Raw genomic sequence first — 41,781 nt, forward strand, 5'->3', positions numbered from 1 at the left:
CCCCACCCCCGCTCGCACAGGGGGATTCTCAGGGGGAGTGACACCGCTGATCTGAAGCTTGGCCGAGTCCGGCACTTGCCCCGGGCCTGACAGTCAAAACTGTGTCGGCTGCGCTGTCCTGCTGCGGTCGTGGGTCTTTCAGGAGGCCGTCATGCGTGTTCAGAAACTGTTTCGTCGAGTGTTGCTCGGTGCAGTGCTCGGGTTTGGGCTGTCCGGATGTTATTACTACGGGCCTCCCGCCGATGTTTACTACGCCGCTCCCTACTACTATCCCGGCTACTACTCACCTTATTACTACGGCGGATATTACGGCCCGCGCTACTACGGCGGCGCCCGTTACTATTACGGTGGTTACGGCTATCGCGGTGGTTATGGTCGCGGTTACCACGGCGGCGGCTATCACGGTGGACACCACTGATCGGCAGCTGAATGACAGTGTTTTGCAAATGAACAGGATTTCATTAATCACATGTTTCAACTTGTTACGGAAGCGCACCAGATTCGGAAAACGCTGTCAGATCATTCGTCAGTCACCGAATAACCGACTGATGCCTGCCAGCGTCGCTGGTGTGGCTCACTCGCGGTCCAGGAGGCCGCCATGTATCGACGAATTCTACTGCTTGCTGCGATGATGTTTTCCGTTGCCGGTTGCGCTCCCTACTCCTACGCAGATAGCTATTACAGCTCGGAGGTCTACACCTCACCCGCTCCGGCCTACTACAACACTGGTGGCACGTATTACAGCGGTGGCAGCACGTATTACTCGGCCCCGCGCTACTATCAGCCTGCGCCGCGTTACTACCAGCCCGCGCCACGGTATTACTCGCAACCGCGCTACTACCAGCCGGCCCCGCGCTATTACGAAAGCCGTCGCTGGCACGACAATGATCGCGGGCGCTGGGACGGCCACCGCGGTGGTGGTTGGGATCGTGACCGCGGCGGCCGAGATCATCACGGTGATCGGGGTGACCACGGCGGGCGAGGCGGTCGCTGGTAATCATCCGCAAACAAAAAAGCGGCGCATTGAGCGCCGCTTTTTTTGTGCCTGTCGAAAATTCGTATGTTGCTCCATCTCCTAGGAAGTTCTCGGAAGCCTCCTACAGTTTTATTTCTGAATAATTGTTAGCGTTTGTATGCGCCTATTGAAGCTGGAAGCTTTCAATTTACGGAGCTATATAAACACGGAAGTTTTTCAGGCATGCATTTACTTATCATTCATCAAAATTTTCCCGGTCAATTTCGCCATGTTGCATTGGCGGCGCGTCGAAAGGGTTTCAAAGTACTTGCAATTGGTCGTGATACGGCACCGGGTATTGCCGGGGTGAAACTGCTTCGGTATCGGTCCTCAATAAGAGACTCGAATAGCAGCCATGCTTATTTGCATGGATATCAAACGGCTGTGTTGGATGGGCAGCGTGTTTTGGTCTTGTTGAAGAAACTCAAACAACAGGGTTATCGACCCGATGTGATTCTTGCTCATCCCGGGTGGGGTGAAACGTTATTTATCAAGGATGTATATCCGGATGCACCACTGATTCACCTCTGTGAATATTATTATCGAGCACAGGGGGCAGACTCAGGTTTTGATCCTGAATTTCCACGTGCGTCCGATGCTTCCTCAAGATTAAGAGTTTTGAACTCAATGCATCTGTTGAATCTGGAGCAGTGTGATATTGGAATTGCCCCAACAGAGTGGCAACGAAGTCTTTTTCCGAAAAGCTATCAATCTAAAATTCGCGTGATTCATGAAGGTGTCATCCAAACGCCTCATGCCGAGAAAGTTAAGGCTGTAACTTTAACCAGTGGCTGTGTACTTAAGGCACATCAGCCAATAGTGACGTACGTTGCCAGAAACCTTGAACCCTATCGTGGATTTCATACATTTATGAGGTCCATCAGCCATATTCAGGCTGAGTGTCCGACCGCTCAAATAGTCATTGTGGGTGGAGATGAAGTCAGCTATGGGCGGTGGCCTGTTGGGTATGAGAATTGGCGAGACAAGATGTTATCGGAGGTGGATTGCGATTTTTCCAATGTGCATTTCACCGGGAAGCTGCCTTACCAGAAATATAGAGCTGTTCTGCAAGTTTCAACGGTGCATGTTTACTTGACGTATCCGTTCGTTTTGTCCTGGTCCTTATTGGAGGCCATGTCGGCTGGCTGTGTGATAGTCGCTTCTGATACAGCTCCGGTGAAGGAGGTCGTTGTTCACGGGTGTAATGGGATTCTTGTCGATTTTTTCCAGGTTGAATCAATAGCTGCCAATGTATGCAGCGTTTTAAATTATCCCGGTGATTTTGAATCTATCAGAAAAGCTGCGCGGCTAACGGCAAACAGTTTTGATGTCAGTGCTGGTCTGAAGGGCTATTTTCAGGTTTTTGAAGATGCGATGGCTGGTCGATTCTAACTAGCGTTTTCGTCGTTTTAAAAGGGATATTTGAAATGTTCAAGATGTCACGCAAGGATGCTTTTAGACGTTGTAACGCCTTACTGAAATATGGTCTGGTTTTGCTGGTGTGCTATTGGGTGGTGGATTTTTATATTGAATGGGAGGAGGCGGCAGAACGCAGGGCGACTTACCAAAAGGAACAAGGTGACTGCAGTAAAAAACTGGCGGGTATGGAACAGGTGCCAATACCGGGCGGGAGTCTTCTTGATCGGAGTCGGATACCCGGATTTTATTTCGGATCGAATTTGAGAAGTGACGGGTCATGTATAGCCGAGACTCTCGAGGGATCATTTTGGTGGACGGGTAGCGAACTTCGTACGGAGTATGAGATGAGCGGGATAGAAAAGCCTTCCAGTTGGGGGTATTTCCGGCTTGCGGCGAGACTCTACACCCGGAAGGAGCGCACTGAGCCGCACAGCATGGGGTATCGACATGCAGATTGGCCGGATGATCTGATTGTGGAACTAAAAAATTATCCAGGATTAGAGCTTTGGCTTAATGCTCCTCCGCCTCATTTCAAGAATGAGTTTTCCATTACCACATTTGTTATGCGTAATTGGCGCCGGCATGACGGAACACCTCGGACGATAAGTTGTGATGGATTGAATCATCCTGGCGACAAGATTCAGGCCGCTGGTTTGGGCAAACAAGACTTGTTGAAGCTTAACAAAGAACAGTTGGAAAATTTGGACTTTGGAGTGTTACAGACCTACTGCACAGTCGAGCTCTACAGTTTTGATTTTGCAGGTGGGGACGGACGTATCGGGCTGGACACAAGTTCGTTACGAGGTGCGCCTGAAGCGATTAAATTTGTAAGCGACTATCTTTCACGCTCCATAATTACAGGGAAGTAACTATGAGTTATGTTTTTGATGATTTAGAAAAGTCAATGGTGCTACAGGTTGCGAATACTTCTGAGGGGATGTGGTTTGATCAGGATGCTGAGAGGTATATAGCCTCTGCGGAACAGGGGCGAAACTGTGCTTCCTTTTATCGGGTTTTATCTAAAATCATTGGCGAAAAATTTTCTGAGGATGTTCTCTTTGAGAAAGATGTAATTGATGTTTTGAAGAGTGCCAGACTTTGGCTTAATGTCGCAATTGATGCTAATGGTGGGCAGGGGGCTTACTCCGCTCTGATTCGCGCCTACACCATGCGGCAAGGGGAACTTCGATTACGTGAGAAATTTACAGAATCGAAAATGCAGGCCTCCTCAAATCAGGTTGCAGTAAATTTCATGAATATACTGTTATATGGATCGGTTAAGGGCGATTTGGCTCCTTGGACAGTGCCCTCAATCAGTCAAATCGCAGGTATTGATGCGAGCGCTATTGGAGAGGTTTTATTCCTTGATGATCTTGGCAAAGACGATACCGCTACAAGCCGTAACGCAGGTTGGTCTGGAACCATCGGTTTCAGCCTGTTAGGTGGCAAACCCCCGTATGAAACCTGGAGATTGATTTCCGCAGGCGACCCTGGCTCAGAAATCAAAGGTAATCATGAACTGGCTAAAGCTAACAGGCTCGATGATTTCAAGAATATTCTATTTGCCATTGACTCATACAGTGTCGGCCTACGCGCTGCGGTCAATAACTTTGGTGTCAATGTGCTTGAGAGCGTGTTTTCGGTAGTGCCTGAGCAAATCAAAATTGCAATGGCCAGTGGAAACACCAATCCCTTGATCCAGTACGTGGTGAAAGGCACACCTGTTTCGCCTATCGTTGATCTGATCTTGCGATATGGCGTAAATGTTTTTTTTGACATGTTCAAGCGAACATACGACGGCGACTCTAATGCCGCGCCCACCACCGAGGAAACGTTTGCGTCCAATGTGTACGCATTTTTCTCAGCGTTTACACCAATTCAATCCCAAAGCATCGTTACCAAGACTATCAGCGAATATGGCAGTGCTACAGCATGGGCCAAGCTCGCCGCGCAAGACACACCGGTTGGCTTGGCTTTGCGCAATTCTCTGAAACAGCTAAGTGAAATAGTCATAGAAAAAGATGACGGTTTTCCCGGTCGTGGCTTGGAACTCTATGATCCTGCCACGGGTGAAGGCTTTATTACTGAGCAGTGGATTTTTGATCGCGCAGAAATGTTGGCCCGGTTGATATCCAGAACCCATGGTTCGTTCGGAGAAAACACACTGCAGAAGTTTTCCTATTCGGATATAGGCTCAGGCAAACAAGCGCCCATGACGACTGGCGTATCCAATCCGCTGGTGATGTTCGGTGACGACGGAGGGCGATCTTTCGGTGGTGCGATAAATGCCGATCATCTGTATGGCGGTGAGGGCAATGACTCGATCAGTGGACTGGCAGGTAATGACGTTATTGAAGGTGCTCGCGGTAACGACTCGTTAAGCGGTGGCGACGGCAATGACGCGCTATACGGGATGGCGGGTGATGATGTTTTGATCGGCGGCAAGGGTAACGATTCTCTGACCGGTGGCGAGGGTAATGATCGGTACGCGTTTTACAGTGGTGACGGAATCGATGAAATTTTCGATGCAAATGCTGATGGGCAGTTATTGATAAATGACCGTCCGATTCCCGCCCTCAAACGCAGTGCTCTTCTGAGCAACACATGGTTCACGCAAGACCGATCCATAACGTTGACGCTCATTGAAGAACTCACGGAAAACACACTGAACATCCGCTACGGCCAGAGCGATCTGATCGTAATCAAGCACTACAGGCCGGGAATGCTGGGTGTTCAGCTCCCCGACTTCGATGGCCACACCTTTTCAACACCCGATCTGGTTATCCAGGGTGACTGGAGAGCCGCCGATACGGACCCCAATGTTCCCGGTGATCAGCTTTCCTACGATGACTTGGGTAACGTTGTGCTGTTGCCAAATGTAAAACAGAGGAATAAGGCCGACGCACTTTACGGATCGCCCAAAGACGACATCCTCCTTGGGCTTGGCGGCTCTGATCGACTGCTCGGGCAAGCTGGAAACGATCAATTGTTTGGAGACAAACAGTCAACCCTTGAAAAAGCTCTGGCTGATGGTGTCGCCAAGGGGAAGGTCGGTCGTGGCGATTGGCTGGATGGTGGGCAGGGCGATGATCTGCTGGTGGGTACTGCCTCTGGAGACGTGCTGCTCGGTGGCAACGGTCGAGACACACTGGCTGGGGGGGCGGGTGATGACTTCTTGCACGGCGACGATACCACTGGGGTACTGGAGCAAAACTGGAAATATAAACGACATGAAGTCGTTCTTGCCCAAGGCGTCATCAGCTTGCGCACCACCTTCGACAAATCCTCCGTGAAAGATGCATTGGAAGGAGGCAACGACGTTCTGTACGGCCAAGGCGGGAGAGATGTTCTCTGCGGCGGTTGGGGCGAGGATGTGTTGGATGGCGGAACTGAAGATGATCAACTGAGCGGCGACGGGGGAGACGACACCCTGACGGGCGGCAGTGGCAACGACACATTGTTCGGAGACAATCTTGATTGGGGTGGAGGACTCCAAAGCGGACACCATGGCAACGATCTGCTGGAGGGAGGCAGTGGCGACGACGCTCTCGCTGGCAACGGCGGTAGCGACGTCTTGTATGGCGGCCCCGGCAATGATGCCCTGAAGGGGGATGACGACGTATTGGATGGTGTGGCGGGTGACGCTAGTCATTTCTTCGGACGTGACTTTCTGGACGGTGGTGCGGGCGATGACACCCTTTGGGGCGGCGGTGCTGATGATTTGCTGTTTGGTGGGGCAGGAAATGACGAGCTGGTTGGCGATTACTACGACCATCCGATTCGCCACCACGGTGATGATTTCCTTGATGGCGGTATGGGTGACGACACGCTCCAGGGATTGGGTGGCTCCGACACACTGATAGGCGGGCCGGGCGCTGATGCTCTGGATGGTGACCAGCCAAACCTGCAATCCGGCGGCACCAATGATGACCTCGTTCGAGGCGGTGCCGGAAACGACACCCTTTGGGGGGGCTTGGGCGCCGATACGCTTTACGGCGGTGATGACGATGACTTGATGTCTGGCGACTACGAGCAGACGCCTGAAAGCGAACAGGGTGCAGATTATCTGGACGGTGGTTCAGGCAACGACACGTTGCTGGGCGGCGGTGGAAACGACACGTTATTTGGCGGGGAGGGTGTGGACTATCTGCGCGGTGACTCAGGAAATAATGTGTTTGATGGCGGGGCCGGTAACGACTACCTGGAAGCGGGGGGCGGAGATGATATTTACTATTTCGGAGCTGGTGATGGGCTTGATGTAGTTGTAGACGCCGGTGGCAACAATGTCATGAAGTTCGGAGCCGGTTTTTTTGCGGACAATCTGAAGATTGAAATTATCGATATTGAAATCGGTCTGGTATTGCGGCTGGCCAACGGAGTAGGTGACGCCGTTCTGATAAAAAATCACGAGACGTGGCGAGACTCAACTTTCAGTTTCAGTGATGGAGTGGTCTTGAGCTACCAGGATGTCATCAAGAAAACGCTTGCTCCGGTAGTTGTGATCGAACCGCCGGTAATGGAAGTGGTGGACAAGGCAGACATAGAAGAAACAGAAGACACGAGTGAATACAGCGGTATCGCAAGCGTTCCCGTCGAGTCAGCCATTGATGTTTCGAGCGAAGGAAATGAGGCTGAATTGGGTGATGGCATTGAAGGGGTGGAAAAATTCCTTGGGGAAATTCAAGGAAGGCGTTCGAAAAACAGGCAAGCCACGGGTTTCACCCTCAATGATCAAGGTGTCTGGGTCAGAAATCACATTTTCACGACTGATACGGGTTTCATCACTTATTCCGACTTGATTGACGAAAGCATCGAAAACGGATCTTTGTCTGACACACCGCAGTGGATGAACGCTCCATCTGGCAGAGCTGTGTACAGCGACAGGCAGACGAGCTCTGCATCCCACTCCCATTTCAAAAATACAAAGGTTGAGGGGGCAGCAAACCCATCGAACCATAAACCTCAATATTATCGATCTGGTTCGGGTAGCGGTTTTTCGTTTAAAACAGGAGACGTGCTGGTAGAGGATAGAAACAAGTCAGGAACTATCGAAGGTTGGTACATCTATCCTGCAGCAAGCTTCAACTCTGGCGAAACTGTCCGTAAAGAATTTCGCCGGGATGTAAAGACCGAAACCATCAAGCACAAGACTGTACAAGGTGACGCCGGCGGCGGACGAGTGAACCTGGAAGTCGGGAATACCTTTCATGGCGGTAAGGGTGATGACCTGATAGTCGCTTATGCGCTTACCCCACTTGATTATGGTTCGGTAAATGACAGATTACCGGGGGCCATACTATCGGCTGGAGCGGGCAACGATACGCTGCTCGGATCCGAGGGGGCCGATTATTTAATCAGCGGTTCAGGGATTGATTGGCTCTACGGTGAAAATGGTGCCGATACCTACACTGTGCAAGCACACGCTGGCGCAACGACCATTATTGCGGATGTACTGAGTCCTGTTTTTCAGCGCCCGGAAGTGGGTGTGACGGGGTGGAAAGACGAGTATGGGCGGATCGATCAAGATGTTGTCATTCTTCCAGATGGGGCAAGGCTGGAAGAGCTGCAGTTAAGTTGGGGGGCGGTGTTGATTGAAACAGTCAATATCGAATTGGCCCCCAATCCGTCACGTGACAACTATCGCCATCCACCTCGGGCGAAGATGCTCTATTCGACCCTCGATATCAAATGGGGGACTCAGCAGGTTCGTATCGTTTTACCCAATGCAGGGGATCTCCAGGGCTCCGGGATCGAAGTCATAAGGTTTGCCGACGGCACCAGCGCCAGCCTGAAGACTCTTCTGGAGTCTAGTCAACTGGGCCCTGCCCCGGATACTTACCATAATGCCGTCGTCATTGATAATGCGACGCCCGCCCAATCTATTCGAGATGCTCAAACGCTGCCGCTGGTGGGCGGTCACGGTAATGATTTGCTGACTGGTAGCTCTGGCGAGGATGTGCTGCTGGGTGGGCCAGGTAATGACACGTTGTCCGGCGGGGCGGGCGATGATGTTTATAAATATGATGGTCTTGGCAGGGACGTGATTGATAACTCGGGCGGTGGTATTGATGGAATCGATTTTTCAGATGTTGACTTGAATATCGGGCAATTGAAATTCCATCGCGAAGGTGATGATCTGGTAATAGTTGTGAATTACGGTGTTTCACCGAAGATGCGAGTGTCCAATCATTTTTCTGCAGGGGAAAGCGCCATCGGCTATATAAGGGTTAGAGGCGAAGGTAAAGCGACTCAGGACTATACTGCCACTGAAATTGCTGAACGTTTGCATCCTCTTCCTCCGTTAAGGGATGTGGAGGATATCTTGATTAAGAATAACGAGGAGTCGTCAATCGCTATTGCGGAAATAGTTAAGTTTTACGAGTTGAATGTTTAGGTTTAATAAGGTCAGTTAAAGCTTGCCCGCGATAGGCGACAAGCGGGACTATCGCGGGCAGTTGCCAATTAATACTGCGACAGATCCGCCAACGGATGCCGACCTTCCCAGACCTTGTGAAAGTGCGCTTCCACCACCGCGTCCGGCACGGTATTGACGTCCGGCCAATGCCAGTGCGGTTTCTGATCCTTGTCGATCAGTCGCGCCCGCACCCCTTCGCTGAATTCCGGATGCCGGCAGCAATTGAGGCTCAGGGTGTATTCCATCTGAAAGACTTCGGCCAGCGACAGGTGGCGCGCACGGATGATTTGCTCCCAGACCAGGTGCGCGGTCAGCGGCGAACCCTCGCTCATGGTTTTCGCAGCACGGGCGATCAGCGGGTCGCTGCTGTCACGTTGCAGGCTGATGGCTTTCCAGGCGCAGGTGACGTCGCTGACGTCGAGCAGTTCGTCGATCTGCCGGCGGCGCGGCAACCACTGCGCCTCGGGCATCTGCCCCACGGCTTCCTGTTGCAGGGCCTTGAGCAGACTGTTGAGCTGCATGTCGGTCTGTTCCTGCCAGTTGAGTTGCAGCAGGCCTTCGATCAGCTGTGGTTGCTGCTCTTCAAGCAGAAAGCGGTCGGCCAGATCGAGATCGATCGCATCACGCCCGTTCATGTGCGCTCCGGTCAGACCGAGGAACAAGCCGAGCTTGCCCGGCAACCGTGACAAAAACCAACTGGCCCCGACGTCCGGATACAGACCGATGGTGATCTCCGGCATCGCCAGGCGACTGCTCGGCGTGACGATCCGCGTGCTGGCGCCTTGCAACAGGCCCATGCCGCCGCCGAGCACGTAACCGTGGCCCCAGCAGATCAGCGGTTTGGGGTAGGTGTGCAGGCTGTAGTCCAGGCGATATTCGGCGGCGAAAAACTGCGCGGCCAGTGGTGGGACTTCACCGGGATGGGCGCGACAGGCTTCCACCAGGCTGCGCACTTCGCCGCCGGCGCAGAATGCCTTGGCGCCGTTGCCGCGCAGCAATACGCAGACGATTTGTGGATCCTTGGCCCAGGCGTTCAGCTTGTCGCTCAGGGCGTTGATCATCGGCAAGGACAGCGCGTTGAGCGACTTTTCAGCATCCAGGCTGGCGATCCCGAGGCGGGCGCCGTCGGTGCCGGTGAGTTCTTCGAAGTGCAGATTCATCGTGACCTCGATCGGGAATTTGAACGATCAGTATGATCGCTGTGTGGGAAAGTGCCGGATCTGCGTCAGATCAATTGACAAGCGTGGTCGGCTTTCCTAGGGTTCGCCCCATTGTTTTTGCCGGGTATGACCATGACTGCTGACGACCGTATCAAACTCGAACCGAGCTGGAAGGAGGCACTGCGTGCTGAGTTCGACCAGCCTTACATGGCAGAGTTGCGCACTTTTCTGCAGCAGGAGCGGGCGGCCGGCAAGGAAATCTATCCGCCGGGACCGCTGATTTTCAACGCGCTGAATTCGACGCCGCTGGATAAAGTCAAAGTGGTGATCCTCGGCCAGGACCCGTACCACGGCCCGGGCCAGGCCCATGGCCTGTGCTTTTCGGTGCAACCCGGCGTGCCGGCTCCGCCGTCGCTGGTCAACATCTATAAAGAGTTGAAGCGCGACCTGAACATCGACATTCCCAACCACGGCTACCTGCAGAGCTGGGCCGATCAGGGCGTGTTGATGCTCAACACCACCATGACCGTCGAGCGGGCCAATGCCAACGCGCATAAGGACAAGGGCTGGCAGTTCTTCACCGACCGGATCATTGAAGTGGTCAGCGAATGCCAGCCGCATCTGGTGTTCATGCTGTGGGGCGCACATGCGCAGAGCAAGCAGAAGCTGATCGACGCGACCAAGCACCTGGTGCTGACGTCGGTGCATCCGTCGCCGTTGTCGGCTTATCGAGGCTTCCTGGGGTGTGGGCACTTCAGCCGGACCAACAAGTTTCTTGAGCAGAATGGTGAGGCGCCGATCGAGTGGCGGTTGCCGCCGGTTTGACTGGATGACCGGACCGGCCCCTTCGCGAGCAAGCCCGCTCCCACATTGGTTTTGCGGCATGCACATAACCAATGTGGGAGCGGGCTTGCTCGCGAAGAAGGCAACTCGGTCTATCGGTGTTACTCGGGATTACGGTTCCAATACTTGAACAACGGCTCCGCCAGAAACAGCACAAACAGCAACCGCATTACCTGCATCGCCGTCACCAGCGGTACCGACAGTTGCAGGGTCTCCGCCGTCAGGCTCATTTCGGCGATGCCGCCGGGCATCATGCCCAGCGTCAGCGAACGCAGATCCAGATGGGTCAGCGCACTCAAACCCAACGCCGCCAATGTCGCGATCAACATGGTCAGTGCCGTGCCGATCAGCGTACGTCCCATGAATGACGGCGCGCGGCGGAAGAACTGTCGATTGAAGTGACAGCCCAGCCCGCTGCCGATCAGCCATTGGCCGATCTGGCTGCCGCCATCCGGCAGGCCGATGTGCAAATCCCAGGCAATGCTCACCGTGGCACTGACCAGCAGCGGCCCGAACAGCCACGGATTGGGCTGACGCAAGCGTTGCCAGAGCCAGGCGAGCAGGGCGCCCGTGGGAAACAGAATCGCCAGCCAGCGCCAATCGACGTTGCCGGCGTGGGAAATCGGCGTGCCGTCGCCCAGCAGATACTTGAACGCAGCCGGCACGCACAGCACCACCACCAGCACCCGCAGACTTTGCCCCGCCGCCACATGGCTGAGCAGCGCGCCATTGCGTGCGCCGAGGTTGACCATCTCGCCTGAGCCGCCGGGCATGCTCGAGAAAAACGCCGTGGCACGATCCTCGCCGGTACGGCGCATCAACCACACGCCGACCACCGCCGACAGACTGGTGACCAGCGCACCGAAGAAGATCAAACCGAAATGACTCAGCACCTGCTCCATCACCACCGGGGTGAAGTGCAGGCCGATGCCGATGCCGACAATCCATTGGCCGCATTTGCGCCCGCCAGGGATCTCGGTCAATTGCCAGGGTGTCAGGCAGCGCACCAGGATGATCGCCAGCAGCGAGCCGACCATCCACGGCAGTGGCCAGCCGATCTGGCTGGCGATAAAACCGCCAAACAGACCGACCAGCGGGGTGGCCCACCAGTTTCTGAGGGAAGACCGATCAGACATCGGCGATGGCGCGTTGCGCTGCCGAGCGTTTGCGCCAGATGCGCAGCAGCGGCATCAGCAACATGATCGCGGTCAGGACCCAGACACCGAAGGTGATCGGGCTCGACCAGAGGATTTCCAGCGCACCGTTGGAGATCGACAGCGCGCGACGCAGGTTCTGCTCCATCAGCCCACCGAGAATGAACCCGAGCAGCACCGGCGACAGCGGGAAATCCAGCTTGCGCAGGATGTAACCGAAGATGCCGATGCCGACCATCAGGAACAGGTCGAAGGTGGTCGCATGCACCGCGTACACGCCGATCCCGGTGATGATCGCGATCACCGGCACCAGTGCCCAGTTCGGCACGGCGAGGATGCGGGTGAAGATGCGGATCATCGGGATGTTGAGGATCACCAGCATGATGTTGGCGATGAACAACGAGGCAATCAGGCCCCAGACGATGTCCGGTTGCTGTTGGAACAACAGCGGCCCCGGGGTGATGTTGTACAGCGACAGCGCGCCGATCATCACGGCGGTGGTGCCCGAACCGGGTACGCCGAGGGTCAGCATCGGCACCAGCGCGCCACAGGCCGAAGCGCCGATCGCGGTCTCCGGAGCGGCGAGGCCACGGGCGTCACCCTGACCGAATTTGCCGCCAGCACCGGCGATGCGTTTTTCGGTCATGTAGGCCACGGCACTGGCCAGCGTCGCGCCGGCGCCCGGCAATACGCCCATGATGAAACCCAGCAAGCCGCAACGGATGTTCACCACGAACACCGACGCCGCTTCCTTGAAGTTGAACATCATGCGCCCGGTGGCCTTCACCGCTTCCTGGCCGCGATGGGTTTTTTCCAGCAGCAGGAGGATTTCACTGACCGAGAACAGCCCCAGCACCAACACCACGAACTGGATACCGTCGGTCAGGTGAATGTTGTTGCCGGTGAAGCGGTACACGCCGCTGTTGGCGTCGATGCCGACGGTCGACAGGAACAGCCCGATCAGCGCCGCAATAAAGGTCTTCAGCGGTCGATCGCCGGCCATGCCGCCGAGGCAGACAATCGCGAACACCATCAGCACGAAGTATTCCGCCGGGCCGAAGGCAATCGCCCATTTCGCCAGCAACGGGGCGAACAGCACCATGCCGCAGGTGGCGATGAACGCACCGATGAACGAACTCCACGCCGACAGCGACAGGGCGACACCGGCCAGGCCTTGACGCGCCATCGGATAACCGTCGAGGGTGGTCATCACGGTGGAGGCCTCGCCCGGAATGTTCAGCAGGATCGAGCTGATCCGCCCGCCGTACTCGCAGCCCAGATACACCGCCGCCAGCAGAATCAGCGCCGACTCCGGTGGCAGGCCAAGGGCGAACGCGATCGGGATCAGCAGGGCCACGCCATTGATCGGGCCCAGGCCCGGCAACAGCCCGACCACGGTGCCGATCAGCGTGCCGGTCAGGGCCGTGACCAGGTTGTACGGACTCAGCGCGACGCCGAAGCCCTGACCCAAATAACCGAGAGTATCCATATCAGTTCTCCAGAACGTCGAGCAGGCCCAAAGGCAGCGGAACGTCCATCAGACGGTCGAACAGCAGGTACAGACCGATGGCCATCAACGTTGTCACCACGATGCTGGGCAGCCAGCGACCGCCGTACAGGCGCGCCATCGGGATGCCGATCAGGATGCTGCTGAGGATGAAGCCCAGCGGTTCGAACAGGCCGGCGAACACCAGCAGCAGGACGACGCAGATGCCGATCTTGGTCAGGGTTTGGCGATCCAGCGGTGGCTCGTCTTCGCTGTGTTTGATCGGTGCCGGGCGGAACACCATGTACAGCAGCGCCACGCCCATCAAGCCGAGCATCAGCAGGGGAAAGGCACGCGGGCCGACCGGTTCATAAGAAAAAGCCGCTTGATACGGCCACGCCATCAGCGCCAGGCCGACGCAGGCCAGCAATAGCACCGAGGCGAAAATGCGTTGTAAGAGCATGGGAAACTCCTGTGCCGAGGCCTCGATGCGCGAGGCCACGGCGGCTAGAGAGAGACGATCACTGAATCAGGCCGAACTCTTTGGCCAGCACTTTGTAGTCCGCCACCTGTTTCTTCACGTAGGTGTCCAGCTCCGGGCCGGTCATGGCGAACGGGAACAGTTCACGCTGATCGCGCAGCTTGGCGAAATCGTCCGAGGCCAGCAGTTTGTCGAAGGCGTCTTTCCACCAGGCGTAGTCTTCGTCGCTGACTTTTGGCCCGAGGTAGAAACCGCGCACTACCGGCCAGACGATGTCGTAGCCCTGCTCGCGCGCGGTCGGGATGTCTTTCATTTCCGGTTCGTCGATGCGTTTATCGGCGAACACCGCGAGCAGACGCATGTCACCGCTCTGGATATGCGGCATGGAGTCGGAGATGTCGGTACTACCCACCTGGATGTGACCGCCGAGCAGTGCAGTAGCGATTTCGCCGCCGCCTTCGAGCGCGACGTAACGCAGGTCTCGCGGGTTGATTCCGGCGGCCTTGGCGATCAGTGCGGTCTGCATCCAGTCCTGACTGCCGACCGTACCGCCGGAACCGATCACCACTTTGCTCGGATCTTTCTTCAGCGCCTGAACGAGATCGTCGAGGGTCTTGTAGGGCGAATCGCTTTTCACCGCGATGGCGCCGTAGCTGGTGCCGACGGCGGCCAGCCAGCGCACATTGGTTTCATCGAAACGACCGAACTTGCCTTGCGCCAGGTTCAGCAACGAACCGCTGGACCATGCCACCAGCGTCCCGGCGTCGGCCGGGCGCTGGGCCACCACCGCGTTGTAGGCCACCGCGCCGACACCACCGGGCATGTAGGTCACGCGCATCGGTTTGGTCAGCAGTTTTTCGTTGACCAGCGCGCTTTGCGCCAGTTTGCAGGTCAGGTCGAAACCGCCACCGGGAGAGGCCGGGGCGATGCATTCGGGGCGTTTTGGTTCGGCCATCAGTTGGCCGGCGAACAGCATGACGCCGGCGGCTAGAGCAACTTTACGCAGTGATAAGTTCATCTATGTCTCCTTGGGAGTTGTTGTTATGGACGTACTGAATTACCAAAGGGCAACGCTATAGCTCACCAGCAGCCGCACTTCATCGGCATCGCGGGCTGAGTAGTTGGAACGGTAAGTGGCATTGCGCAGACGCACGGCAACATCCTTCAGCGCGCCGCTTTGTACTACATATTTGATCTCGGTGTTGCGCTCCCACTCTTTGCCTTCGTCGCCATTCTTGAGCTTGATGTTGTCACCGCTCAGGTAACGGCTCATGAACGACAGGCCCGGGATGCCGAGGCGGGCGAAGTCGAAATCGTAACGCGCCTGCCACGAGCGTTCTTCGGCGCCGGCGAAGTCATTGATCTGCACGAAGTTGACCAGGTACGGGTCGCTGCCATCGACATACGGGAACGCGCTGTCGCCGGACATGTGCTGATAACCGGCAGTGAACTTGTGGCCGCTCAGCGCATAGCTGACCAGACCGTTGAGCGAGCGGTTGTCGATCTCGCCACCGCGGGCCGCGCCCTGATCGTCACTGACCGCAAAGCGCAGGTCGGTGGCGAACGTGCCCGGCCCCATTGGCCGCGAGGCGACCAGGCCGAAGAAGTGCTGGTTATAGACTTCGTCGAGCTGGGCGAAGTGGTAACTGCCGGTGATCTTGTCGGTGAACTTGTAGTCCACACCGGCAAAATCGAAATGCTTGCCGGCCACGGTGCCAGCGAAACGGCTGTTCTTGTTGTTGAGGGCGATGTCCTCGAAATCGGTGCTGTCGCGATCCTTGGCTTTCTCCAGACGCCCGCCGGTGAAGGTCAGGTTCTTGATCTCTTTGGAGGTCAGCAAACCACCTTCAAAGGTCTGCGGCAGGATGCGCCCGTCGTTCGGTTTGAGGATCGGCAGTTCCGGAATCAGGCTGCCGATTTTCAGTTCGGTGGCGGAGATTTTCACTTTGCCGGTCAGGCCGACTTTCGAGTATTCGTTCGCCGCGCGTCCGTCGTCGTGGGTCGGCAACAGGCCGGTGCCGGTGCGATCCGGGCTCGAATCAAGTTTGACTCCCAACATGCCCAGCGCATCGACACCGAACCCCACGGTGCCGTCGGTGTAACCCGATTGCAGATTGAGCATGAAACCCTGCGCCCATTCATCGCGCTTGGATTGCTGGGCACTGGTGCCATCGCGAAAGTCGCGGTTGAAGTACATGTTGCGGGTTTCGAAGGTGGCGGAACTGTCTTCGATGAAGTCGGCGTAGCTCAGCGGCGAGAAACCGGCGAGGGCAGCAGTGCTGGCGAGGGTGGCGTGGCGCAAACGAGAAGGACGAACAGGCTTGAGAGCCTTGGTCTGCAAGGACGGCATGCGGGTGTACTCCGTTTATTGTTCTTATTGGTCGAAAACGCATCGGGGCGTTTTTCGTATCGCTGTGTGGCAGCAGCGACGGCAGTCGGAACTGTCCGTGGGCGGACTCTAGCGGGCTAACCTTTCACTAACCTTTCAGCCGGATTTCGCGGTTTTCGGGCTTCACAGCGGCGGTTGCGGCTGTAAACTCCGCGGCAAAGAATGGCGTCGGCCATCCGTGAATGAGGTAACGATCCATGCGTGTCCTGCTCGTCGAAGACCATCTGCAACTGGCCGAAAGTGTCGCTCAGGCGCTCAAGAGCACCGGTCTGACCGTGGACGTACTGCACGATGGGGTGGCCGCCGACCTGGCGCTGGGCAGCGAGGAATACGCGATGGCGATCCTTGATGTCGGTCTGCCGCGCATGGACGGTTTCGAGGTGCTGGCGCGCTTGCGCGCACGCGGCAAGAACCTGCCGGTGTTGATGCTGACGGCGCGCAGCGATGTGAAGGACCGGGTCCACGGCTTGAATCTCGGCGCCGACGATTACCTGGCCAAACCGTTCGAACTGACCGAACTCGAAGCTCGGGTCAAAGCCTTGCTGCGGCGCAGTGTGCTCGGTGGCGAGCGTCAGCAGCGTTGCGGCGTGCTGGCCTACGATCTCGACACCCGGCGCTTCAGCCTCGGCGAAGAACTGCTCACGTTGACCTCTCGCGAACAGGCGGTGCTCGAAGCGTTGATCGCCCGCCCGGGACGGGTGATGAGCAAGGAGCAACTGGCCGCACAGGTATTTGGTCTCGACGAAGAAGCCAGCCCCGACGCGATCGAAATCTACGTGCATCGCCTGCGCAAGAAACTCGACGGTCAACCGGTGGCGATCGTGACTTTCCGTGGCCTCGGTTACTTGTTGGAAAGCCGCGATGCATAAGCCCAGCAGCCTGCGCTGGCGGTTGCTGTGGAACCTCGCGTTGTTGCTGGTGGTGTTGATGCTCGCCAGTGGTTTGAGCGCGTACTGGAACGGGCGCGAAGCCGCCGACACGGCCTACGACCGAACCCTGTTGGCCTCGGCGCGAACCATCGCCGCCGGCCTCTCGCAGCGCGACGGCACGCTCAGCGCCGACGTGCCCTACGTGGCCCTCGATACGTTCGCCTACGACAGCGCCGGGCGGATTTACTACCAGGTCAACGACATCCATCAGAAGCTGATTTCCGGCTACGAAAACCTCCCCGGGCCGCCACCCGGCACCCCGAGAACCGACAGCTATCCAGCGCTGGCGCGTTTCTACAACGCGACGTATCGCGGGCAGAACGTGCGCGTGGTCAGTCTGCTCAAGGCCGTCACCGAACCGAACATGAATGGCATGGCGGAAATCCGTGTCGCGGAAACCGACGAGGCGCGAGTCGCCATGGCTCGCAGTCTGGCGGCTGATACGCTGCTGCGCCTGGGCATGCTCGCGATCGGCGCCTTGTTGCTGGTGTGGTTTGCAGTGAGTGCGGCGCTGCGTCCGCTGGAGCGTTTGCGCACGGCGGTGGAAGAACGACAGTCGGACGACCTCCGGCCGCTGCCGCTGGTGGAAGTGCAGCGCGAATTGTGGCCGCTGGTGCGTGCACTCAATCATTTCACCGAGCGGTTGCGCGGGCAGTTCGAACGGCAGGCGCAGTTCATCGCTGATGCCGCACACGAACTGCGTACGCCGTTGGCAGCGTTGAAGGCGCGGCTGGAGTTAGGGCTGCGTTCGACGGAACCGCAAACCTGGCGCAGTACCCTGGAATCCTCTGCGCAAAGCACCGATCGCCTGACCCATCTGGCCAATCAACTGCTGTCGCTGGCTCGCGTGGAAAACGGTGCCCGGGCGATCGCCGAGGGCGGCGCGCAACTGCTGGATCTGAGTCAATTGGCCCGCGAATTGGGCATGGCCATGGCGCCCTTGGCGCATGCTCGTGGGGTCGCGCTGGCGCTGGAGGCGGATGAGCCGGTGTGGTTGCGAGGTGAACCGACGTTGCTCAATGAACTGCTGAGCAACCTGGTGGACAACGCGCTGGCGCATACGCCGCCGGGCGGCAATGTGATTCTGCGGGTTGCGGCACCGGCGGTGCTTGAGGTTGAAGATGACGGGCCGGGGATTCCGCTGGAGGAGCGTGATCGAGTGTTTGAACGCTTCTACCGGCGCAATCAGCAGGTCGCAGGTTCAGGGTTGGGGCTGGCGATTGTCGGGGAAATCTGCCGGGCGCATCTGGCGCAGATCACGTTGCATGATGGCGAGCAGGCCGGTTTGAAGGTTCGAGTGAGTTTTATCGCCGGATAGCAGCCGAGATGGCTTTTGTGGCGAGGGAGCTTGCTCCCGCTCGGCTGCGCAGCAGTCGTGATCCCTGAGTGCAAGGTTTGCCTGATGAAGGGAGGCTGCCTGGTTTTGGGGCCGCTTCGCAGCCCAGCGGGAGCAAGCTCCCTCGCCACAGGTCAGTAAAACATCGTCCGCGATTCTTCCAGATCCGCGCACAATTCCTTGTTCTCCGGATCGATCCCCAGTTTCCTGAACGCCGGCACACTGAGCGGATCAATCCGTGAAATCGGATGATCGCTGTCTTTGTGGCAATACAGACTCGCCACCTGCACCAGATCGACGTAATCGATGTGCGCCGAGTCGCGTTTGAAATCCAGGTACAGCCCCGGCAACGCCACCAGTTGCTCGGGAAACTCCCAGACCCGCAACAGTTTGTCGCCCAACAGTGGATGAATGTGGTCGATCACATGGTTGAGGCTGACCGGGTCTGACAGCAGTTCGTAGTGATCTTCGGCGTAGGTCAGGATCGGCAGCACGCCAATCTGATGCACCAGTCCGCCGAGCGCTGCCTGATCAGGCTTGAGTTGGGTATGCCGACGGCACAACGCATAGCTGACACCGGCGATTTCCAGACTCTTGCGCCAGACTTCGCGCATCTTCTGTTCGACCACTTCGGAGCGGGCGTGGAAGATCTGTTCCATCACCAGACCGATGGCCAGGTTGCTGCTGTAGTTGACACCCAGCCGGGTGATCGCGGTGTGCAGATCGGTGACTTCCTGGGTCGCGCGCAGCAACGGGCTGTTGACCACTTTGATCAGGCGCGCCGACAGCGCCGTGTCACGGCCAATCACTTTGCTCAGGGTGCTGACGCTGATTTCCGGGTCTTCGGCGGCCTTGCGAATTTGCAGGGCCACTTCCGGTAACGTTGGCAGAACCAGGTCATCGTTATCGATGGCCTCAACCAAATCCTGTTGGACCTTATCCGCCAGCTCGCTCATGTGGACTCTCTAGGGTGTTGCAACAAAAGCTGCGATCAGCGCTGGATTTCGCGGTCGCGATCCAGTTCGTAGGGCAAGTCGAGCAAATGCAGGGCAGGCCCTTCGAGGGCGCCCAAGTGCAAATCACCCGCTTCGGCAGCTTCGGCCTGCAACACCGCCAGCAGTTCAATTTTTTCTTCGGCGTGGGCAGCAATCACCACTTCGCCGATGGCGCTGCCATGGCTTGGGGCGAACAGCGGGGTGCCCGGCTCCGGCAGTTCGCTCGCGTCCAGCTGCACGCGGTAGAGACGACGCTTGAGCTTGCCGAGGTACTGCATGCGCGCGACGATTTCCTGGCCGGTGTAGCAACCTTTCTTGAAACTTACGCCACCGACGGCCTGCAAGTTGAGCATCTGCGGGATGAACAGCTCGCGGGTGGTCGGCATGACCTGACCGATACCGGCGCGGATCTGCCCCAGCAGCCATTGGTTCAATTCGCCTTCAGGCAGGGCGGTGGCCAACTTGGCTTTGATGGCGTCGGCTTGATCGGCCGGAACCCAGAGTTCGGCGCGATCCGGCGAGACGCGAATCGCGATCAGACCTGCGTTGCGCACCACGCTGTCGGTTACGCCTGGCAGGTTCAGACCCAGGCTGGCCAACGCTGCGTCGCCGTGCTCCAGGCCAAAACGCACCCAGGCGGCGCTTTCGTCGGTCAGTTTGGATTTGGAGAACACCGCGTACTTTTTCAGATCCGCCAGCTGTGGCTCCAGCAGTTCGCTAGCCATCGCCAGCAGCACGCCGTCACCTTCGAGCAGAATGCGGAAGCTCGACTGCATCCGGCCTTTTTGCGTGCAGCGCGCGCCCAGGCTGGCCTGGCTGTCGCTGAGGTAATTGATGTTGCAGGTCAATTGGCCTTGCAGGAATTTGCCGGCATCCACGCCGCGAACCGCGAGTACGCCTTCATGAGACAGGGTGCAGAAAAAAGCAGAATCGGCCATGGGTCATCGCAGGGTAAATAGTCTGGGGCACATCATAAGGGCGCGTTGTTGAAATGGGTAGTTGATAAAGGATCGGTGGTGCCCGACCAAAGCCGACTGTGCGACCCGCGCCGGGGCTGTATACTGCGCGCCTATTTGAGGAGGGCTCCATGGTCGAACAAGTTGAACTCAATCGCCTCTTCTGGCACAGCCGCCGTGGCATGCTGGAACTTGACGTGCTGCTGGTGCCGTTCGTGAAAGAGGTCTATCCGCACCTCAACCAGGTCGATCGCGACTTGTATGTCCGTCTGCTGACCTGTGAGGATCAGGATATGTTCGGCTGGTTCATGGAGCGCAGCGAGTCCGAAGACCCTGAGCTGCAGCGCATGGTGCGGATGATCCTGGACCGTGTTCAGCCCAAGTAACACGTTCGAATGCCGCTGGCATGCCTCACGGCAGTTGCTGGCGGCGTATCTGTTGGCCCAGGCGTTCGCTTTGGGTGCCTTGTTTCTTCTGTCGATTCCACTCTGGGTCAGTCTGCTCGGGGCTTTCGCCTGTCTGCTGCATGCCGCTTGGGTGGTGCCACGGCAGATTCTGCTGAAGCATCCGCAGGCTTTTTGCGGATTGCGCCGCGACGCCGATGGCTGGCAGTTATGGAATCAGGCGGGTGGCTGGCAAGCGGTTCAGTTGCGCCCCGACAGCCTGGCGTTGCCACTGATTGTGGTGCTGCGTTTTCGTTTGCGCGGGGAGCGGCGGGTGCGCTCGCTCTGCGTACCGCGAGACTCGCAGGCAGCCGATGTGCATCGACGCCTGCGGGTGCGGCTCAAGTTCAGCCGGCGTAGGTGGGCGGCACCAGAATAGTGTCGAGCGCCTCGGGCAGCAGGTTCGGGTAGTCGAGGGTGTAATGCAGTCCACGACTTTCCTTGCGTTCCATGGCCGAGCAGATCATCAGTTCGGCAACTTGCGCCAGATTACGCAGCTCGATCAGGTCGCGGCTGACTTTATAGTTGCTGTAGAACTCGTCGATCTCGTCCAGCAACAGACGCACGCGGTGCTGAGCCCGTTGCAGGCGCTTGTTGGTGCGCACAATGCCTACGTAGTCCCACATGAACCGACGCAGCTCGTCCCAGTTGTGGGCGATGATCACGTCTTCGTCGGAATCGGTCACCTGGCTGGCGTCCCACTCGGGCAGGGCGTTTGGCGCGGCGACGTCATCCAGTTGCGCAAGAATGTCCGCTGCCGCCGAGCGGGCATAGACGAAACATTCGAGCAGCGAGTTGCTGGCCATGCGGTTGGCACCATGCAGACCGGTGAAGCTGGTTTCGCCGATCGCGTACAGCCCCGGCACGTCGGTACGACCGTGCTGGTCGACCATCACCCCACCACAGGTGTAGTGCGCTGCCGGTACGACCGGGATCGGTTGCTTGGTGATGTCGATGCCGAAACCCAGGCAACGTTCGTAGACGGTCGGGAAGTGGCTTTTGATGAACGCTTCAGGCTTGTGGCTGATATCGAGGTAGACGCAGTCGACGCCCAGACGCTTCATTTCATGGTCGATGGCCCGGGCGACGATGTCGCGTGGCGCCAGTTCGGCACGTTTATCGAAACGCGGCATGAAACGTTCGCCGTTGGGCAGCTTCAGGTGCGCGCCTTCGCCACGTAGTGCTTCTGTGATCAGGAAACTCTTGGCCTGCGGGTGATACAGGCAAGTGGGGTGGAACTGATTGAATTCCAGGTTCGCCACCCGGCAACCCGAGCGCCAGGCCATGGCGATGCCATCACCGCAGGCGCCGTCGGGGTTGCTGGTATAGAGGTAGACCTTGGCCGCGCCGCCTGACGCAAGGATCACGAAGCGCGCGCCGTAGGTGTCGACTTCGCCGGTCGCGCGATTCAGCACGTAGGCGCCGAGGCAACGCTCGCCGTCCATGCCCAGACGGCGCTCAGTGATCAGATCTACGGCAACCCGTTGCTCAAGCAACTCGATATTGGCGCGCTCTCTGGCCTGGGCGAGGAGGGTGGTGAAAATCGCTGCACCGGTCGCATCGGCTGCGTGGATGATGCGTCGATGGCTGTGACCGCCTTCACGGGTCAGGTGGAATTCGAAACCGCCGTCTTCGGTTCCGGACTGTTCGTCGCGGGTGAAGGGCACACCTTGGTCGATCAGCCACTGGATGGCTTCGCGGCTGTGCTCGACGGTGAAGCGCACCGCGTCTTCATGGCACAGACCGCCGCCGGCGTTGAGGGTGTCGTCGACGTGGGATTCGACAGTATCGGTATCGTCCAGCACGGCAGCGACACCGCCCTGAGCCCAATAGGTCGAGCCGTTGGCCAGATCGCCTTTGCTCAATACGGCAATGCGCAAGTGACCCGGCAGGGTCAGCGCGAGACTCAAACCGGCAGCGCCGCTGCCAATGACCAGAACATCGTGTTGAAACTGTTGGCTCATTTCAGGATTCCGCTCAAAGCGACCCGGATCGGGGGTGGCGCAAGACAGCTGGATCGGCGAGTCAAGACAGCCACACAGCCCACTAGTATATAGAGGGGGGGAGCGGCACAATAGCCGGGCTCGTATGGCATTGTGAAACTACTGTGACGACAAAAGCTTGACGCTTCGTCGGACGTTTTTTTCCGTCGTTTTGGGAAAAGGCGACTGTATCGAGGATGAAACAGGCTTTTTCCGCGCACGGTCGCTCAATGTCGCTTGAGCGCGGCTATAAATAATTGGAACTTTTGCCAGAGGCCCAAGATCAATAGTCCGTTGCCTGAAGCACGGGACAGTGTCGGCTTCAATGCAAAACCTGCGAATTGGGTTTTGCCGGCGAACCGATGACAAGATTATTCGCGCAGCCGGTTTATCCCGCGCTGCGTTTTTCGTGCGTGCCAAATCAGAGCCCGCAGGAAACTTGCCTGGAGGGGGAGAACTTTTGCGAAAAGCCCGAGTCTATGTTTGCAAGTCTGGTCGTTTAGTTATGCAAGCCTCCTCCATGCTTATCGAGGAGTGTTCATGCTAACCCAGGAAGAGGATCAGCAGCTGGTCGAGCGCGTTCAGCGTGGCGACAAGCGAGCTTTCGATCTGCTGGTGCTGAAGTATCAGCACAAAATTCTCGGGTTGATCGTGCGTTTCGTGCACGACACCCATGAAGCCCAGGATGTGGCTCAGGAAGCCTTTATCAAGGCCTACAGAGCGCTAGGAAACTTTCGCGGAGACAGCGCGTTCTATACGTGGCTTTACCGCATTGCCATCAACACGGCAAAAAACTATCTGGTTTCACGCGGCCGCCGGCCGCCGGATAGCGATGTAAGTTCTGAAGATGCGGAGTTCTACGACGGCGATCACGGCCTCAAGGATCTCGAATCACCGGAACGCGCATTGCTGCGGGATGAGATCGAAGGCACCGTCCATCGAACCATTCAGCAACTGCCAGAGGATTTACGTACGGCTTTAACTTTACGTGAATTCGATGGTCTGAGTTACGAGGACATTGCGAGCGTCATGCAGTGTCCGGTGGGTACCGTGCGCTCCCGGATTTTCCGCGCCCGGGAGGCCATCGATAAAGCCCTGCAGCCGTTGTTGCAGGAAAACTGAGACAGCGGCGACAGCCAAGAGAGGAACGCCATGAGTCGTGAAGCCCTGCAGGAATCGCTGTCCGCAGTGATGGATAACGAAGCGGACGAACTGGAATTGCGTCGAGTGATCAATGCACTGGACGATGTTGAAACCCGTGAGACCTGGGCTCGTTATCAGATCGCTCGGGCAGCGATGCACAAGGATCTGCTACTTCCGCGTCTGGACATTGCTGCGGCAGTTTCTGCTGCGCTGGAAGACGAAACGGCTCCAGCCAAAGTATCCCGTGGCCCATGGCGCAATCTTGGCCGTCTGGCCGTTGCAGCGTCGGTGACTGTTGCGGTGCTGGCCGGTGTGCGCCTGTACAATCAGGACGAAATCGCTGGCGTCGAGTTGGCCCAGCAGTCCAATCAGCCTTCGCTGGTTGCGCCTCAGGTCAAAGGCCCGGCTGTTCTGGCAGGCTACAAAGAAAGCTCGGAAACCACAGGCCCGATGGCCAATGGTGTACTGCAAGGTCAGCCAGGCTGGCACGATCAGCGTCTGCCAGGCTATCTGCGTCAGCATGCCCAGCAGGCTGCACTGAAAGGTACTGAAAGCGCACTGCCTTATGCGCGTGCAGCAAGCATGGAAAACCGTTAAGGAGGATCATGCGCGCCATACCTCTACTTTCGCTTCTGCTTGGCGGCTGGTTCGTTGTTCCAGCCCATGCCGACGAGGCTCAGGACTGGTTGACCCGCCTGGGCCAAGCCGAGCAGCAGCAAAGCTTCCACGGCACTTTCGTATACGAGCGTAACGGTAGTTTTTCTACCCACAACATCTGGCATCGTGTCCAGAATGGCCAGGTCCGCGAGCGTTTGCTTCAGCTCGATGGCTCGGCTCAGGAAGTCGTGCGCGTTGATGGACATACTCAATGCGTCAGCGGCACCCTGATTGCGGGGTTGGGAGACTCACCCAACTCGACCGCTCGTTCGCTTGATCCCCAAAAGCTGAAAAATTGGTATGACCTTGCTGTCATCGGCAAGTCGCGCGTGGCCGGGCGTGATGCGGTAATCGTTTCGCTGACGCCTCGTGACCAGCATCGCTACGGTTTCGAACTGCATCTGGATAAACAGACTGGTTTGCCACTCAAGTCGTTGCTGCTCAATGACAAGGGGCAGTTACTCGAGCGCTTCCAGTTCACCAGCCTTGATACCGCGGATGCCCCTTCTGACAAAGATCTGCAACCTGGCACCGATTGCAAGGCAATCACCCTCGACAGTGACAAGGCCTCCGCCGTTAAGACGGCCCAGGTCTGGCATTCGGACTGGCTGCCTCCGGGGTTTGTGCTGACCAGCAGTACCTCGCACAAAGACCCGGAAACCAAGACTCAGGTCAGCAGCCTGATGTATGACGACGGGCTGGCGCGGTTTTCGGTGTTTCTCGAGCCGTTGAACGGCGCGACAGTCACCGATACCCGCACACAGCTCGGGCCGACCGTCGCTGTTTCCCGCCGCCTGACCACGCCTGAAGGCGAGATGATGGTGACGGTGGTCGGTGAAATACCCATTGGCACGGCCGAACGGATTGCCCTGTCGATGCGTAACGATGGCGCTGCAACCAGCAAGCAGTGAGCTGATTTCAGTCATTTCCACCTCTTCGTCGAGACGTAGATGAAATGTTTGCTCAGCATTTTCATTTGCAAATCACCCGAAAGTTTTTTATAGGTCAGAGCCTCACGGCTCTGGCCTTGTCTGTTGTTCCCGGAACAAAAATGCCGGCCCGCGGTTCCCGGTGTTCCTTGCTCCATATCGCTTAACCCTGCTCGTCGTAACGGGAGCTGTATGTCGATACTTAGCTTGAAGTCTTATCTCTCCATTTTCGCCACCGTGCTGGTGCTCGGTCAGGCTGTTCCCGCTGCCCAGGCGGCCGACTTGCCGGACTTCACCCAACTGGTTGAACAGGCCTCGCCTGCGGTGGTGAACATCAGTACCACGCAGAAGCTGCCTGATCGCAAAGTGAACCAGCAGATGCCTGACCTGGAAGGCTTGCCGCCGATGCTGCGCGAGTTCTTCGAGCGTGGCATGCCGCCTCAGCAGCGTTCGCCACGCGGTGATCGCCAGCGTGAAGCGCAATCGCTGGGTTCGGGCTTCATCATTTCATCGGATGGCTACATCCTGACCAACAACCATGTGATTGCCGATGCCGACGAAATCCTCGTGCGTCTGGCTGATCGCAGTGAAATGAAAGCCAAGCTGATCGGCACCGACCCGCGTTCCGACGTAGCCCTGCTGAAAATCGATGGCAAGGATCTGCCGGTGCTCAAGCTCGGCAAGTCCCAGGACCTGAAGGCTGGTCAGTGGGTTGTGGCGATCGGTTCGCCGTTCGGCTTTGACCATACCGTGACCCAGGGTATCGTCAGCGCCGTCGGCCGTAGCCTGCCGAACGAAAACTACGTGCCGTTCATCCAGACCGACGTGCCGATCAACCCGGGTAACTCCGGTGGTCCGCTGTTCAATCTGAACGGTGAAGTGGTCGGGATCAACTCGCAGATCTACACCCGTTCCGGTGGTTTCATGGGTGTGTCGTTCGCCATCCCGATTGACGTAGCCATGGACGTTTCCAATCAGCTGAAAAGCGGTGGCAAGGTCAGTCGCGGTTGGCTGGGTGTGGTCATCCAGGAAGTAAACAAGGATCTGGCGGAGTCGTTCGGTCTTGATAAGCCGGCCGGTGCGCTGGTTGCGCAGATTCAGGATGACGGTCCGGCAGCCAAGGGCGGCCTGCAAGTGGGTGACGTGATCCTGAGCATGAACGGTCAGCCGATCGTCATGTCTGCCGACCTGCCACACCTGGTCGGTGCGCTGAAGGCGGGCGCCAAGGCCAACCTCGAAGTGATTCGTGACGGCAAGCGCAAGAATGTCGAGCTGACAGTCGGCGCAATTCCGGACGAAGACAAAGAGCTGGCATCGCTACCGAAATCCGGCGCGGAAAGCAGCAGCAACCGCCTCGGTGTGTCGGTGGTCGAATTGACCGATGAACAGAAGAAAGCCTACGACCTCAAAGGCGGCGTGGTCATCAAGGACGTCCAGGATGGTCCTGCAGCCCTGATCGGTCTGCAGCCGGGTGATGTGATCACTCACCTGAACAACCAGGCCATCGGCTCCACCAAGGAGTTCGGCGAGATCGCCAAGGCGCTGCCGAAGAATCGTTCGGTGTCGATGCGCGTTCTGCGTCAAGGCCGGGCCAGCTTCATCACCTTCAAACTGGCTGAATAATCCGGTTGCGGTGAAATAAAAAACCGCCTCGAAAGAGGCGGTTTTTTTATGCCTGAAACAATGTTTCGAGGACGAAAACTCAGCCCATCATGTCCTTGATCATGCGCTCCTGCTCCATCAGCTCACGCTGGCGTGCATCGATCCGCGAGGACAGCGGGAAGTTGCTGCCAGCCTTGCGTTTGGCAAAGTCGAGCTGCTGGATCGCCTGACGATAATCACCCACCAGCGCAAAGTATTCGGCGCGAGCCTGATGCAAGCCGATGATGTTCCCTGACAAGCCACGGGTTTCGGCAACCTGATACCACACGTCCGGATCATTCGGGCGGGATTTGAGCAGGCCTTCAAGGGCTTTCTCCGCGTCGGCGGTGCGATTCTGTTTCAGCAGCAGATCGACGCGGACCTGATTCAGCGGGTAGTTGCCCGGATATTGCGTGAGCATCCGGTCAACCCGCGTTTGCGCATCCGGCAGGCGGTTGTTGGTGATGTCCAGGTCGATCTGCGCGAGGTTGTAGATGATCTCGTTCGGCGACTTGGCCAGCAACTGCTTGAGGTTCTCCCGCGCTTCATTGAGCTGAGCACCTTTGATCTGGGCGATCGCCAGGCCATAGCGCGCCACGTCGTTCTTCGGGTTCTCGTCCAATTGGGCGCGGAAGCGCTTGGCGCCCAGGCCCGGAGTTTCTTCATAGATCAGTTGGACGCGGGCACGAATCAACTGATAGCGCATGCTGTCTTCAATACCGCCCTGTGGTGCCTGCTCGGCGCGGTTGCGGGTGTCGGCGATACGCGATTCGGTGACCGGGTGAGTCAGCAGAAATTCCGGCGGCTTGGCGTCGAAGCGATACTGACGCATCAGGCGCTCGAACATGGTCGGCATCGAACGCGGGTCGTAGCCGGCCTTTTCCAGGTTGAGAATGCCGATGCGGTCGGCTTCCTGTTCGTTCTGGCGCGAGAAGGTGCGTTGCGACTGAATGGCTGCGGCCTGAGTGCCGGCGATGGTCGCGATCCCGGCATCACCGCCCCCGGCGGCGGCAATCACGATCCCGGCGAGCAGCGCCGCCATCATCGGCACCTGCATCCGCTGCGAAGCTTCTACACCGCGCGCAAAGTGGCGTTGTGACAAGTGAGCCAGTTCGTGGGCCAGTACCGAGGCGTACTCGCCCTCGGTCTGCGCGTTGAGGAACAGCCCGCCGTTGACCCCGACCACGCCACCCGGCGCCGCGAAGGCGTTGAGTTGCGGGCTGTTGATCAGGATGAACTCCAGACGGCGGTCAGTCACCTGGCTGGTTTCCACCAGCTTATAGACACTGGACTCGACGTAGTCCTTGAGCTGCGGATCGTTGAGCTGTGCAACCTGGCTGCGCAACATGGCCAGCCAGGCGCGGCCGAGCTGGTATTCCTGTTGCGGTGAGACAATGGCAGAACTGGCGTCGCCAAGTGACGGCAGATCGTCGGCAAAGCCCGGTGAGGCGAGCAGGCAAGCGAGCGTCAGCAGGGTAGGGCGCAGAAATGTCATGCACAAAGCCTTAGAAGACAAAGACCTTACTGTAGCCGGACACCGGGCTTGCGACCAGATATTCTAGGCAGCTCAATTACCCGAACCGGAGTGACGCGATGACCGACCCTGTAGCCCATGACTGTGAACTGGACGCCAGTGGTCTGAATTGCCCGTTGCCGTTGCTCAAGGCCAAAATGGAACTCAACAAGCTGCCCAGTGGCGCCGTGCTCAAGGTGATCGCCACGGATGCCGGCTCGCAGCGCGACTTTCGCACCTTTGCCCGTCTGGCCGGTCATACGCTGCTGCGCGAAGAAGACGAAGCAGGCGTCTACCGTTACTGGCTGAAAAAAGCCTGAAACCGACAGCGTAAAAGACCTAAGGATTATTGATGTTCAAAGTGTTACGCGACTGGATTCAGCGCTACTTTTCCGATGAAGAGGCGGTGGTGCTGGCGGTGCTGCTGTTTCTCGCCTTTACCGCGGTGCTCACCCTCGGAGGGATGCTCGCGCCGGTATTGGCCGGGATGGTGCTGGCGTATCTGATGCAAGGACTGGTGCTCGCTCTTGAGCGCATGCGCTTGCCTGGTGCGGCGGCGGTGGGGCTGGTGTTCGCGCTGTTCATGGGCGTGTTGCTGGTGTTCATCGTGGTGGTCTTGCCGCTGCTGTGGCATCAGTTGATCACGCTGTTCAACGAACTGCCGGGCATGCTCGCCAAGTGGCAGTCGCTGCTGTTGCTGCTGCCGGAGCGCTATCCGCATCTGGTCTCCGACGAGCAGGTACTGCAGGCCATCGAAGCGGCGCGCGGCGAGATCGGCAAGTTCGGCCAATGGGCGCTGACCTTCTCGCTGTCGAGTCTGCCGTTGCTGGTCAACATCATGATCTATCTGGTACTGGTACCGATCCTGGTGTTCTTCTTCCTCAAGGATCGGGCCATGATCGGCGAGTGGGTGCGCGGCTATCTGCCCCGAGAGCGGGCGCTGATCACCCGCGTGGCGCAGGAAATGAATCGGCAGATCGCCAACTATATTCGCGGCAAGGTCATCGAGATCGTGATTTGTGGCGGTGTGACCTATATCGCCTTCGTCGCCCTTGGCCTCAACTATGCGGCGCTACTGGCGTTGCTGGTCGGGGTGTCAGTGGTGGTGCCGTACGTCGGCGCGGTGGTGGTGACCGTGCCGGTGCTGCTGATTGCCTTGTTCCAGTGGGGCTGGAGCGATCAGTTCATCTATCTGATGGCGGTCTACGGGATCATTCAGACCCTGGATGGCAACGTGCTGGTGCCGTTGCTGTTTTCCGAGGCGGTCAACCTGCACCCGGTAGCGATTATCTGCGCGGTGCTGTTGTTTGGCGGGCTATGGGGATTCTGGGGAGTGTTCTTCGCGATTCCGCTGGCGACGCTGTTCAAGGCAGTGCTGGATGCGTGGCCGCGCAAGGAGCCGGTTGTAGCTCCGTTACTGTAAAGCCGGATTATTCGTTGAGGCCTATGGCCCCTTCGCGAGCAAGCCCGCTCCCACAGTTGACCGAGGTCTATGTGGGAGCGGGCTTGCTCGCGAAAGCGTCAGTGAAAACGACGCAGAAATATCAGGCCTTATTCAGGGCCTGAGCCGCAGCCAGCACCGCATCAACATGCCCCGGCACTTTCACGCCGCGCCATTCCTGACGCAGCACCCCGTTCTTGTCGATCAGGAACGTGCTGCGATCAACGCCCAGGTATTCCTTGCCGTACAGCTTCTTCAGCTTGATCACGTCGAACAGTTGGCAGACGGCTTCATCCTTGTCGCTGATCAGCTCGAACGGGAATTCCTGCTTGCACTTGAAGTTCTCGTGGGATTTCAGGCTGTCGCGGGAAATACCGAAGATTTCCGTGTTGGCAGCCTGGAACGCCGCGTACTGGTCACGAAAACCCTGGCCTTCGGTGGTGCAGCCCGGGGTGCTGTCCTTCGGATAGAAGTAGATCACCACTTGCTTGCCCTTCAGGGCGGACAGGCTGACGGTCTGCCCGCTGGTGGCAGGTGCTTCGAAATCCGCAACCGGTTGGTCGATGACAACGGCCATGAAAGCTTCCTTACATTGGGTTTTGTGGGCGCCAGGGTTCGATCAGCGCGTCCAGGTTCATTGCGTCGGCGAAGTCCAGGAACTGGTCGCGCAGCCAGCTGATCTGGGTGCCGGCCGGCAGCGTCACAGTGAATGTGGCATTGAGCATGGTGCCGCCGGTCTGCGGCGCCTGATAGGTATCGCAGGTCAGGTTTTCCAGCTCGACGTTGTGATCCATGAAGAACTGGCACAACTCGTTGATGATGTCCGGGCGATACGCCGAGCTGACATAGGCCACGTACGGCAGGGCCTGTGGGCGATTTTCCAGCGCGGCACTGCGCACCACGTTGACGGTAAAGGCGTGGCGCTTGGCCAGGCCCGACAGGCTGCCTTCGAGACGGGCCAGGGCGTCCCAGCTGCCGGAGATTTCCAGTACCAGAGCGCTGCATTCGCCATGGCGAGTCAGACGGGAGGTGACGACGGCGCAGCGATTTTCATGGCTGGCGCGGCACAGGACGTTAGTCAGCTCCATGGGGTTGGCGCCAAGGGCACTGATGACAAGGAATTGTTCGCGAACTGTGGGGGTGGACATGCAGCATTCCTAAAGCGATGAGCGGTCGGTAGGTCGATGGGCGTTGGCCGTCGGGATGCGTCTGCGCGTGCCGATTCAGAAAGCCCCGGGCCATGGCTCGCAATTCGCTCCAATATAGGCAGAGCGTGCAGCAGCGACACTGGAACGGGGCCTGGGTGGCCGACAGGGGAGGCTGGAGCCCGACGTACAAGCTGATCTGTACCGATCAAAGTCTGAAGGGTAGCGAAAACCGACGCCAAGGGGAATGGCGGCGCAGTACTTCGCTTGTGCAAGCATCTTGGCGCCAGTACCATTACCGCTCTCTTTTTCCGGCAGGAGCGTTTTCATGATTCGGGGCAGTATGGTGGCACTGGTCACACCCATGGATGCACAAGGGCGTCTTGACTGGGACAGCCTCCGAAAACTCGTGGACTTCCACCTTGAAAACGGCACCCATGCCATTGTCGCGGTCGGTACCACCGGCGAGTCGGCAACCCTTGATGTAGAAGAACACATCGCCGTCATCAAAGCCGTGGTCAAACAGGTTGCCGGCCGTATCCCGGTGATCGCCGGTACCGGCGCCAATTCGACCCGCGAAGCCGTCGAACTGACCCGCAACGCCAAGGAAGCCGGCGCCGATGCCTGCCTGCTGGTGGTTCCGTACTACAACAAGCCGACCCAGGAAGGCCTGTACCAGCACTTCAAGCACATTGCCGAAGCGGTCGACATTCCGCAGATTCTCTACAACGTTCCCGGCCGCACCTCCTGCGACATGCAGGCCGAGACCGTGATTCGCCTGTCCACTGTGCCGAACATCATCGGCATCAAGGAAGCTACCGGCGACCTGAAACGCGCCAAAGCCATCATCGACGGCGTGAGCGAGGACTTCATCGTGCTGTCCGGCGATGATCCGACCGCGGTCGAGCTGATCCTGCTGGGCGGCAAAGGCAATATCTCCGTGACCGCCAACGTCGCCCCGCGCGAAATGGCTGATCTGTGCGAGGCTGCGCTGAATGGCGACGCCGACACCGCACGGGCAATCAACGAAAAACTGATGCCGCTGCACAAGGACCTGTTCATCGAAGCCAACCCGATTCCGGTGAAGTGGGCTTTGGTTGAAATGGGCCTGATGCACGAAGGCATCCGCTTGCCGCTGACCTGGCTGAGCGCTCCTTGTCATGAAACGCTTCGCACGGCCCTGCGCCAGTGCAGCGTCCTGGTTTAATTGAGGAAGTACAACGCATGAAGCGAATGGCCGGACTTTCCGCACTTGCCTTGATTATCTCCAGCACCAGTGGCTGCGGATGGGTCTGGGGCCCGGAAGGTTATTTCCGTGACCGTGGTAGCGATTACCTGGAAGCGCAACAGACTCCACCGATGCAACTGCCACCGAATGTCAGCACCTCCAAGCGTCTGGATCCGCTGTTGCCGATCCCGCGCAACGTGGCTGATGACACCGCCAAGGGCGAATACGTGGTGCCGCGTCCACAACCGCTGTCGGCGATTGCCGACGCGACCGACTACTCGTTGCAGAAGAGCGGCGACTCGCGTTGGGTCATGGCCCAGCATCAGCCGGCCGAAGTCTGGCCAGTGGCGGTGCAGTTCTTCCAGGACAACGGTTTCCGTCTGGATGAACAGCGCCCGCAAACCGGCGAATTCACGACTAAATGGCAGCATTCCGACGAACTGTCCGCCGCCATGGCCAAGCGCCTGAGCGCAGCCGGTGTCGGTGCCGACAGCGAAACCCGCGTGCGGGTGCGTATCGAGCCAGGCGTGCAGCGCAACACCAGTGAGATCTACGTGGTCAGCGCCGAGCGTCCTGCCGGCAGCACCGCCGATGTCGATTTCACCAACCGTTCGGTCAACACTGGCCTGGACGCCGCGCTGGTCGACGACATGCTCGCGAGCATGAGCCGGATCTCCGAGAAGGGCGGTTCGGTGTCGATGCTGGCTTCGCGTGACTTCGATACCCCAAGCCGTGTCAGCCTCAGCGAAGACGGCAGCGGTAACCCGGTACTGAACGTCGGTCCGGACCTGGATCGTGCCTGGTCGAGCGTCGGTCGTGCGCTGGAGCAAGGTCAGTGGCGTGTTGAAGACATCAACCGCAGCCTGGGCCTGTACTACATCAACCTGGCCGAAAAAGCCGAGAAGAAAGACGACAAGCCTGGTTTCTTCAGCAGCCTGTTCGGCAGTGCGCCGACCAAGGAAGAAGTTGAAGCCCGCGCCGAGCGTTATCAGGTTCGCCTGAGCAAGGTCGGTGAAAACGTTCAGGTAACCGTCGAGAAGAACATCAACACCGTTGCGCCTGCCGATGTGGCACGCAAAGTGTTGAGCGTGATTCAGGACAACCTGGGCTGATCACATGCGCTTTGCCGTTCTCGGCAGCGGTAGCCAAGGGAACGGCACGCTGATCGCCAGCGCTGATACGTATGTGCTGGTGGATTGTGGTTTTTCCCTGCGGGAAACCGAAAAACGCCTGTTGCGCCTGGGTGTGAACCCGGCGCAACTGAGCGCGATACTCGTAACCCACGAACATGCCGACCACGTGCATGGCGTGGGTTTGCTGTCTCGGCGCTACAATCTTCCGGTCTACCTCAGTCGCGGCACACTGCGCGGGATGCGCAAACCGATCGAACCCGCAGGCTTTCTGGCCGGCGGCGAGCAGCTGCAGATCGGCGCACTGAATATCGGGGTCATTGCCGTGGCCCATGATGCGCAAGAGCCGACACAGTATGTATTCAGTGATAACGAGCAGCGGCGCTTCGGCCTGCTGACCGACCTGGGTTCCTACTGCGAGCGGGTGCTGGACGGCTATCGGGATCTCGATGCGTTGATGATCGAGTCCAACCACTGTCGCGACATGCTGGCCCGTGGTCACTATCCGTACTTTCTCAAGCAACGGGTGGGCGGCGAGCTGGGACATTTGAACAACCATCAGGCGGCATTCCTGGTGGCCGAGTTGGGGTGGCAGGGCTTGCAGCATCTGGTTCTCGCCCACCTGAGCAGCAAGAACAACCTGCCGCAGCTGGCCCGGCAATGTTTCGTCGACACCCTCGGGTGCGACCCGGACTGGCTGCAACTGGCCGATCAAGATTCAGGGCTCGACTGGCGCCATATCGCCTAGCCCATCTACTTAGCAAGCGGAGCCCATCATGGAAAAACGTGAAGAACTCTACCGCGGCAAAGCCAAATCGGTTTACAAGACCGACGACGCTGACCGCTTGATCCTGCTGTTTCGCAACGACACCTCGGCGTTCGACGGCAAGCGCATCGAGCAGCTCGACCGCAAAGGCATGGTGAACAACAAGTTCAACGCCTTCATCATGCAGAAACTCGAAGCGGCCGGCATTCCGACCCAATTCGACAAACTGCTGGGCGACAACGAGTGCCTGGTGAAGAAACTCGACATGATCCCGGTCGAGTGCGTCGTGCGTAACTACGCCGCCGGCAGCCTGGTAAAACGCCTGGGCGTCGAAGAGGGCATGAAGCTCAACCCGTACACCTTCGAACTGTTCCTGAAGGACGACGCCAAGGGCGACCCGTTCATCAACGAATCCCACGTCGTGGCATTCGGCTGGGGCACCGCCGAGCAACTGGCGCGCATGAAGGAACTGTCGCTCAAGGTCAACGAAGTCCTGAGCAAACTGTTCGACGACGCCGGCCTGCTGCTGGTCGATTTCAAGCTTGAGTTCGGCGTGTTCAGCGACGGCTCCATCGTCCTGGGCGACGAGTTCAGCCCGGACGGTTGCCGTCTGTGGGACAAGGACACCAAGAAGAAAATGGACAAGGACCGCTTCCGCCAGGGCCTCGGTGACGTCATCGAAGCCTACGAAGAAGTCGCCAAGCGTCTGGGTGTACCGCTTTAATCGACGCAAGCATCTGATAGCACGGAGAAAATTTGCGAAAGAGGGTTTGCTTTCCGCAGAAGTGTTGTTATGATGCGCGCCGTTGGAGAGATGCCAGAGTGGCCGAATGGGACGGATTCGAAATCCGTTGTACCTTCACCGGTACCTAGGGTTCGAATCCCTATCTCTCCGCCATACATAGAAAAAGCCCCGTAGCTGAGAAGCTGCGGGGCTTTTTTGTTTCTGCGGGTTTTATCGAGCGCCCGCCTCAGTCACTCACGGTTGCGAGTGCCCCAGCTTCTGTTTGATCAGGTCATACACTTGCTTGTGCGTCGAATTGCGCAGTGTGTTGTCCTTGCAAGCCGAGGCCAGGAAGGTTTTCACTTCGTCCCTGGCGTGCGGATAGAGGCTGGCGACGTAGTCGGCTTCGTGCGTTTGGGTGCAGTTGAAGTGCTTGTCGTCTTTCGCTTTGTCTCTAGCCATGGTGCGGCTCCTTTTTTGAGTTGAATGTCATGTGGCGGAACAGGGCTGGATCGCCCCATACGCTGAAGAGCGTAGGGGCGCAAAAGTGCTTCGCCAGTGGGTCAGGCAAAAAAGGAAGACGCTGTAAGACGCGGCGCCATGCCGGGCGGCGCGGTCAGATTTCCTTCACCGGTGTCTCCGCCTGCACACCCTTGATCAACTCGATCACATGTAAACAATCGGCCTTGTTCACATACGACTCGCCACTGGCAATCGTCTCGTGGTTGCCCGCCCGCAGCCTCCAGCGCCATTGGCCTTTGCCGGTGCTCGGGGTGCCTTTGGATTGGCGGTAGATCTCGAAATACATTCAGTTCGCTCCTTGCGATGGTGTTTGCGACAACCTGTGTGGCGCATCGTCGCAAGCCTAGCGGAGCGAGTTTTTTTCGCTATCGGGCATTTGTTTCCAATCGTTGGCAGATGTTTCTGAAGAGTGCGGACTAGAGCGCACGCATCGGCGTCTGGATTGGCAAAAATGTCGCCAATTCCACCTTGCAAGGCTATCGGCGCTACTGCTTAATACGGGACGGCTCATGGCGTCGAAAATCTTCGACGACCGACAATCACTATAAAAAGAGCACTCCATTGACTGAGCACGGAACGCCACCGGCCACACGGGTCAGGTTATCGCTGGTTGTCCCCGTTTTTAACGAGGAGGACAGTCTCCACGCGTTCATCCTGCGCATTGACGAAGTGTTTCAGCATCAGCCGTCGATCGAGCTGGAGCTGGTGTTCGTCAATGACGGCAGCACTGATGCCACACTTGAGCGGCTGCTGGAGCGTCAGCAGCACGACGCGCGTCTGCGGATCGTCGATCTGAGCCGCAATTTCGGCAAGGAGGCGGCGTTGTCCGCTGGCCTGCAGATCGCCTCCGGGCAGATCGTTGTCCCCATTGACGCCGACTTGCAGGACCCGCCCGAAGTCATCCTGCAAATGATCGAGCGTTGGCGCGAAGGCTATGAAGTGGTGCTCGGTCACCGCATCAGCCGCCGCAGCGACACCTGGGCCAAACAGACATCGGCGCATTGGTTCTATCGTTTGCACAACAAGATCGCCGAGCAACCGCTGCCGGAAAACGTCGGTGATTTTCGTCTGATGGATCGTTGCGTGGTCGATGCCTTGCTGACCTTGCCCGAGTCCCGGCGCTTCATGAAAGGTCTGTTCGCCTGGGTCGGGTTTCGCACCACCCACGTTGATTACGAGCGGCCCGAGCGCGTGGCGGGGCAGAGCAAATTCAACGGCTGGCGGCTGTGGAATTTCGCGCTGGAAGGTATCACCAGTTTCAGCACCGAGCCTCTGCGAATCTGGACTTACATCGGCGCGGCGGTCTCACTGGTGTCTTTTGCCTTTGCCATTTTTATCGTGGTGCGCACGCTGATCCATGGCGTCGATATGCCCGGTTATGCCTCGCTCATGGTGGCTGTAACGTTCCTCGGTGGCCTGCAACTGATCGGCATCGGCGTGCTCGGCGAGTACCTGGGCCGCACTTATATTGAATCCAAACGCCGGCCGGTTTTTCTGGTGCGTCGCGTCTACGACCCCAAGGACTGAAACATGGATCTCAAGGAAACCGACATCCTCGGCGACAGCATCGATGAGCATTGGTATTACTGCTCCAAAGCGGCGGCGACTCGGCGTCTGCTCGGTGATGCACCGATCACACGGATTCTCGACGTGGGTGCCGGCTCGGGTTTTTTCTCCCACCACCTGCTGACTCGAACCGCTGCGCGCGAGGCGTGGTGCGTCGACATCAGTTACCCCGCCGATTCCGATGCGACCACCGCCGGCAAACCGGTGCATTACCGCCGCGACATCGAAGCCGTCGACGCTGATCTGGTGCTGCTCATGGACGTCCTGGAGCATGTCGATGACGACCTCGGTCTGCTCAAGGCTTACGTCGACAAGGTGCCGTCCGGCAGCCGTTTTCTGATGACCGTGCCGGCCTTCCAGTTCCTGTGGAGTGGCCATGATGACTTTCTCGAGCACAAGCGCCGTTACACCCTGCCACAGTTTGAAACCCTGGCCCGTGACGCCGGTTTGAGCGTGCAGCGCGGCGCTTACTTTTTCGGCGCGGTGTTTCCGATCGCGGCGGCGTTGCGGTTGCTGCCCAAAGGGCCGCAGGCCGCAGCGCCGCAGTCTCAGCTCAAGCGCCATCATCCGCTGGTCAACGGCGTGCTCAAGACGCTGTGCAGTCTTGAACTGCCGTTGATGGGCCACAATCGTCTGGCCGGCCTGAGCGTGTTTGTGCTGGCGCAAAAACCGTGACCTCAAGCGACAGGAAAGCGCTGATCCAGCGCGGTCTGCGCTTTGCCGTGACCGGTCTGTTCGTCACCGCGCTGCATGCGCTGGTGGCGGTGCTGTTCATCAATTTCGTTGCGCCTCAACCGCCGCTGGCCAACGGTGTGGCGTTTGCCGTGGCGACGGTGGTGTCTTACGTGATCAACACCACCTGGAGTTTCTCGGCCCGACTGCACGGCAGAACATTGCTGCGATTTTTATCGGTATCGGCGTGCGGTTTTCTGTTGGCGATGTTTGTCGCCTGGGCCGCGCAGATGGCCGGGTTGAATTATCTGTTGGGCATCGTCGCGGTGGCACTGACGATTCCAGCGTTCACCTTCGTCTTGCACAATTTCTGGACCTATCGATGAACCCCGCGCCAAAGCATTCGGTACTTTCTTTACTGCCGCTGATGTTTGGTGCGCTGATGTTTTTTGTCGTGATCGGGCCGCAGGCGCTGGATCCGCAAAACATTGCCTGGCTGGAGCAGGGCGATCCAGCGACGCATTATCTGGGTTGGGAATTCTTTCGGCATTCGCCCTGGACGTTTCCGGTCGGACTCAACCCGTTCTATGGTCTGGAACTGGGCAGTTCGATTATTTTTTCCGACTCCAATCCGCTGTTGGCGCTGCTGTTCAAACCCTTCAGCGCATGGCTGCCGGAGACCTTTCAGTATTTCGGAATGTGGCTGCTGGCGTGTTTTGTACTGCAAGCCTGGTTCGCCTGGAAACTGCTCGGGCTGATAACCGCCCAGCCGCTGATTCGCTTGCTGGGCACCGCGTTGCTGGTGTTTTCGCCGCCAATGTTCCTGCGCATGGGCGGACACCTTTCCCTTGCCGGACATTTTCTGATCCTCGCCGCACTGTATCTGGCTCTCCTGCCGAATCTGCATCGCCGCCGTCTGGCGTGGGGCACGCTATTGGCGGTGACAGCGTTGGTGCATGCGTACTTGCTGGCGATGGTCGCGCTGATCTGGGTGGCGGATCTGCTCGGCAAGACGTTCAGCCAACAATTGACCCGTCGCCAGAGTCTGATTGAGGGCGTGACGCTCTTCGCCCTGGTGAGTGTGTGTTGCTGGCAGGCAGGCTACTTTGCCATTGCCGATGGCGCGGCCTCCGGAGGTTTCGGTCTCTACCGAATGAATCTGCTGTCGCCCGTCGACCCGGCGGGCTGGTCGTTGATCCTGCCTGATCTGCCGAAGGCCAGTGGCGACTACGAAGGCTTCAATTACCTCGGCCTGGGCGTGCTGTTGTTGGCGCCGTTGTCGTTGATTGCCTGGCTGAGGAACAGGCAGGTCGTGAGCAATGAACTACGTGCCAGGCCCTGGCTGTTGCTGGCATTGTTTGGCCTGTTCCTGTTTGCCCTTTCAAACCAGATCGGAGTCGGCGCATGGACGGCTCACTACCCGCTGCCGAAAAAAATCGTCGGCCTGGCGAATATCTTTCGTGCGTCGGGACGAATGTTCTGGCCCGTGTTCTATGCGCTGAGCCTGGCCCTGATTTTTCTGGTGGTGCGCGGTTATCGTCCGCGCGTGGCCATCGCTTTGCTGGCGTTGGCGGTGACGGTGCAAGTGGTCGACACCCGTAACGGCTGGATGGGCCTGAGGCAGGGCAAAACGGTCGCGCCAGCCTCGGTCTGGAGCACGCCGATGCAGGATCCATTCTGGGCCAGCGCGGCTGCGCATTACGCCAAGGTGCGTATTCTGCTGCCGCAGAATCAGCCGGATCGCTGGCAGATGGTGGCCGGTTTCGCAGCCACCCACGGCATGAAAACCGACGCGGTCTATCTGGGGCGCATGAGTACATCGGCGACGGCCGAGGCCCAACAGAAGGCTCGAGGCATGCTTGAGTCGGGTCAGTACGACACGGACTCGCTGTATATCCTCGACGATGAGGTGGTGCAGGCGGCCGCCAAAAGCATCAACAGCGACACCGACCTGCTGACGCGAGTGGATGGCGTGGTAGTGCTCGCGCCTGCCTGGAAACGTTGTGCGCAATGCCTGTCCGTCCATGATGAAGGACGGCAGATGTCGCTGATTCCACTTCTTCAACCCGGGCAGGCGCTGACGTTCAATCATAAAGCGCGGCAACTGGCCGACGGCTGGTCGACGCCGGAGAACTGGGGCACATGGTCACAAGGGCAGCGGGCGCAAATCGTTTTGCGGGTGTCGCCGCAAGCGCGCTCAATCGTCATCGATGCGTTGGCATTCATCCAGCCACAACACCCTGGCCAGCGGGTCATTGTGAGCTTGAATAGCCAGCAGGTGCTGTCCACGCAACTGACGCAATTCCAGGCTAACCGTCTGGACATTCCGATCAGTGCTGCGCTCAGTCAACGCCTGAAGGACGATGATCGACTGACGATCGAGCTGCAACTGCCGGACGCCATCAGTCCGCAGCAGTTGGGGCTCAACGACGATACAAGGGTCATGGCCCTTGGCATCAGGCAACTGACGGTAGATTGAGCCATCGTGGTGATGGACGCCGTACCCAAGGCCTTTCTACACTGCCCTCCAGTCTGGGACCGGGGGGGCAATGGATGAATCGAAATGAATTACGCAAGGCCGACATCAACCTGATGGTGGTGTTCGAGACCTTGATGCTCGAACGCAACGTGACCCGGGCGGCGGAAAAGCTGTTTCTCGGCCAGCCGACCATCAGTTCGGCGCTCAATCGCTTGCGCGCGATGTTCAACGATCCGCTGTTTATCCGCGTCGGCCATCGCATGGAGCCGACTGCCCGGGCCGAGGAACTGTTCAAATACTTGTCGCCGGCCCTCGACTCACTGTCTGTGGCCCTGAGCCTGACCCACGACTTCGATCCGGCCGTGAGCAATATGACGTTTCGCATCGGCCTGTCCGATGACGTCGAGTTCGGTCTGTTGCCTCCGTTGTTGCGGGCGCTGCGCCAAGAGGCTCCCAGCGTGGTATTCGTGGTGCAACACGTCGATTACTGGCGCATCCCCGACCTGCTGGCCGCCGGCGACATCACTGTCGGTATCAGCCAGACCCGAGGTTTGCCGGCCAATGCCAAGCGCAAACTGCTACGGCATATCCAGCCGAGCATCCTGCGCGCCGATGCCTCCGATTCGCCGCTGACCCTTGATGAATACTGCTCACGTCCGCACGTGCTGGTGTCGCATACGGCCAACATCAGCGGCTATGCCGATGAATGGCTCGCGGAAATCGGTCGCACCCGGCATGTGGTGTTGTCGGTGCCGCAATACAGTGCGCTGCCGGCATTGCTGGCCGGCACCGACCTGATCGCCAGCCTGCCGGACTACACCGCCGAAGCCATGGCTGCCTCCGGGCTGCTGTTCAAGGAACCGTTCCCTTTCAAAACGCCGATGCTGGATCTGTCGATGGTCTGGCTCAGCCATGTCGACAGCGATCCGGCCGAGCGCTGGCTGCGCTCGCGGCTTGAGGCATTCATGAGTGAACGGCCACTGACCGCGCCCTGACCCCCACACAAATCTTTTGTAGGAGTGGGGGGGGGGGGGGGGGGGGGGGGGGGGGGGGGGGGGGGGGGGGGGGGGGGGGGGGGGGGGGGGGGGGGGGGGGGGGGGGCGGGGGGGGGGGGGGGGGGGGGGGGGCGCCCCCCCCCCCCCCCCCCCCCCCCCCCCCCCCCCCCCCCCCCACAGGTCAGTAAAACATCGTCCGCGATTCTTCCAGATCCGCGCACAATTCC

39 protein-coding genes and 1 tRNA gene are annotated in these 41,781 nt (G+C 58.5%); 26 read left to right on the plus strand and 14 right to left on the minus strand.

The window, feature by feature from the left end:
• The first annotated feature begins 151 nt into the window (after positions 1 to 151).
• The 5 genes from NTD85_RS02405 (at position 152) to NTD85_RS02425 (ending at position 8,828) form a co-directional block, all read left to right on the plus strand.
• Positions 152 to 418 carry a hypothetical protein gene (locus tag NTD85_RS02405; protein ID WP_103520405.1) on the plus strand — a complete coding sequence of 89 codons (267 nt, stop codon included), beginning with the start codon at positions 152 to 154 and terminating at the stop codon, positions 416 to 418.
• 180 nt (positions 419 to 598) lie between these two features.
• On the plus strand, positions 599 to 997 hold the full coding sequence (locus NTD85_RS02410; RefSeq protein ID WP_003222524.1) for a hypothetical protein: 399 nt from the start codon (positions 599 to 601) through the stop codon (positions 995 to 997).
• A gap of 201 nt (positions 998 to 1,198) precedes the next feature.
• A complete protein-coding gene (locus NTD85_RS02415) occupies positions 1,199 to 2,407 on the plus strand; it encodes a glycosyltransferase family 4 protein (RefSeq protein WP_262141336.1) in 1,209 nt (402 codons plus the stop codon).
• A 35-nt stretch (positions 2,408 to 2,442) separates the two neighbouring features.
• Positions 2,443 to 3,303 (plus strand): hypothetical protein, encoded by an 861-nt coding sequence (locus NTD85_RS02420; protein WP_262141337.1) that lies wholly within the window; start codon positions 2,443 to 2,445, stop codon positions 3,301 to 3,303.
• Positions 3,304 to 3,305: 2 nt separating this feature from the next.
• Positions 3,306 to 8,828, plus strand: coding sequence for a calcium-binding protein (locus NTD85_RS02425; protein ID WP_262141338.1), 5,523 nt, complete (start codon positions 3,306 to 3,308; stop codon positions 8,826 to 8,828).
• Positions 8,829 to 8,896: 68 nt separating this feature from the next.
• On the opposite strand, the gene NTD85_RS02430 is transcribed toward NTD85_RS02425, so the two are convergent.
• Positions 8,897 to 10,009 carry an enoyl-CoA hydratase/isomerase family protein gene (locus tag NTD85_RS02430; RefSeq protein WP_003222532.1) on the minus strand — a complete coding sequence of 371 codons (1,113 nt, stop codon included), beginning with the start codon at positions 10,007 to 10,009 and terminating at the stop codon, positions 8,897 to 8,899.
• Positions 10,010 to 10,141: 132 nt separating this feature from the next.
• Here NTD85_RS02430 and ung point away from each other — a divergent pair, with 132 nt between their 5' ends.
• Positions 10,142 to 10,834, plus strand: a complete 693-nt coding sequence (ung, locus tag NTD85_RS02435; RefSeq protein WP_262141339.1) for a uracil-DNA glycosylase — start codon at positions 10,142 to 10,144, stop codon at positions 10,832 to 10,834.
• Positions 10,835 to 10,953: 119 nt separating this feature from the next.
• Here ung and NTD85_RS02440 read toward each other — a convergent pair whose 3' ends face one another.
• The 5 genes from NTD85_RS02440 to NTD85_RS02460 are packed head-to-tail and all read right to left on the minus strand — an operon-like array spanning position 10,954 to position 16,323.
• Positions 10,954 to 11,988: an AbrB family transcriptional regulator gene (locus NTD85_RS02440; protein ID WP_262141340.1), complete on the minus strand. Its 1,035-nt coding sequence runs from the start codon at positions 11,986 to 11,988 to the stop codon at positions 10,954 to 10,956.
• Positions 11,981 to 13,495: a tripartite tricarboxylate transporter permease gene (locus NTD85_RS02445; protein ID WP_003222538.1), complete on the minus strand. Its 1,515-nt coding sequence runs from the start codon at positions 13,493 to 13,495 to the stop codon at positions 11,981 to 11,983. The genes NTD85_RS02440 and NTD85_RS02445 overlap by 8 nt, the downstream gene beginning before the upstream one ends.
• 1 nt (position 13,496) lies before the next feature.
• A complete protein-coding gene (locus NTD85_RS02450; RefSeq protein WP_201135575.1) occupies positions 13,497 to 13,955 on the minus strand; it encodes a tripartite tricarboxylate transporter TctB family protein in 459 nt (152 codons plus the stop codon).
• Positions 13,956 to 14,013: 58 nt separating this feature from the next.
• Entirely contained in the window at positions 14,014 to 14,991 is a 978-nt protein-coding gene (locus NTD85_RS02455; protein ID WP_103485701.1) for a Bug family tripartite tricarboxylate transporter substrate binding protein, read from the minus strand.
• Positions 14,992 to 15,030: 39 nt separating this feature from the next.
• A complete protein-coding gene (locus NTD85_RS02460; protein ID WP_003222544.1) occupies positions 15,031 to 16,323 on the minus strand; it encodes an OprD family porin in 1,293 nt (430 codons plus the stop codon).
• A gap of 236 nt (positions 16,324 to 16,559) precedes the next feature.
• Between NTD85_RS02460 and NTD85_RS02465 the strand changes: the two genes are divergently transcribed.
• Together NTD85_RS02465 and NTD85_RS02470 are read left to right on the plus strand one after the other, a co-directional pair.
• Positions 16,560 to 17,231 (plus strand): response regulator, encoded by a 672-nt coding sequence (locus NTD85_RS02465; RefSeq protein ID WP_003222545.1) that lies wholly within the window; start codon positions 16,560 to 16,562, stop codon positions 17,229 to 17,231.
• A complete protein-coding gene (locus NTD85_RS02470; protein WP_003222546.1) occupies positions 17,224 to 18,609 on the plus strand; it encodes a sensor histidine kinase in 1,386 nt (461 codons plus the stop codon). Before NTD85_RS02465 ends, NTD85_RS02470 begins: the two co-directional genes overlap by 8 nt.
• A 152-nt stretch (positions 18,610 to 18,761) precedes the next feature.
• Here the strand turns inward: NTD85_RS02470 and NTD85_RS02475 are convergent, their stop codons facing one another.
• On the minus strand, positions 18,762 to 19,583 hold the full coding sequence (locus tag NTD85_RS02475; RefSeq protein WP_003222547.1) for an HDOD domain-containing protein: 822 nt from the start codon (positions 19,581 to 19,583) through the stop codon (positions 18,762 to 18,764).
• Positions 19,584 to 19,618: 35 nt separating this feature from the next.
• Entirely contained in the window at positions 19,619 to 20,560 is a 942-nt protein-coding gene (locus NTD85_RS02480) for a YgfZ/GcvT domain-containing protein (RefSeq protein ID WP_262141341.1), read from the minus strand.
• Positions 20,561 to 20,709: 149 nt separating this feature from the next.
• Here NTD85_RS02480 and NTD85_RS02485 point away from each other — a divergent pair, with 149 nt between their 5' ends.
• A complete protein-coding gene (locus tag NTD85_RS02485) occupies positions 20,710 to 20,964 on the plus strand; it encodes a succinate dehydrogenase assembly factor 2 (protein WP_003222550.1) in 255 nt (84 codons plus the stop codon).
• Positions 20,948 to 21,400 carry a protein YgfX gene (locus NTD85_RS02490; protein WP_262141342.1) on the plus strand — a complete coding sequence of 151 codons (453 nt, stop codon included), beginning with the start codon at positions 20,948 to 20,950 and terminating at the stop codon, positions 21,398 to 21,400. The genes NTD85_RS02485 and NTD85_RS02490 overlap by 17 nt, the downstream gene beginning before the upstream one ends.
• Here the strand turns inward: NTD85_RS02490 and nadB are convergent.
• Entirely contained in the window at positions 21,369 to 22,985 is a 1,617-nt protein-coding gene (gene nadB, locus NTD85_RS02495; protein WP_003222555.1) for an L-aspartate oxidase, read from the minus strand. The genes NTD85_RS02490 and nadB overlap by 32 nt on opposite strands.
• 558 nt (positions 22,986 to 23,543) lie before the next feature.
• On the opposite strand from nadB, the gene rpoE reads away from it, so the two are divergent.
• The 4 genes from rpoE to NTD85_RS02515 all read left to right on the plus strand — a co-directional run bounded on the left by rpoE (position 23,544) and on the right by NTD85_RS02515 (position 27,355).
• Complete coding sequence (gene rpoE, locus NTD85_RS02500; RefSeq protein ID WP_003172477.1) at positions 23,544 to 24,125, plus strand: RNA polymerase sigma factor RpoE; 582 nt, start codon at positions 23,544 to 23,546, stop codon at positions 24,123 to 24,125.
• Positions 24,126 to 24,155: 30 nt separating this feature from the next.
• The gene (locus NTD85_RS02505; RefSeq protein ID WP_003222558.1) at positions 24,156 to 24,743 is read left to right on the plus strand and encodes a sigma-E factor negative regulatory protein; all 588 of its coding nucleotides are present in this window, start codon (positions 24,156 to 24,158) and stop codon (positions 24,741 to 24,743) included.
• An 8-nt stretch (positions 24,744 to 24,751) separates the two neighbouring features.
• Entirely contained in the window at positions 24,752 to 25,714 is a 963-nt protein-coding gene (locus tag NTD85_RS02510; protein ID WP_103485631.1) for a MucB/RseB C-terminal domain-containing protein, read from the plus strand.
• A 210-nt stretch (positions 25,715 to 25,924) separates the two neighbouring features.
• A complete protein-coding gene (locus NTD85_RS02515; protein WP_003222562.1) occupies positions 25,925 to 27,355 on the plus strand; it encodes a DegQ family serine endoprotease in 1,431 nt (476 codons plus the stop codon).
• 79 nt (positions 27,356 to 27,434) lie between these two features.
• On the opposite strand, the gene NTD85_RS02520 is transcribed toward NTD85_RS02515, so the two are convergent.
• Complete coding sequence (locus tag NTD85_RS02520; RefSeq protein WP_003222564.1) at positions 27,435 to 28,868, minus strand: M48 family metalloprotease; 1,434 nt, start codon at positions 28,866 to 28,868, stop codon at positions 27,435 to 27,437.
• A gap of 98 nt (positions 28,869 to 28,966) precedes the next feature.
• On the opposite strand from NTD85_RS02520, the gene NTD85_RS02525 reads away from it, so the two are divergent.
• Positions 28,967 to 29,206, plus strand: a complete 240-nt coding sequence (locus NTD85_RS02525) for a sulfurtransferase TusA family protein (RefSeq protein ID WP_003222566.1) — start codon at positions 28,967 to 28,969, stop codon at positions 29,204 to 29,206.
• Between the two features lie 32 nt (positions 29,207 to 29,238).
• Entirely contained in the window at positions 29,239 to 30,309 is a 1,071-nt protein-coding gene (locus tag NTD85_RS02530; protein ID WP_003222568.1) for an AI-2E family transporter, read from the plus strand.
• 121 nt (positions 30,310 to 30,430) lie between these two features.
• Here NTD85_RS02530 and NTD85_RS02535 read toward each other — a convergent pair whose 3' ends face one another.
• Entirely contained in the window at positions 30,431 to 30,904 is a 474-nt protein-coding gene (locus tag NTD85_RS02535) for a peroxiredoxin (RefSeq protein ID WP_003222570.1), read from the minus strand.
• Between the two features lie 10 nt (positions 30,905 to 30,914).
• Positions 30,915 to 31,475, minus strand: coding sequence for a glycine cleavage system protein R (locus NTD85_RS02540; protein ID WP_003222572.1), 561 nt, complete (start codon positions 31,473 to 31,475; stop codon positions 30,915 to 30,917).
• A 325-nt stretch (positions 31,476 to 31,800) separates the two neighbouring features.
• Here NTD85_RS02540 and dapA point away from each other — a divergent pair, with 325 nt between their 5' ends.
• From dapA to NTD85_RS02565, 5 genes are all read left to right on the plus strand, one after another.
• On the plus strand, positions 31,801 to 32,679 hold the full coding sequence (gene dapA / locus NTD85_RS02545) for a 4-hydroxy-tetrahydrodipicolinate synthase (RefSeq protein WP_226501565.1): 879 nt from the start codon (positions 31,801 to 31,803) through the stop codon (positions 32,677 to 32,679).
• A gap of 17 nt (positions 32,680 to 32,696) precedes the next feature.
• Entirely contained in the window at positions 32,697 to 33,812 is a 1,116-nt protein-coding gene (gene bamC, locus NTD85_RS02550) for an outer membrane protein assembly factor BamC (protein ID WP_003222574.1), read from the plus strand.
• Positions 33,813 to 33,816: 4 nt separating this feature from the next.
• Positions 33,817 to 34,578 carry an MBL fold metallo-hydrolase gene (locus tag NTD85_RS02555; protein WP_102354439.1) on the plus strand — a complete coding sequence of 254 codons (762 nt, stop codon included), beginning with the start codon at positions 33,817 to 33,819 and terminating at the stop codon, positions 34,576 to 34,578.
• 28 nt (positions 34,579 to 34,606) lie between these two features.
• A complete protein-coding gene (purC, locus tag NTD85_RS02560) occupies positions 34,607 to 35,320 on the plus strand; it encodes a phosphoribosylaminoimidazolesuccinocarboxamide synthase (RefSeq protein WP_003222578.1) in 714 nt (237 codons plus the stop codon).
• Positions 35,321 to 35,404: 84 nt separating this feature from the next.
• Positions 35,405 to 35,494: transfer RNA gene (locus tag NTD85_RS02565), tRNA-Ser, on the plus strand.
• Between the two features lie 81 nt (positions 35,495 to 35,575).
• Here NTD85_RS02565 and NTD85_RS02570 read toward each other — a convergent pair.
• Positions 35,576 to 35,782 (minus strand): hypothetical protein, encoded by a 207-nt coding sequence (locus NTD85_RS02570; protein WP_003222579.1) that lies wholly within the window; start codon positions 35,780 to 35,782, stop codon positions 35,576 to 35,578.
• Positions 35,783 to 35,936: 154 nt separating this feature from the next.
• Entirely contained in the window at positions 35,937 to 36,128 is a 192-nt protein-coding gene (locus NTD85_RS02575; protein ID WP_262141343.1) for a YegP family protein, read from the minus strand.
• Positions 36,129 to 36,403: 275 nt separating this feature from the next.
• Between NTD85_RS02575 and NTD85_RS02580 the strand changes: the two genes are divergently transcribed.
• From NTD85_RS02580 to NTD85_RS02600, 5 genes are all read left to right on the plus strand, one after another.
• The gene (locus tag NTD85_RS02580) at positions 36,404 to 37,369 is read left to right on the plus strand and encodes a glycosyltransferase family 2 protein (RefSeq protein ID WP_262141344.1); all 966 of its coding nucleotides are present in this window, start codon (positions 36,404 to 36,406) and stop codon (positions 37,367 to 37,369) included.
• Between the two features lie 3 nt (positions 37,370 to 37,372).
• Positions 37,373 to 38,083, plus strand: a complete 711-nt coding sequence (locus NTD85_RS02585; RefSeq protein ID WP_003222586.1) for a class I SAM-dependent methyltransferase — start codon at positions 37,373 to 37,375, stop codon at positions 38,081 to 38,083.
• Positions 38,080 to 38,466: a GtrA family protein gene (locus NTD85_RS02590; RefSeq protein WP_103485626.1), complete on the plus strand. Its 387-nt coding sequence runs from the start codon at positions 38,080 to 38,082 to the stop codon at positions 38,464 to 38,466. The genes NTD85_RS02585 and NTD85_RS02590 overlap by 4 nt, the downstream gene beginning before the upstream one ends.
• Positions 38,463 to 40,559: a DUF6311 domain-containing protein gene (locus NTD85_RS02595; protein WP_262141345.1), complete on the plus strand. Its 2,097-nt coding sequence runs from the start codon at positions 38,463 to 38,465 to the stop codon at positions 40,557 to 40,559. The genes NTD85_RS02590 and NTD85_RS02595 overlap by 4 nt, the downstream gene beginning before the upstream one ends.
• A 74-nt stretch (positions 40,560 to 40,633) precedes the next feature.
• A complete protein-coding gene (locus tag NTD85_RS02600; protein WP_027614510.1) occupies positions 40,634 to 41,554 on the plus strand; it encodes a LysR substrate-binding domain-containing protein in 921 nt (306 codons plus the stop codon).
• Positions 41,555 to 41,781: the final 227 nt, after the last annotated feature.

The organism is Pseudomonas sp. 13B_3.2_Bac1, from assembly GCF_025466205.1.
In the GTDB taxonomy this organism is placed as follows: Bacteria; Pseudomonadota; Gammaproteobacteria; order Pseudomonadales; family Pseudomonadaceae; genus Aquipseudomonas; species Aquipseudomonas fluorescens_H.

Excerpts from the sequence above, each read along its gene's own strand:
- NTD85_RS02405 (WP_103520405.1), top strand. The coding sequence starts at position 152 with ATGCGTGTTCAGAAACTGTTTCGTCGAGTGTTGCTCGGTGCAGTGCTC.
- dapA (WP_226501565.1), top strand. The coding sequence starts at position 31,801 with ATGATTCGGGGCAGTATGGTGGCACTGGTCACACCCATGGATGCACAA.
- NTD85_RS02530 (WP_003222568.1), top strand. The coding sequence starts at position 29,239 with ATGTTCAAAGTGTTACGCGACTGGATTCAGCGCTACTTTTCCGATGAA.
- NTD85_RS02445 (WP_003222538.1), bottom strand. The coding sequence starts at position 13,495 with ATGGATACTCTCGGTTATTTGGGTCAGGGCTTCGGCGTCGCGCTGAGT.
- NTD85_RS02575 (WP_262141343.1), bottom strand. The coding sequence starts at position 36,128 with ATGTATTTCGAGATCTACCGCCAATCCAAAGGCACCCCGAGCACCGGC.
- NTD85_RS02540 (WP_003222572.1), bottom strand. The coding sequence starts at position 31,475 with ATGTCCACCCCCACAGTTCGCGAACAATTCCTTGTCATCAGTGCCCTT.
- NTD85_RS02450 (WP_201135575.1), bottom strand. The coding sequence starts at position 13,955 with ATGCTCTTACAACGCATTTTCGCCTCGGTGCTATTGCTGGCCTGCGTC.
- NTD85_RS02430 (WP_003222532.1), bottom strand. The coding sequence starts at position 10,009 with ATGAATCTGCACTTCGAAGAACTCACCGGCACCGACGGCGCCCGCCTC.
- rpoE (WP_003172477.1), top strand. The coding sequence starts at position 23,544 with ATGCTAACCCAGGAAGAGGATCAGCAGCTGGTCGAGCGCGTTCAGCGT.
- NTD85_RS02570 (WP_003222579.1), bottom strand. The coding sequence starts at position 35,782 with ATGGCTAGAGACAAAGCGAAAGACGACAAGCACTTCAACTGCACCCAA.
- NTD85_RS02525 (WP_003222566.1), top strand. The coding sequence starts at position 28,967 with ATGACCGACCCTGTAGCCCATGACTGTGAACTGGACGCCAGTGGTCTG.
- NTD85_RS02480 (WP_262141341.1), bottom strand. The coding sequence starts at position 20,560 with ATGGCCGATTCTGCTTTTTTCTGCACCCTGTCTCATGAAGGCGTACTC.
- purC (WP_003222578.1), top strand. The coding sequence starts at position 34,607 with ATGGAAAAACGTGAAGAACTCTACCGCGGCAAAGCCAAATCGGTTTAC.
- NTD85_RS02410 (WP_003222524.1), top strand. The coding sequence starts at position 599 with ATGTATCGACGAATTCTACTGCTTGCTGCGATGATGTTTTCCGTTGCC.
- NTD85_RS02600 (WP_027614510.1), top strand. The coding sequence starts at position 40,634 with ATGAATCGAAATGAATTACGCAAGGCCGACATCAACCTGATGGTGGTG.
- NTD85_RS02585 (WP_003222586.1), top strand. The coding sequence starts at position 37,373 with ATGGATCTCAAGGAAACCGACATCCTCGGCGACAGCATCGATGAGCAT.
- NTD85_RS02535 (WP_003222570.1), bottom strand. The coding sequence starts at position 30,904 with ATGGCCGTTGTCATCGACCAACCGGTTGCGGATTTCGAAGCACCTGCC.
- NTD85_RS02440 (WP_262141340.1), bottom strand. The coding sequence starts at position 11,988 with ATGTCTGATCGGTCTTCCCTCAGAAACTGGTGGGCCACCCCGCTGGTC.
- NTD85_RS02520 (WP_003222564.1), bottom strand. The coding sequence starts at position 28,868 with ATGACATTTCTGCGCCCTACCCTGCTGACGCTCGCTTGCCTGCTCGCC.
- ung (WP_262141339.1), top strand. The coding sequence starts at position 10,142 with ATGACTGCTGACGACCGTATCAAACTCGAACCGAGCTGGAAGGAGGCA.
- NTD85_RS02505 (WP_003222558.1), top strand. The coding sequence starts at position 24,156 with ATGAGTCGTGAAGCCCTGCAGGAATCGCTGTCCGCAGTGATGGATAAC.
- NTD85_RS02455 (WP_103485701.1), bottom strand. The coding sequence starts at position 14,991 with ATGAACTTATCACTGCGTAAAGTTGCTCTAGCCGCCGGCGTCATGCTG.
- NTD85_RS02485 (WP_003222550.1), top strand. The coding sequence starts at position 20,710 with ATGGTCGAACAAGTTGAACTCAATCGCCTCTTCTGGCACAGCCGCCGT.
- bamC (WP_003222574.1), top strand. The coding sequence starts at position 32,697 with ATGAAGCGAATGGCCGGACTTTCCGCACTTGCCTTGATTATCTCCAGC.
- NTD85_RS02415 (WP_262141336.1), top strand. The coding sequence starts at position 1,199 with ATGCATTTACTTATCATTCATCAAAATTTTCCCGGTCAATTTCGCCAT.
- NTD85_RS02470 (WP_003222546.1), top strand. The coding sequence starts at position 17,224 with ATGCATAAGCCCAGCAGCCTGCGCTGGCGGTTGCTGTGGAACCTCGCG.
- NTD85_RS02510 (WP_103485631.1), top strand. The coding sequence starts at position 24,752 with ATGCGCGCCATACCTCTACTTTCGCTTCTGCTTGGCGGCTGGTTCGTT.
- NTD85_RS02595 (WP_262141345.1), top strand. The coding sequence starts at position 38,463 with ATGAACCCCGCGCCAAAGCATTCGGTACTTTCTTTACTGCCGCTGATG.
- NTD85_RS02475 (WP_003222547.1), bottom strand. The coding sequence starts at position 19,583 with ATGAGCGAGCTGGCGGATAAGGTCCAACAGGATTTGGTTGAGGCCATC.
- NTD85_RS02425 (WP_262141338.1), top strand. The coding sequence starts at position 3,306 with ATGAGTTATGTTTTTGATGATTTAGAAAAGTCAATGGTGCTACAGGTT.
- NTD85_RS02460 (WP_003222544.1), bottom strand. The coding sequence starts at position 16,323 with ATGCCGTCCTTGCAGACCAAGGCTCTCAAGCCTGTTCGTCCTTCTCGT.
- NTD85_RS02555 (WP_102354439.1), top strand. The coding sequence starts at position 33,817 with ATGCGCTTTGCCGTTCTCGGCAGCGGTAGCCAAGGGAACGGCACGCTG.
- NTD85_RS02465 (WP_003222545.1), top strand. The coding sequence starts at position 16,560 with ATGCGTGTCCTGCTCGTCGAAGACCATCTGCAACTGGCCGAAAGTGTC.
- NTD85_RS02515 (WP_003222562.1), top strand. The coding sequence starts at position 25,925 with ATGTCGATACTTAGCTTGAAGTCTTATCTCTCCATTTTCGCCACCGTG.
- NTD85_RS02420 (WP_262141337.1), top strand. The coding sequence starts at position 2,443 with ATGTTCAAGATGTCACGCAAGGATGCTTTTAGACGTTGTAACGCCTTA.
- nadB (WP_003222555.1), bottom strand. The coding sequence starts at position 22,985 with ATGAGCCAACAGTTTCAACACGATGTTCTGGTCATTGGCAGCGGCGCT.